This is a genomic window from Streptodolium elevatio (assembly GCF_053592165.1).
This window is the reverse complement of sequence record NZ_JBSFVE010000003.1, coordinates 1-42,406: the sequence shown is the minus strand read 5'-3', so window position 1 is coordinate 42,406 and position 42,406 is coordinate 1. Positions and strand designations below refer to the sequence as shown.

At 71.1% G+C, this 42,406-nt stretch carries 35 protein-coding genes, 3 tRNA genes and 2 pseudogenes; 18 read left to right on the top strand and 22 right to left on the bottom strand.

Going from position 1 to position 42,406, the window contains the following annotated elements; all coding sequences use genetic code 11:
• Nucleotides 1–155 precede the first annotated feature (155 nt).
• Both ACWD12_RS07745 and ACWD12_RS07740 read right to left on the bottom strand, forming a co-directional pair.
• On the bottom strand, nucleotides 156–1,310 hold the full coding sequence (locus tag ACWD12_RS07745; protein ID WP_450098797.1) for a CaiB/BaiF CoA transferase family protein: 1,155 nt from the start codon (nucleotides 1,308–1,310) through the stop codon (nucleotides 156–158).
• A gap of 72 nt (nucleotides 1,311–1,382) precedes the next feature.
• Nucleotides 1,383–1,916 carry a DUF4383 domain-containing protein gene (locus ACWD12_RS07740; RefSeq protein WP_450098796.1) on the bottom strand — a complete coding sequence of 178 codons (534 nt, stop codon included), beginning with the start codon at nucleotides 1,914–1,916 and terminating at the stop codon, nucleotides 1,383–1,385.
• Between the two features lie 180 nt (nucleotides 1,917–2,096).
• On the opposite strand from ACWD12_RS07740, the gene ACWD12_RS07735 reads away from it, so the two are divergent.
• Nucleotides 2,097–2,576, top strand: coding sequence for a VOC family protein (locus ACWD12_RS07735; protein WP_358364253.1), 480 nt, complete (start codon nucleotides 2,097–2,099; stop codon nucleotides 2,574–2,576).
• Nucleotides 2,577–2,769: 193 nt separating this feature from the next.
• Here ACWD12_RS07735 and ACWD12_RS07730 read toward each other — a convergent pair whose 3' ends face one another.
• Nucleotides 2,770–3,972, bottom strand: coding sequence for a cytochrome P450 (locus ACWD12_RS07730; RefSeq protein WP_358364251.1), 1,203 nt, complete (start codon nucleotides 3,970–3,972; stop codon nucleotides 2,770–2,772).
• A gap of 371 nt (nucleotides 3,973–4,343) precedes the next feature.
• Nucleotides 4,344–4,415 (bottom strand) — tRNA-Val (locus ACWD12_RS07725).
• A 153-nt stretch (nucleotides 4,416–4,568) separates the two neighbouring features.
• Between ACWD12_RS07725 and ACWD12_RS07720 the strand changes: the two genes are divergently transcribed.
• Entirely contained in the window at nucleotides 4,569–5,333 is a 765-nt protein-coding gene (locus tag ACWD12_RS07720) for a restriction endonuclease (protein ID WP_450098795.1), read from the top strand.
• A 41-nt stretch (nucleotides 5,334–5,374) separates the two neighbouring features.
• Here the strand turns inward: ACWD12_RS07720 and ACWD12_RS07715 are convergent, their stop codons facing one another.
• Nucleotides 5,375–5,878, bottom strand: coding sequence for a Rieske (2Fe-2S) protein (locus ACWD12_RS07715; protein ID WP_450098794.1), 504 nt, complete (start codon nucleotides 5,876–5,878; stop codon nucleotides 5,375–5,377).
• A 291-nt stretch (nucleotides 5,879–6,169) separates the two neighbouring features.
• Here ACWD12_RS07715 and ACWD12_RS07710 point away from each other — a divergent pair, with 291 nt between their 5' ends.
• Nucleotides 6,170–7,009 carry an NmrA family NAD(P)-binding protein gene (locus ACWD12_RS07710; RefSeq protein WP_450098793.1) on the top strand — a complete coding sequence of 280 codons (840 nt, stop codon included), beginning with the start codon at nucleotides 6,170–6,172 and terminating at the stop codon, nucleotides 7,007–7,009.
• 35 nt (nucleotides 7,010–7,044) lie between these two features.
• Here ACWD12_RS07710 and ACWD12_RS07705 read toward each other — a convergent pair whose 3' ends face one another.
• From ACWD12_RS07705 to ACWD12_RS07690, 4 genes are all read right to left on the bottom strand, one after another.
• Nucleotides 7,045–10,323 carry a poly(A) polymerase gene (locus ACWD12_RS07705; protein WP_450098792.1) on the bottom strand — a complete coding sequence of 1,093 codons (3,279 nt, stop codon included), beginning with the start codon at nucleotides 10,321–10,323 and terminating at the stop codon, nucleotides 7,045–7,047.
• Nucleotides 10,323–12,158, bottom strand: coding sequence for an RNA ligase family protein (locus ACWD12_RS07700; protein ID WP_450098791.1), 1,836 nt, complete (start codon nucleotides 12,156–12,158; stop codon nucleotides 10,323–10,325). Before ACWD12_RS07700 ends, ACWD12_RS07705 begins: the two co-directional genes overlap by 1 nt.
• A gap of 237 nt (nucleotides 12,159–12,395) precedes the next feature.
• Entirely contained in the window at nucleotides 12,396–13,676 is a 1,281-nt protein-coding gene (locus ACWD12_RS07695) for a phosphatase PAP2 family protein (protein ID WP_450099057.1), read from the bottom strand.
• A gap of 336 nt (nucleotides 13,677–14,012) precedes the next feature.
• A complete protein-coding gene (locus ACWD12_RS07690) occupies nucleotides 14,013–14,222 on the bottom strand; it encodes a hypothetical protein (protein WP_450098790.1) in 210 nt (69 codons plus the stop codon).
• A gap of 268 nt (nucleotides 14,223–14,490) precedes the next feature.
• Between ACWD12_RS07690 and ACWD12_RS07685 the strand changes: the two genes are divergently transcribed.
• Together ACWD12_RS07685 and ACWD12_RS07680 are read left to right on the top strand one after the other, a co-directional pair.
• Nucleotides 14,491–16,194, top strand: a complete 1,704-nt coding sequence (locus ACWD12_RS07685) for a proline--tRNA ligase (protein WP_450098789.1) — start codon at nucleotides 14,491–14,493, stop codon at nucleotides 16,192–16,194.
• A gap of 112 nt (nucleotides 16,195–16,306) precedes the next feature.
• A complete protein-coding gene (locus ACWD12_RS07680) occupies nucleotides 16,307–16,582 on the top strand; it encodes a hypothetical protein (protein WP_450098788.1) in 276 nt (91 codons plus the stop codon).
• Between the two features lie 56 nt (nucleotides 16,583–16,638).
• Here ACWD12_RS07680 and ACWD12_RS07675 read toward each other — a convergent pair whose 3' ends face one another.
• Nucleotides 16,639–17,079, bottom strand: coding sequence for a hypothetical protein (locus ACWD12_RS07675; protein ID WP_450098787.1), 441 nt, complete (start codon nucleotides 17,077–17,079; stop codon nucleotides 16,639–16,641).
• A 575-nt stretch (nucleotides 17,080–17,654) separates the two neighbouring features.
• On the opposite strand from ACWD12_RS07675, the gene ACWD12_RS07670 reads away from it, so the two are divergent.
• Nucleotides 17,655–18,911, top strand: a complete 1,257-nt coding sequence (locus ACWD12_RS07670) for a helix-turn-helix domain-containing protein (protein WP_450098786.1) — start codon at nucleotides 17,655–17,657, stop codon at nucleotides 18,909–18,911.
• Between the two features lie 148 nt (nucleotides 18,912–19,059).
• Here ACWD12_RS07670 and ACWD12_RS07665 read toward each other — a convergent pair whose 3' ends face one another.
• Together ACWD12_RS07665 and ACWD12_RS07660 are read right to left on the bottom strand one after the other, a co-directional pair.
• Nucleotides 19,060–19,455: a helix-turn-helix transcriptional regulator gene (locus ACWD12_RS07665; protein ID WP_450098785.1), complete on the bottom strand. Its 396-nt coding sequence runs from the start codon at nucleotides 19,453–19,455 to the stop codon at nucleotides 19,060–19,062.
• 232 nt (nucleotides 19,456–19,687) lie between these two features.
• Nucleotides 19,688–19,760: transfer RNA gene (locus ACWD12_RS07660), tRNA-Arg, on the bottom strand.
• Nucleotides 19,761–20,355: 595 nt separating this feature from the next.
• On the opposite strand from ACWD12_RS07660, the gene ACWD12_RS07655 reads away from it, so the two are divergent.
• On the top strand, nucleotides 20,356–21,330 hold the full coding sequence (locus tag ACWD12_RS07655) for a sigma-70 family RNA polymerase sigma factor (RefSeq protein WP_358362013.1): 975 nt from the start codon (nucleotides 20,356–20,358) through the stop codon (nucleotides 21,328–21,330).
• Nucleotides 21,331–21,531: 201 nt separating this feature from the next.
• On the top strand, nucleotides 21,532–21,792 hold the full coding sequence (locus tag ACWD12_RS07650) for a hypothetical protein (RefSeq protein WP_450098784.1): 261 nt from the start codon (nucleotides 21,532–21,534) through the stop codon (nucleotides 21,790–21,792).
• 89 nt (nucleotides 21,793–21,881) lie between these two features.
• On the opposite strand, the gene mscL is transcribed toward ACWD12_RS07650, so the two are convergent.
• From mscL to ACWD12_RS07620, 6 genes are all read right to left on the bottom strand, one after another.
• A complete protein-coding gene (mscL, locus tag ACWD12_RS07645; protein ID WP_450098783.1) occupies nucleotides 21,882–22,367 on the bottom strand; it encodes a large conductance mechanosensitive channel protein MscL in 486 nt (161 codons plus the stop codon).
• Between the two features lie 144 nt (nucleotides 22,368–22,511).
• The gene (cpaB, locus tag ACWD12_RS07640; RefSeq protein ID WP_450098782.1) at nucleotides 22,512–23,162 is read right to left on the bottom strand and encodes a Flp pilus assembly protein CpaB; all 651 of its coding nucleotides are present in this window, start codon (nucleotides 23,160–23,162) and stop codon (nucleotides 22,512–22,514) included.
• A 649-nt stretch (nucleotides 23,163–23,811) separates the two neighbouring features.
• Nucleotides 23,812–24,651 carry an S-methyl-5'-thioadenosine phosphorylase gene (locus tag ACWD12_RS07635; protein ID WP_358362003.1) on the bottom strand — a complete coding sequence of 280 codons (840 nt, stop codon included), beginning with the start codon at nucleotides 24,649–24,651 and terminating at the stop codon, nucleotides 23,812–23,814.
• 16 nt (nucleotides 24,652–24,667) lie between these two features.
• On the bottom strand, nucleotides 24,668–25,033 hold the full coding sequence (locus ACWD12_RS07630) for an FmdB family zinc ribbon protein (protein WP_358362000.1): 366 nt from the start codon (nucleotides 25,031–25,033) through the stop codon (nucleotides 24,668–24,670).
• A gap of 37 nt (nucleotides 25,034–25,070) precedes the next feature.
• Complete coding sequence (locus ACWD12_RS07625) at nucleotides 25,071–26,309, bottom strand: MFS transporter (protein ID WP_450098781.1); 1,239 nt, start codon at nucleotides 26,307–26,309, stop codon at nucleotides 25,071–25,073.
• Between the two features lie 321 nt (nucleotides 26,310–26,630).
• Nucleotides 26,631–28,070 (bottom strand): potassium/proton antiporter, encoded by a 1,440-nt coding sequence (locus tag ACWD12_RS07620; RefSeq protein WP_450099056.1) that lies wholly within the window; start codon nucleotides 28,068–28,070, stop codon nucleotides 26,631–26,633.
• Nucleotides 28,071–28,782: 712 nt separating this feature from the next.
• On the opposite strand from ACWD12_RS07620, the gene ACWD12_RS07615 reads away from it, so the two are divergent.
• Complete coding sequence (locus ACWD12_RS07615) at nucleotides 28,783–31,761, top strand: penicillin acylase family protein (protein ID WP_450098780.1); 2,979 nt, start codon at nucleotides 28,783–28,785, stop codon at nucleotides 31,759–31,761.
• A 12-nt stretch (nucleotides 31,762–31,773) separates the two neighbouring features.
• Here the strand turns inward: ACWD12_RS07615 and ACWD12_RS07610 are convergent, their stop codons facing one another.
• The gene (locus ACWD12_RS07610; protein ID WP_450098779.1) at nucleotides 31,774–32,466 is read right to left on the bottom strand and encodes a 5-formyltetrahydrofolate cyclo-ligase; all 693 of its coding nucleotides are present in this window, start codon (nucleotides 32,464–32,466) and stop codon (nucleotides 31,774–31,776) included.
• Between the two features lie 231 nt (nucleotides 32,467–32,697).
• Here ACWD12_RS07610 and ACWD12_RS07605 point away from each other — a divergent pair, with 231 nt between their 5' ends.
• The 8 genes and pseudogenes from ACWD12_RS07605 (at nucleotide 32,698) to ACWD12_RS07570 (ending at nucleotide 39,558) form a co-directional block, all read left to right on the top strand.
• Nucleotides 32,698–33,624 carry a UTP--glucose-1-phosphate uridylyltransferase gene (locus ACWD12_RS07605; RefSeq protein ID WP_358361986.1) on the top strand — a complete coding sequence of 309 codons (927 nt, stop codon included), beginning with the start codon at nucleotides 32,698–32,700 and terminating at the stop codon, nucleotides 33,622–33,624.
• Nucleotides 33,621–34,838 (top strand): molybdotransferase-like divisome protein Glp, encoded by a 1,218-nt coding sequence (gene glp / locus ACWD12_RS07600; protein WP_450098778.1) that lies wholly within the window; start codon nucleotides 33,621–33,623, stop codon nucleotides 34,836–34,838. The genes ACWD12_RS07605 and glp overlap by 4 nt, the downstream gene beginning before the upstream one ends.
• A 285-nt stretch (nucleotides 34,839–35,123) precedes the next feature.
• Nucleotides 35,124–35,549 (top strand): annotated as a pseudogene (moaC, locus tag ACWD12_RS07595) (cyclic pyranopterin monophosphate synthase MoaC); the annotation flags it as partial.
• Nucleotides 35,550–35,680: 131 nt separating this feature from the next.
• Nucleotides 35,681–36,355, top strand: a complete 675-nt coding sequence (locus ACWD12_RS07590; RefSeq protein ID WP_358361980.1) for a MogA/MoaB family molybdenum cofactor biosynthesis protein — start codon at nucleotides 35,681–35,683, stop codon at nucleotides 36,353–36,355.
• Nucleotides 36,340–36,972 (top strand): GNAT family N-acetyltransferase, encoded by a 633-nt coding sequence (locus ACWD12_RS07585; protein ID WP_358361977.1) that lies wholly within the window; start codon nucleotides 36,340–36,342, stop codon nucleotides 36,970–36,972. Before ACWD12_RS07590 ends, ACWD12_RS07585 begins: the two co-directional genes overlap by 16 nt.
• 144 nt (nucleotides 36,973–37,116) lie before the next feature.
• Nucleotides 37,117–38,634 carry a hypothetical protein gene (locus ACWD12_RS07580; protein ID WP_450098777.1) on the top strand — a complete coding sequence of 506 codons (1,518 nt, stop codon included), beginning with the start codon at nucleotides 37,117–37,119 and terminating at the stop codon, nucleotides 38,632–38,634.
• A gap of 164 nt (nucleotides 38,635–38,798) precedes the next feature.
• A tRNA-Ala gene (locus tag ACWD12_RS07575) sits at nucleotides 38,799–38,872 on the top strand.
• 497 nt (nucleotides 38,873–39,369) lie between these two features.
• Nucleotides 39,370–39,558, top strand: coding sequence for a DUF4253 domain-containing protein (locus ACWD12_RS07570; protein WP_450098776.1), 189 nt, complete (start codon nucleotides 39,370–39,372; stop codon nucleotides 39,556–39,558).
• A gap of 229 nt (nucleotides 39,559–39,787) precedes the next feature.
• Here the strand turns inward: ACWD12_RS07570 and ACWD12_RS07565 are convergent, their stop codons facing one another.
• A complete protein-coding gene (locus ACWD12_RS07565; protein WP_450098775.1) occupies nucleotides 39,788–40,033 on the bottom strand; it encodes a hypothetical protein in 246 nt (81 codons plus the stop codon).
• Between the two features lie 259 nt (nucleotides 40,034–40,292).
• On the opposite strand from ACWD12_RS07565, the gene ACWD12_RS07560 reads away from it, so the two are divergent.
• Nucleotides 40,293–41,126, top strand: coding sequence for an SGNH/GDSL hydrolase family protein (locus tag ACWD12_RS07560; RefSeq protein ID WP_450098774.1), 834 nt, complete (start codon nucleotides 40,293–40,295; stop codon nucleotides 41,124–41,126).
• A gap of 57 nt (nucleotides 41,127–41,183) precedes the next feature.
• On the opposite strand, the gene ACWD12_RS07555 is transcribed toward ACWD12_RS07560, so the two are convergent.
• Entirely contained in the window at nucleotides 41,184–41,789 is a 606-nt protein-coding gene (locus ACWD12_RS07555; RefSeq protein WP_450098773.1) for a TetR/AcrR family transcriptional regulator, read from the bottom strand.
• Nucleotides 41,780–42,406 (bottom strand): annotated as a pseudogene (locus tag ACWD12_RS07550) (phospholipid carrier-dependent glycosyltransferase); the annotation flags it as partial. The gene ACWD12_RS07555 and the pseudogene ACWD12_RS07550, both read right to left, overlap by 10 nt.

The window sequence follows — 42,406 nt, the reverse complement described above, 5'->3', positions numbered from 1 at the left end:
GGGCCCCCTACTGGTCGGGGGGCCCAACCCCGCCGCCTGCGGGGCCGCGCGCGCCCCCCTCTTCACGTGGGGGGGGGGCCGGCCCCCTATGGGTCCCCGCCCCCCGCCCGTCGCGGGTACCCGGCGCCAGCGTCCGCCGTGCGACGGCGGGTGCCTCAGAGGCCCAACTCGGCCCGGATCGCCGCGCCGTGCTCGTCGACCGCGGGAATCGCGCCCATCGCCGCCTCGCGGCCCGGCACCGTCACCGGCGGCAGCAGCGCCCGCAGCGGGCCGCCGGGGGAGTCGACCTCGCGCCAGCGGTCCCGGGCCGCGAGCTGGGGGTGCCCGGCGAACCCCGCCATGTCGCGCAGCAGCGCGTTGGCGATGCCCGCGGCATCCAGCCGGGCGACCACCTGATCGGTCGTCATGCCACCGAAAGCGGCGGTGATTTCGTCCTCCAGCGCGGCGCGGTGCGCCAGGCGGTCGGGGTTGGTGGCGTAGCGCGCGTCCTTCTCCAGGTCGGGGCGGTCGAGCACGTCGCGGCACAGCACGCCCCACTCGCGCTGGTTCTGCACGGCGAGGAAGACGTTGCCGCCGTCCCCGGCGGCGAACGGGCCGTACGGCGCGATCGTCGCGTGCCGGGCGCCGCTGCGTACCGGCGGCACGCCCCCGTACTGCGTCCAGTAGTACGGGAAACCCATCCACTCGCCGAGCGCCTCCAGCATCGAGACCTCGAACCGTCCCCCGCGCCCGGTGTGCTCGCGCTCGTAGAGCGCGGTCAGGACGCCCGTGAACGCGTACATCCCGGCGGCGATGTCCGCTACCGCGATGCCGGCCTTCGCGGGGCCGTCGGGGCCGCCGGTGATCGAAGGAAGGCCCGCCTCGCACTGCACGAGGAGGTCGTACGCCTTCTTGTCGCGGTACGGCCCGCTCGTCCCGTAATCCGAGATCCCGCACACGATCAGCCGCCCGTGCCGCGCCGTCAGCTCCTCGGCCCCCAGACCGAGCCGCTCCGCCGCCCCCGGCGCGAGGTTCTGCACGAAGACGTCGGCGCGCTCCAGAAGCCGGTCCAGCACCGCACGGTCGCCGCCGGCCCGGTCGTCCTTGAGGTCGAGGGCGATCGACTCCTTGCCCCGGTTGAGCCAGACGAAATGGCTCGACTGGCCGAGCACCACGCCGTCGTACGCCCGTGCGAAGTCGCCCTCGCCGGGGCGCTCCACCTTGATCACGCGGGCGCCGAGGTCGGCGAGTTGCCGCGTGGCGAACGGCGCCGCAACCGCCTGCTCCAAGGCGACGACGGTCACCCCGGCCAGGGGCAGGGGCAGCGGCATGGGGCCTCCTCGGACGGTCGCGCGCGCGGCGCGGACGGGGTGTCGGAGGCCCATCCTCCACCGGACCGGCCGTCAGTGGGCGGGCGCCCTCCCGCCGGGCAGGCCGCGGGCCTCTGCGCGCCGGGCGGCCTCCTCCAGGGCGGCCTGGTGCGTGTTGCGGGCCCGCCAGTAGGGGTTGTCGTGCGGGAGCGCGCTGCCGACGCGGCCGTACATGCCGAAGGTCATGAGAACCAGGCCGACCACGAAACTGAAGATCACATTCGACATGCCGAACCCCAGGACGTTGGCGTCCTTGCCGATCAGCGCGAGGTTGACGAAGCCGCTCAACAGGAAGCCGATGCCGATCACGATGTTGAGCGTGGACACGAAGTTGCCGCCCCGGAACGCACCCGCGAGCAGGACGAGGCCGATGGCGATCGACAGCACGCTCAGCGCGCCGTTCGTGGACAGCCCGGCGACGTCCTCACCCGTCGCGCCGAAGAAGTCGATCCGGTCGACCAGACCCAGGATGCCGAAGACCAGCAGGAACGACCCCACCGCGCCGGCTCCGAACCGGTACACCCGGGCGAGCCGGTGGTCCACCGGCAATTCGTCGTGCAGCCGCATGGCGGGCTCCTCCCCGCGAAGTCCGTTTCTTGGCTTTTCAACCGATAAATACGATGGTCCTCCTGATTCCGGACGAGCACCAACCCCGCGCGGGGGGGCTCGAAGGTTTGCGCCGGCGTTGTTAGCGTGCGCGCAGAGCTGACGGACCGTCAGCCCGAACGTCCGGCCCAGGGAGTACGCATGTCCGATGCCACCGCCACGCCGTCCGCTCCGGAGAGCGGCGACGGGTACGCCGTCTCGCACATCGGCCTGTGCGTCGCCGATCTCGACCGCACGCTGCGCTTCTACTGCGAGGGGCTGGGCTTCGCGCCGGTCATCGCGTACGAGATCGGCAACGAGGCGGCCGCGGCCCTGGAGGTGCCCGGGGACGTGCGGCTGAAGTCGCAGATGATCGCCAAGGGCACGCTGGTGGTCGAACTCCTGCACTACGCGTCGCCCGGCGCGGTCGGCGTACCCTCCGCGCAGCGCAACCAGCTCGGCCTCACCCACCTCAGCTTCATCGTCGACGACGTCGACGCGGCGGCCGAGCGCCTGGTCGCGTTCGGCGGGACGGTGCTGCCCGAGACGCGCACCAGCATGAAGACCGACGAGAGCAGCGCCGAGCTGGTCTTCCTCGCGGACCCGGACGGCACGCGCGTCGAGCTCATGAAACTGGGCTGACGCCTTCCGCTTGGTGTAACAGGTCGTTCACGCTGAGATAACGGCCAGGACACGCGCCCTGGTGATCCTGGCCGTAGGGGACTCCTCCAGGGGCCACCCGACAGGGATCCGCGGCGTGCTTCAGGTGCCGTCGCGGATCACCCCTGTCAGCCTTGTCACCCCTGTTGCCCGTGCCGTTGCCCCGGCCGGCCGCTCAGCGCGGCACGAGGTCGATGTACGCCTCCCGGATGCCGTGCACGAAGGCGTTCGGCATGTCCACGACCTCCGTTCCCGCGGTGAGCCGGATCGCGCGTACGCGGCGCAGCAGTTCCTCGAAGAAGATCCGGATCTCCAGCCGGGCCAGCGGCGCCCCGAGGCAGAAGTGCGTGCCGAAGCCGAACGTGATGTGGTCGTTCGGCGTCCGCGCGACGTCGAACCTCTCCGGATCGGTGAACACGCGCGGGTCGCGGTTGGCGGAGCCGTACATCAACACGACCTGCTGGCCGTCCGGGATCACCGTGTTGCCCACCCGCTGGTCGCCGACCGCCACCCGGCACATGTTGTGGATGGGTGTGACGTACCGGATGAACTCCTCGGTGGCCACCGCCAGATCGGCACCGTTGTCGAGCGCGTCCCACTGGTCGGGGTGCTCGATCAGGTTGAGGAACGTGCGGGCGATGACCGTACGGGTCGTCTCCGCGCCTCCGTCGAGCAGCAGCAGGCAGTCGCTGACCACGTCGGCCGCGCTCACCGGCTCGCCGTTCACCGACGCCTGCGTCCAGGTGGTCATCACGTCGTCGGCCGGGCAGCGCTTCTTCTCCTCGTAGAGCGCCAGGCCCGCGGTGGCGAACTCCACGGCGGCCGCTTTGCCGTCGTCGGTGAAGTAGCGCGGCCCGCCGCCCAGCGCGATGGTCCGCTCCGACCAGTCGCGCAACAGCGGCCACTGGTCCTCGGGGAAGCCGAGCAGGCGCCCGATCATCTTGGCCGGCAGCACCGACGCGAGGTCCGACACGACCTCGACGGTGCCCTTCTCCATGGCGGCGTCGAGGAGTTCGACGCACACCGCGCGCACGTGCGCCTCCCACTCGCGTACGCCGCGCGGTGTGAACCATTTGCTCACGAGCTTGCGGCGCTGGTTGTGCAGGGGGTTGTCGAGGCCGATGATCGCCGAGTCGGCGGGCAGGTTCGGCCGGTAACCGCCTTTGTTGCGATCCGAGTTGATGAAGTGCTCGTTGCGCGCCTCGATGTCCTTGAGGTCCGCGTACCGGAAAATGCCCCACAGTTCGTTGCCCGCGTCCCAGGCGACCGGCTCGTGGTCGCGGAACCACGCGAAGACGGGGTACGGGTCGCGCGCGTAGAACTCGCCGTCCAGAAGGTCGAGCGAGGGGCGCGTGCTGCTGGTTGCGGTGGCGTCCATGCGGCGTACCGAAGCACGGATCGCCCGCAGATGCCAGACATCGCCAAGCAACCCCCCGTCGCACCCCGGACAACGCCCCCGACAAGCAGCAAACACGCCAGGTCAGAAGCCGCGGCTTCGTCTCGTCGTCCACAAGGGCTTCAGTGGCACCCCAGCCAAGGCGCAGCGGCGCAGTCACATCTCGCCGCCACCCGGACCTATGTGGCACTCAACCAGCTTTGTCTCGTCGCCTACAAAGGCGTCAGCTGCACCCGACCAAGGCGCAAGGGGGTGTGGGTGGCGAAGCCCCCACCCGGCGGCGAAGCCGCAAAAAACAACCGAAGACGACCCGGTCCGCGCTCCCCGCGGAGGTGGGTCGCTTTCGGGTTCGGTGGGCGATACTGGGATCGAACCAGTGACCCCTTCGGTGTGAACGAAGTGCTCTCCCGCTGAGCTAATCGCCCTGAACCGGACCAAGGATACGACGAAGTCGGCCATGGTTTGCAACCAGGTATCCGGCGGCGGGCACCTCCCGCCGGGCGCGGAGCGCTGGGGTAGCGTCGGCGGTCCGGCCGGTGGCCGGCGCGCGGATCGGGGCGAACACGGGGGTGCGGCGGGTGAGTACGGCACGGCGGCCGGCACGCGGCAGGGGCGGGAGCGGCCGCAGGCCGTCCCGCTCGGCGCGGAGTCCGCGCGTACCGAGGCAGCGCCGCAGGCCGAACCGTACGCCGCGGCCCACCCGCGGGCGGCGTGTCGCGGCGCGCTTCTACGCGTACCTCACGATCGGGTTCTGCGCCGCCGGGGCGTTGGCGGGCTACCTGCGTGATTGGAAGGCGCTGGCCGGCATCGTGGCCGCCGCCGTTTTCCTGGTCGCCCTCGTGCTCGGAACCCGCTGGATCCGCAAGGGTCTCCGGGACGGCTTCGGGTCCCGCGGCGACGCGGCGCGTCGGCGCCGCATCACCCGGTCCCTCGCCGCCGTCGACGCCATGGACGGCCCCGCCTTCGAGCGCCACGTCGCCGCTCTGTGCGAGCGCGACGGGTGCAGGCAGGTGCAGGTCAACGGCGGCGCGGGGGACTTGGGAGCGGATGTGACCGGCCGCCTCCCCGACGGCCGGTTCATGGTCATCCAGTGCAAGCGGTACGCGCCGGACCGCAGCGTCGGCAGCCCGGACATGCAGCGCTTCGTGGGTACCGCGCGTCCCGTGCACAACGCGCAAGTGGCGATTCTCGTGGCGAGTTGCCGGTTCACCGGACCCGCGCGCGATCTCGCCCACACGCAGCGGATCGCACCTGTGGACAGGGACCTGTTGGGGTTGTGGATGAACGGCACGCCGCTGCGCTCCATCATCGCCATGACGGCGACGAGCACGACGCGGGCCTGACTCGGGTCTGCCGCGGGTCTGCGGCGGTCTGACGCGGGCGTCTACTGCAGGGTGATCTGGTCCCCGGACGTGGCGATTTGCTTCGCCGGGAGCGGCTTGGTCGCGGGGCCCGACTCCACGGAGCCGTCGGTCGCGGAGAACTTGCTGCCATGGCACGCGCAGTTGATGGTGCCGTTGGAGATCGAGCTGACCGTGCAGCCCTGGTGCGTACAGGTCGAGCTGAACGCCTTGAACGTGCCCGCCGAAGGCTGCGTGACCACGACCTTCTGCTGGTCGAAGATCTTGCCGCCGCCTACCGGGATGTCCGAGGTCTTGGCCAGGGCGGTGCCGCCCGCGCCACCGCCGGTCGCGCTTTGCGAGCCGGAGCCGGACGGCTGCGAGCCGTCGCCGGTCTGACCGCCTTGGCCGGTCTGGGCGTCGGTCCCGCCGGGAGTGTCCGTCGCGTCGCTCTTGTCGTCGTCGCCGCCGCAGGCGACCAGCGCCGCGCCGCCGACCGCCGCGGCCGAGACCGCGAGAATCTTTCGCCGCGCGACTGCCGAGTTCAATGCGTCCACAGTTCCCCCAGGGGGCTCGTAGGGCGCGCACCACGCCGGCCGGTGGTTGCGCATGCCTTCCACACGTACGAGAACGACCGGGGGGTTCAACGCGGGTGACGGCTGGATGAGTGAGTTGCCCGCGTGGCCACTGGGAGCCACCGCGGGCGACCGAACCGTCTCCGTATTGAGGAACGAACCTTTCCTATAAGGCGCGTAGCGTCGTTTCCGGGGCCGCGGGGGTGGGGCCCGGCGACCGCCGGGCAGCCGACTGCGAGCACACCGGAGATGGGTGGAGGCACGATGATCCTGGTCGTAGGTGCTACAGGGCATTTCGGGCGCGAGACCGTCGAAGCGCTGGCGGCGGCCGGCGAGCCGGTGCGGGCGCTGAGCCGTACGCCGGAGAAGGCCGCGCTCCCGGCCGGGGTGGAGGTGGTACGCGGCGACCTGGCGGACGCGGAGACGTTGGCCCCGGCGCTGGCGGGGGTGACGGCTGTGCTGATGGTGCTGCCGTACGGCGCCGACCCGGCAGCGCTGCTGCGCGCCGCGAGCGCGGCAGGCGTGCGGCGAATCGTCTTCGTGTCCTCGGGAGCGGTCGTGGACGGAGCCGCGCCCCAGCCGGACGTGATCGCGGCCTACCACGCCGGCGTCGAACGGGCGGTGGTGGCGACCGGCATCCCGCACACCTTTCTGCGGCTGATGTTCCCGGCCGTCAACTCGCTCTCGTTTGCCGGGCAGTTGGCGGACGGCGACGTCGTGCGGGCACCGTACGCGGCGGCGGTGAGCGCGCCGGTGCACGAGCGCGACGTCGCGGACGTGGCGGTGCGCGTACTGCTGGAGGAGGGGCACGGCGGGCGGACGTACTTGCTGACCGGGCCGCAGCGGCTCACGCAGGCGGAGCAGGTGCGGGTGCTCGGCCAGGTGCTCGGACGGCCTTTGGTGTTCGAGGAGTTGGAGGCGGAACCGGTTCGTGAGCAAATGGCGCGGTTCATGGACCCGGAGTTCGTCGGGGCGCTGTTCGACCTCATGGAGGCCACCATCGGCAAGGAGGTCGAAGTGAGCCCGGCGGTGGAACGCATCACGGGGCGTGCGCCGCGCGGCTATGTCGAATGGGCCGCCAATCACGTGGCCGACTTCGCGTAACGTGGCCGCGGTGCCTGTGCCCGGCTGTCGGCCCGTCAGGGAAGCGTCGGGACGCCCCCGTTGGGGGCGAACACGACCTCGACGCCGGGCAGGCCGCGCGTCCAGCCCTTTGCGGCGGCGGCCAAGTCGTGGACGGGCGGGGGCGCGGCGCCGAGGCCGATGGCGAGGTGGGCGTGTGCGGGGCCGGTGTCGAAGGGGCGCGGCCAGGCGTGTGCTTCGGTCGCCCCCGCGTCGGTCAAGGCGGTGAGGAGGGCGCGCAGACGTCCGCGTACCCGGCCCATGAGTTGGTCGATCGCGTCGATCGCGTCGGGCCTGTCGGGCTTGTCGGCGCGTACGGCCACCACCGCCCACGCGGCGTGGCGCCGGTGCAGCGGGGGAGGGGCGAACAGGTCGGCCCAGGGGGCGGTTCCGGTTCGGGGCCCTGTTTCCGTTCGGGGTCCGACCTCGGGGTCGGCGGCCGTCTCCAGGAGTTCCCAGGCCAGGTAGAGCTCTTGGCTCAGAAGGTCACGGCCCGCGGCGGTCACCTGCTCGGCGCAGTTGCGTACCGGGTCGGTGGGGGTGAGAACCGTAAGCGGGGAGCCGGGTGTTGCGGGTGCTCGCTGGTCGGCGGAGGGAGCCGACGGCGCGTCGAGGGTGATCGGCTCGCGCCAGTCCCACGCTGCCCAGGAGGCGAAGAAGTGCCGCAGCAGCGCGCTCGCGTCGGTCGACGGCGCCAAGTCCCCGGGGGCAATTCGCGCGACGTCGAGCACGGTACGCGCGGCAAGGACGGACCAGGCGAGGCCCGGCAGTCCGCCGCAGGGAGCCGCGTCGAGACCGCGCGCCTTTGCCCATGCCTTCACCGGGCGGACCAGACGGACGAAGGCGGCGTGATGCGGACCGACCGCGCTCAGAACGGCGTCGGCATCGCTCACGGCGCTCAGCGCGAGCGCCGCCGGCTCACCCAACTCCGCACGCCTGACCAGGGCTTCGGACGGCGGGATGATTCCGGTGGGGACGATCACCAGATCGACGTCGAGGCGGGTCACACGGCCGGTGCCGGTGGGGACGTCACGATCTGCCGCACGGCTGACGCCTGATGCGCGTGATGCGCGTGACGCGCGTGACGCGCCTGATGCGATCGACGTGACTGCCGCGACGTCCACCGTGAACCGCAGGCCCGGAACCCGTGCTCCCGTTACCCGTCGTAGCCGCGACACGCCTGGGAGCGCGGCCACTTCCTTGCGTACGCGCGCCACCGACTCGTCGTCGTCGACCGCCGACTCCGCCGCGCCGTCGGCGAGCCCGCCCGGGACGGCGGCGATCAGGTCGAGGTCGGCACCGCCGAGACATCCGCCCATGCGCCGGGACCCGGCGACGTGGACCACCGACCCCGGAGCGGTCGCGGCGAGCCGCGACGCCATGAGCTCCGCGACGGCGCGGGCATGGGCGTCACGGGTCGGATTCGCAAGGTTCCGCAGGTCCGTGAGGTGGTTCAGTGCGTCCGGGGCCTTCGAGTCCGGCAGATCCTCAGGGCGGGGCAGACCCTCAGAGCCCGGCAGATCCTCAGGGCCGGGCAGAGCCTTCCGGCCGTCAAGCCACTCCTTCGCAAGCGAAGGCGCCTCCTCCGGCAACCAGTGCAGCTCGCCACTGCCCAGCGCCAACGTCGCGCGTGGCCGCATCGGTTCGTCGCCGCGCCGGGACAGCAGGACGAGTTCGCCGACATGGGTCGGCATCGCGTCCAGCCGGGCGGCGCATTCCGCGGCGACGCGCTGCGGGTCGGTCGCGCGTCCGAGCGTCAGATGCGGGGTGTAGCCCTCGGCGCGGCCCCGGCAGCGCGGGAACCGGCTTACCAGCGCGGCGCGCAGCGCGGTCCACGGCGCCGGGTCCTCGGGGGCCGGATCGAGCCACACGGTCGCGTCGTCGCGATGGCCGAAGGTGTGCACCCCGTCCAGGCGCACCGCGAACGGCGCGCACTCGCGTACCGCTTCGGCCAGCAGCGGGGCCGCACGCACGAAGTCGGACTCGGGTACGAAGCCGAACAGCACGTTCACGTGCGGCGGCCAGCGGTCGATCTGCGGGTCGTGGGCCCGGCGGACCTCCTGGATCCGCGGCCACAGTTCGGCCGGAGGGATCCACGCGAGGGCGGTGCGTGCCGTCGGCGCCACGTCCAGGACCTCGCCCACGTCGTCGTGTCCGCCGAAGCCGAGCACCACCTCGACACCGAAGTGGTCGGAAATATAAAGACCTTCGGCTGTCGGTACGTCGCCGCGCAGCACGGCCTCGACCGCCTTAGTGCCCTCGCCCCGGGTCAGCACGCGGTCGAGACGTGAGACGCGGCCGCTGAGCGACGACACCGCGGCGAGTGGATTCGTCTTCGGGTTGAAGGTGGGCCTGTTGTCGTCCGGCCCGTTGACTTCCACCCACGCGTCGCGCATCCCGAGTGCGACCGCGGGCGTGTCACCGCCGTCGTTGAAGTCGCCGACCAGTACGAGATCGGCGTCGACGCCGGCGAATCCACCGGCGATGCGGGCCAGTTCGTCGAGGCGTCGGGCCGCCCCGTTCTCGGTGTGGTCGCTCGTGAGGTGGGTCGACGCGACGACGAGCGGACCGGCCGCCGTCTCGACGACCACGGCCGCCACGGCCTTGTGCGGCCCGAGCATGTGCTGCGCGGACTCGCGTACGGCAAGGCGTGAGAGCACCAACAGGCCGCTGTCGTCGACGTCGTCACCCGCCGGGTCGAGGTGCAGCGTGTAGTTCGCGCGCACCCAGTCCGTGGCGGCCAGCATGCGCAGCAGCGCCGGTTCGACCTCCTGGAGGGCGATGACGTCGGCGCCGCAGCCTTCCAAGTCGTCGATGAGCAGGGGGCGTCGCAGGGCGGTGGCGATGTGGTCGCTGTCGTACCGGTCCCACAGGGTGTTCCAGGTGAGGACGCGGATGGTAGAGACGGCGCCGTCGGCGAGATCGGGCGCGCCTGCACCCGCGGTCGGTTGGCCGCTCGGGGTCCGCCCTTGCGCCGGGACCCACCCCTGCGCCGGATCCCACACGTGCGGGGTCAGCGCCGCGAAGAACGGCGCGCGCAGCAGGCGCCGTTCACGCACTCGTCCGGCCTCCGACTTGTCGAGCCGGTCCACGCCCGCGGCGCGGTCCCACACCACTTCGCCGTCGGCCTCGATGAACATGACGCGGTGCCAGGGGATTTCACCGCCCGGTACGAAGTCGGGCAGCGGAATGCGCTTGGGTGGCGCGCCCCTGCGATTGACGCCCAGGACGAAGCGGGCCGGGTCGAACCGCTGGTCCCAGCGGACCCGGTGGTAGACCTGCTCGCTCGTCTGCATCACGCCTCCCGCGCCGCGCCGCCGAGAATGCCGTCCGCGGGACCGGGGACGGCGGAGCCTTGGACGTCACCGAGCACACCGTCCGCGTCGATGTACCACGTGCGGTGCGCCTGGCCGGGATAGGGCGGTACGAACCGGTGCAGTTGCCCGTACAGCACCTCCGGCGGGACGGGGTGCTCGCGGCGGGCGTTGCGGCGTACGAGTTCCGCCTCCTCGACCAACACGACCGCATGTGTGATCAGTGCGTCCCGGCGCTCGGCGATTCCCCGGACGAGCGAACGCTGTTGCCCATTGAGGGAGGTCGCGTCCCACACCACCGTGCCGCCGCCCGCAAGTGCCTCGTCGAGACGATCGAGGCCGATGCGGAGGATGTCGCTGTTGTCGCGCTGGTTGGAACGCCCACCCCGCGACTCGCGCAAGTCGTCGAGCGAGATCAGGGAGACATCCTGCCCCGCGGCCTTCAGGCTCGCGGCGTGGGCGTCGGCGAAGGTGCTCTTGCCGCTGCCCGACGGGCCGACCATGTGGACCAGGCGGGGGAACGCGCCGGTACGCCACCGCCAGGTCGCCGCGACGGCCTCCTCCGGGGTGGTGATGCGGCCCTTCGCGTACAGCTCGCGGGCCTCCGCCCAGCAGCGGTCGGCGACCGCGTCCTGCGGCAGCCCGTCTCCTGCGGCCAGCGCGGCACGCAAGCCGGTGCGCAGCCAGTCCAACGGCGCCTCTCCCGTCAGCCCGGCGTCGTCGGCGTACAGCGCGGACCAATCGGCCTGTTCGCCGGCTTCCGCCGCCTCCGGGTCGTGGCGGCCGGCCAGCACGGCGTGCGAGACCGCGTGCAGGATGCCGAGGTCGGCGGCCTGCGACAGGCGTACGAGCCCGGCCCGGCGTTCGTCGTCCGGATAGGGCCGGTGCGGCGCCAGATGCAGGCCGACGAGATCGGCGACCCGGCGGGCGAGCGGCATGCCCAGCGGACCCGACAGGCGGGCCGCCAGTCGGCTCCGCCCGGCGTCGTGCAGCAGCGCGGCGAGCACACCCGCCAGGCGCGCGTTGCCGGTTCGGCCCAGGACGTCGAGCCGGGCGGCGGCGTCCGCGACGACGTCCGCTATGTCGGCGGGCGGCGGCCCCGCCTTCGCGGGGTAGGGGGTGTCGGCAGGCATCCCGATTGCGGCGAGCAGCGCGGGGATGTCGGCGGGCGCGCCGGAACGTACGTTCCACAGCGCGGCCGTGGGGCCGAGGCCGTTCTCCACGACGGCGGCGTGCATCCAGTGCGTGTCCGTCTGCACGTGCCGCGGCCGCACCCACTTCGCCACCCGTACGCCGAACTCCGCGCGGGGGAAGCCGGCCACGGTCCGGACGACGTACCCCTCATGCCGGGTCAGGTCCAACCGCAGGGCACGCAAGGCCCGTTCGTCGTAGATGCCGCGCCAGAGCACACGTGGTGCCGGAACACCCAGGCGGGCGAGGAAGCGTACGGTGCGGTCCCAGCCCAGGCATTCGTCGCCGGCCCAGACCGAGAACCCGTAGAACCAGCTGTCGAGGTCGTCGTAGGCGATGGAGTGGCGCGCGTACAGATTCTCCCCGCAGACCCGCCAGCCGTCCGGGATGCCGGGGCCGACGCGGCCTTGCAGTCCCTTGATCCACGCGCGCGACGGGTGGTGTCCGGAGTCCAGCGAGCGTGCGTGCATCCCGTCGGCGTAGAGCGTCGTGTTCTCGCCGTCGAGTTTCTCGGTGACGACCACTTCGCGACCGACGAGCCCGCCGGCGTCCCCGGTCCGGACGTCGTCCGCCGACGCACCGGGCGACCACGGAAGATGCGCCGTGCGTGGATAGTGCACCCGCATGACCGGCTCCCTGCCCCGCACTCCGTGCCCGCGTGCCATCGCACCGCTTTGCGCGGCGTCGCTTTGCGCGGTGCTGCGCTACGCGGCACCGCATTACGCCGCGCGTGGTTGTGCTGCGCCGCGCGTCGCCACGCTGCTGCTTTGCCACGTGCCTTCGTGACGACGTCCGCGCCGCGACATCCCGGCCACTGTAGGAGGCGGGGTGTCGCCGGGGCCATCGAAAATCGGGCGGCCCGGTCACACCGCGACGAGTTGCCGGTCCCGTTCCGGTCGCTCCGCCGCCGGGGCGGCCTTCGGCTCCCACAGCCTGGTGGTCCGGACAAAGGCGGCGATGACCGACGACATCGCCAGGAGAAGCAACGGCCCGAAGACCCACGGATGCTCGGCCATCTCCACGGCCAGAAATCGGTAGGAAATCAAAAGCAGCACGAAAACCGTCGCGCCGTAGGCGACCAGACAGACGCCCCGCCGGTCCCACCCGCGGTCGAATGCGCGCATGGCCGTCTCGATGGTGAGCACGAACACCACACCGGCCACGAGGTCCACGCCGTAGTGGTAACCGAATCCGAGGGTGGCGGTGAGCGTGGCAATCAGCCAGAAAGTCCCGGCGAACCGCATGAACCGCGAACCCTTGCGGGAATGGATGAAAAGCGCGGTGGCCCACGCGGTGTGCAGGCTCGGCATGCAGTTGCGAGGAGTGATCTCGTCGAACCGGATCGAGCCGGGCGCGGTGATCGCCGGCGATGTGTCCGGCCACATATTGGCCACCGCCCATTGCCCGCCGTCGGCGCCGTACGCGAACACCGGCCCGACCACCGGGAAGATCATGTAGATGGCCGGGCCGAGCAGGCCGACGGCCAGGAACGTGCGTACCAGGTGATGGCCCGGGAATCGGCGCTCGACCGCCACGTTCCGCAGTTGGTACAACCCGACGATGGCCGCCGCGAGGGGGAGTTGGCCGTACACCGCACCGAGCACGTGGCTGCTGACCGGGTCGGTGGCCTCGACCATCCGGCCCACCACCCACGACGGATCACCCAGCGCGTGGTCGGCCGTCGCCACGTACGGGTCGAGCACCTCCGGCCGGGTCATCGACGTGATCAGCAGCCAGGTGTCGCCCGTCTTGTGCCCCGCCACCAGCAGCAGCCCGAGCCCCGCGCCCTTCAGCAGCAGCGTGCGGTCCGGGCCGGTGCGGCGCGTCACCGCAAAGGCCGCACATCCCAGAACCACCCACAGCGCCCCGTTGCCGAACTCCACCCGCGCGCCGGCCGCCAACCGCACCACCGAGAAGACCACGTCGATACCGACCGCGACACCCACCGCGACAAAACGCCGCCGCCAGCTGAGCACCACCAGCGTGAGGGCCAGGCCGGCGTACAGCAGCGGCCCCGAAGAGGGCGCGAATATCAGCTCGCGCGACGTCTTGGTGATCGGCCCCGGTGAGCCGTAGTGGCGTGCGGCGAACTCCAGGGCAACGACAAACCCGAGGACCGCCACGCCTACGGCGGCCCACAGAATCGTCCGCGAGCGATGCCGCGAGGCAACCACGGCCTCGTCGTCTATTCGGGGGAACGCGCGCTTCTTCTCGAGTATCAATTACTTGGCCGTTTGTCGGAGTCCAGTATGAAAAGCACCCTCCGCACCGGATTGAGAGGCTTTCGGCGCAGGACGGCGCTCAGGGGCGGTCGTCGTGAGTTGGATCATGTTATAGGAGCACCGGCCCGCCCGTGCGACTTCGCCGGAGCCGCCGAAACTCCGCGGCCGACGCCTCCCGGCCTACACTCCGCGTCCCGGCGTCGTCCCCTCGACATGCACAGCCCGACTCGCACTCGACGACAGGCCGCCGGATCCCGGTCAGGGGTCGGACCACAGGCCCGGGGCGCTGTGCCGGATGGCCCCGGCAGACACGTGCGACCCGGATGCCCGCCGGACCAGCTCCGTCAGCCGCTCGCCCGGTTCCGGCGCCGGCTCGCCCAGGACGATCGTGCCGAGTACCGGCTCGAGCATCACGCGGTCGTACTCGTCGTCGGTGTTCCCGTAGCGCCCGGGATCCCGCTCGACCACGGCACCACCACCCGCCACCCGCCACCGTCGACCGGCGCGAACGTCGCCTCGTAGATGCCGCCCCTCGTCCAGCTCCGATGCACGAACACGACTGGGCATGGCAATTGGCTTGAGACCACGGGGAATCGACCCATTCAGGGGTGGTCGGCGGGTCCCGAACACGGCGGATCGACCAGGGGGTCCCCACTAGAATCTGCCTGCGACGGCGACGAGTCGGTGATCTCGGCCGCGAACCCACACGCTTCCCCGAGGCAAAGGTCTTTGGCTCATGCGCTGGTCGGAACTGTACGTACCCACACTTCGCGACGACCCCGCGGACGCCGACGCGGCCAGCCACCGCCTCCTCGTCCGCGGCGGCTTCATCCGCCAGCTGATGGCCGGGCACTACTCGCTGCTGCCGCTGGCGGTCCGCGTTCGGGCGAAGGTCGTCGAGGTCATCCGCGAGGAGATGGGCCGGATCGGCGCGCAGGAATGGCTGCTGCCCGCGATGCACCCGGCGGAGATCTGGCAGAAGTCCGGTCGGTGGGAGGTCATGGGCGAGGAGATGTTCCGCCTCAAGGACCGCAAGGGCGCGGACTTCGCGCTCGGCATGACCCACGAGGAGGTCATCGCCACCGCCGCCCTGGAGCTGTCGTCGTACAAGCAACTCCCGCAGATCTGGTACCAGTTCCAGACCAAGTTCCGCGACGAGCCGCGGCCGAAGAGCGGGTTGATGCGGGTCCGCGAGTTCACCATGAAGGACGCGTACAGCTTCGACCTGGACCAGGCGGGGCTGGACCGCTCGTTCGACCTGAACCACGAGGCGTACACGCGGATCTTCCGGCGGCTGGGCATCCCGGCGATTCCGGTGCAGGCGTCCAGCGGCAGCATGGGCGGCAGCGCGTCCGTGGAGTTCATGTCGCCGACGGAGGCCGGCGAGGACCTGGTCGTGCACTGCACATCCTGCGGTTACGCCGCCAACGTGGAGAAGGCCACCTCCGCGCTCGCGACGGTGGCCGACGACGCGTCGGCGCCGACGCCGGAACCGTTCGACACCCCGGACACGAAGACCATCGACGACCTCGCCACCCAGCACTCCGTACCGGCCGACCGCCAGGTCAAGACGCTCGTGTACGTCCTCGACGGGCAGATCACCCTGGTGCTCATGCGCGGCGACCACAACCTGGTCGAACAGAAGCTCCTGGACCTCACCGCGGCTCGCACGGCGCGCCCGGCCCAGCCGGACGAGATCCGCGAGGCCCTCGGCGCATCCCCCGGCAGCCTCGGGGCCGTTGGCGTCACCGCCCACCCCGTCATCGCGGACGACGCACTGCGCGGCCGGACGGGCATGGCCACCGGCGCCAACAAGGACGGCGTCCACCTGCGGGGCGTCGACGTCGAACGCGACATCACCGTGGCCCGCTGGGCGGACCTGCGCGAGGTGCAGGCAGGCGAGTCGTGCCCGGTGTGCGGGACCGCCTTGGAGGTCGTCCGCACGGTCGAGGTCGGGCACATCTTCAAACTGGGACGCAAGTACACCGAGGCACTCGGCGTGACGGTGCTCGGCCCGGACGGCACCCGCGTCACCCCGATCATGGGCTGCTACGGCATCGGCGTCGAGCGGGCGATCGCCGCGATCGTCGAGGCGCACCACGACGACGCGGGCATCGTATGGCCGACCGCCGTCGCCCCCTTCGAGGTCGCCCTCGTAGCCGTCGGCAAGAGCGACGAGGCCACCGACCAGGCCGTCGCCGACCTGTACGCCGGCCTGCGCGCGGAACGGGTGGACGTCGTCCTCGACGACCGCGCGGAACGCCCCGGCGTGAAGTTCCGCGACATCGAGCTGATCGGCATCCCGTACCGCATCACCATCGGCGCACGCGGCCTCGCCGAGGGGAGCGTGGAACTAACCACCCGCGCCACCGGCGAAACCACCACCATCCCCCTAGCCGAAGCAATCCCCCACGTACGCACCCTGATCACCACCCCCTAACCCCCACCCAAGCCGCCACTTCCGCACCCTGCAGCCCATCCCACCTCCGCACAATCCGAGCCAGCCACCCGCGCCGACACCCCGCCCCTTGCTCTACGGCGAGGGATGCGGAGTGTTCTGGGACGACTGGCACGGCACCCCAGGACGGCCCGGCCGCCCCGAACAGCCCGGCGTCCTAGTGTTCTGGGACGACTGGCACGGCACCCCAGGACGGCCCGGCCGCCCCGAACAGCCCGGCGTCCTCGAGCGCCTGGCCGCGATCGAACAGCGCCAGGCCACCACCGAGGCCAACATCGAAGAGATCAAGCACGAGCCGCGGCCGAACAGCGGCTCGTCTCTGCGCGACGTCGTCGACCGCGTCGAACAGGCCGTCACCCCCGGACCATGAAGCCGCCCCCACTCGCTAATGCGAGCGGGGGCGGCTTCGTCATGCCCGGGATCGGGCTAGGAGGCTTGCGGCCGGGAGTCGGCGAGGGATCGCGCCGCTTCCGCTATGGCGGCCCGTACGTGGCGCAGCTCGGTGAGCCGCCCTTCGGGGCTGGGCGGGACGAGCCACACGAGGGGGCCGTCGTCGGCGTCGGCGGGCGGCACGGTGATCCACGAGCCGCGGCCGTGGTGCCGCGGTCCGACGGCACGCATACGGGAGACGTGCGGCGCGGGTACGGGCGGCACGAGGAACCCGATGCGCCGGTAGCGCCGGTCGGAGATGACGGGGCCGACGGGGACCCGGTGCGCGTACAGAGCGCCGAGGGCCTCGAATCCGAGGCGGTCCTCGACCTCGATGACGTCGAAATGTTCGCCGGCCGGGACGAGTCGGGGAGCGTACGGGTTGCGGAATTGGTCCTGCGGCGTCACGGCCGTCGTGCTCTGGCTGCTGGCGTTCAACGGAGGCGTCCTCTCTGGCGGTGCGTCGGCCGTGGGGTGCGTCAGGACGTCCGCCGGACGTCGGGGGTATTCGCCGGCGTCCTCGTCGGGTCCTGTTCCGTCGTGCTGTACCGATGCAACCACTCACGCACGGTGCGTGACGAGGCCGTGCCCGGGGACTCCTGTAGGACGCCGGGAGGACACGGTGGCGTTTCGGGGCGGACGCGGCGCGGCCCGTGCGCCGGTGGCGCCCGCCTGACACGCTGGTCACATGAGCGAAATGGCCCTGAGCGGCGCCCCGTTGACGTCGATTCCGTCCCCAGACGGGCGGCGCATCATTCCTATCATCCCGCTCGCGGCGGACGGCACCGTGCCGACGGCGGGACCTTGCGGGTCCTGCCCGACCGACGGGTGCAACGGGCTGACCGCGTCGTGCATCGACCCGGACAAGGGGGCCGGCTGCTGCTGCCTTGGCTGCGGGGTCTTCTGGTAGGAGGGACAGTCAGCGTCGGTCCCGGGCAGGTGATTCCTGATATGTGACTGGCCCCGCGCTCTACCCTGGTCAGTGCGAAGTGACGAGGGGAGGCGGGGCCGAGATGTCTGATGCTAACGGACCGGACACCACCGCACAGGACGAAGTGCAACGGTTGACGTTCGGTCAACGTCTCAAAATCGAACGGGAGCGCCGGCACCTGAGCAGAGCCGCACTCGGCGGTCTGCTCGGCAAGTCCGAGGGGTGGGTCAAAGGCCTGGAAGTCGGACGCCTGGCTCAACCGAAATTGCCTGCGCTGCTGCGCATCGCCGAGGTGTTGCGCATCCGCGACTTGGCGACACTCACCGGGGATCAGTCCATCAACGTCGAACTGTTCTGCGGCCCCGGCCACGGTCGCCTTCCTGCCGTACGCCGAGCCCTCAACCTCTTTCCGATGCTGCCCGACCTCGCCGCGCCATCGCACGCGAACCTGAGGACCCGCCTCAACTATGCCTGGGCCGCTCGGCATTCGGCGCCGGACCACCGCGAAGTCATCGGTCGGTTGCTGCCGGACCTCATCCGCGACGCGCAGCTCGCCGTGCGCCAGGCCGAGGACGCAGCGGGTCGGCGCGCAGCGCACGCGCTGCTCTCGGAGGCCTATTCGCTGACGCAGTTCTTCGTCGCCTACCAACCAGATTCCGGCCTGCTCTGGCGAGTTGCTGAGCGCGGCATGGCGGCCGCGCAGGAGTCGGAAGACGCGCATGCGATCGGCATCGCCGGGTGGCTCACGGTCCAGGCCCACCGGGATGCGGGCGATTGGGACGCTGCTGACGAGGTCAACCTCGCCGTCCTGTCCTACCTCGAGCCGCAGCTACCTGACGCACCTGATGACGTCCTGGCGATCTGGGGCGCCCTGACCTACGAGGTCGGCTACACCGCAGCGCGTCGCGCTGACACCCCCACGGCGTGGCGATACTGGGACCAGGCCAAGCGCGTGGCCCATAGGTTGCCCGAGGCCTACTACCACCCGGTCACCTCGTTTTCGCACGCGATTATGGGCGCCCACGCCGTGACCGTCGCCGTCGAACTCCACGCCGGCGGCGAGTCCGTGCGCCAAGCCGCACGCGCCGAGGCCTCGGTCATCCCGTCCCGCCCGCGTCGCGCCCGGCACCGCGTTGAGCAGGCCCGCGCCTACTACCTGGACGGGCAGCCTGAGGTCGCGATCGCGACGCTGGACGCGGCCTACGAAGCCGCGCCGGACACCGTCGCGTGGAACGGCTACGCCAGGCGAATCCTCCTAGAGGAGCTGAACGCGACGATGCCCGCGCGTCGTGAGCGCGCCGCGGTGATGGCCGAGCGAATCGGTCTGCTGGCCACCTGACGTAGGGGGCACAAGCTGTGCCCAGTGCCTGGCGACTGCGCTCGTACGGTCGATGCATGGCCGATGACACTGCATCGACCCCCGCAACTCAGGGAGCCCGCGAGCGTTCCCGCACTCCGGCACGCAAGGAGCGCATGACACTCAAGGTCTATGAGGTCGGGCCTGACGGTACGACGCTTATCCGTACGGTCACGTGCAACCACCAGGCGCCGCCGACGTGGGGGATGCGCCGATGAGACTCGTACTCGGCGAAGTGACCGAGGTCGAACGGCACGCCGACGGCGTCATGCTGACCGTGACCGGCCCCGGCGTCAGCCTCGACGCCCCGCTTGACGAGGACACCGAGCGATGGACCGGACCGGCCGAATTCGATCTGGATCATGGTCCGCCGCTCGACGCCGGCCTGCTCCGCCAGGCGTTCCTGCGTGATCTTCGCTGCTTGACGCGCGTCTCTGATGCGAAGCCCGACCTCCCGTCGGTGGGCGAGCACCCACTCGGGATGGTTCGGATCTTGACGCACCCGCACACGGTCGTGCGACGGCACGGCAACGTCTGTACGTACAAACTGACACTTCAATCACGAGCCGTAACCGGCGGGCAACATTCCGCAGGGTGCGCCTGGGGGCAATCCGTGGGCAGACGCGTCGCGGTTGACAGCGATTGACAGCGATTGACAGCGGTTGACGGCGGTTGACAGCGGTTGAATGACGAATGCGAAGGGCCGCTGATCTGGGTGAAATCCCAGGCCAGCGGCCCTTTTTGCTGGTCAGGTGTTGTGCCCCAGGCAGGATTCGAACCTGCGACACCCGCTTTAGGAGAGCGGTGCTCTATCCCCTGAGCTACTGAGGCGGGACGTGCGGAGATCCTTGCAGAAAAGCCCGAGGGGTTGCCTGGGGTTGCCTGCGGTGGATGTGGCGCGTCGGGTGGGCCTGCCGTTCTTGCTCGGTTCACGGGTGCTCCTGGGCGGGAGTACGTCGTGGCCGCGCTCGCTCGGTGGGCCTCGCGGGAAAGGGTAGCGGACCGGCGCGGTACGCCGCTCCGGTGTTTCGCCGCGTCGGAGGCGGGCGGGTGGCCGGGCACGGCGGTTGCCGGTGGCGCGGTGGGTGGCTCTGCTTACGGGGCCGGTGGAAGACGAATCCGGGGGCGCGGGCGGGGTAGCGGATGAGTGAGCGGGCGTTGTGCCGGGCGTGGGCGGCGCGGCGATCCGGGGCCGGACGGCGGCGCGGAACACTGCGGGGCTCTCGGCCGTTACTCGGGCAGTGACCGCCGCAGATGGCGGGCGGTCGCCGGGGTGCCTCGGGGCCGTGCCGGCCGGGCTGCTTCGGCGGCGTGGATCCCGTGGCCCGGGGGCCAACCTTTCGAGAGTACACCTGTGGACGGAATATCACAGGACCCCCGCTTGTTGGGCAATTACGACGAACGCGAATGAAAGCGAGGGTCAGGAATGCCGACGACACGGGGCGTTGCCCGTCAGGGAGCCGATCGGGTCGCCGCCTCGCGTACGCGGAAGGCCGCGGATGCGGAGCGCGACACCGTCGGTGTGTACCTCGACGAAATCAGCCGTACGAAGCTGCTCGACGCGGCACGCGAGGTGGAGCTGTCGCAGGCCATAGAGGCCGGGCTGTTCGCCCAACAGCTCTTGCAGGACGGCGAGTTCCCCAAGGGTGTGACCGAGGACGAGCTGCGGGCGCTCGTCGAGGACGGGCACAAGGCGAAGGACGAGTTCATCCGGGCGAACCTCCGGCTCGTGGTGTCCGTGGCACGGCGCTACCCGCGCAGCGGGATGCCGTTCCTGGATCTGGTGCAGGAGGGGAACGTCGGCCTCGTCCGGGCGGTCGAGAAGTTCGACTACCTGAAGGGGTTCAAGTTCTCGACGTACGCGACGTGGTGGATTCGCCAGGCGATCACGCGCGCGATGGCGGACCAGGCGCGCACGGTGCGGCTGCCCGTGCATCTGGTCGAGGAACTCGGCAAGATCCGCCGTGTGCAGCGCGAGTTCGCGCGTGACAACGGGCACGAGCCGGACTTCGCGGAGATCGCGGCGACGCTGGGGTCGACGCCCGAGCGGGTCGCCGATGTGCTGGGCTGGGCCCGCGACCCGATCAGCCTCGACAGCCCGGTGGGCGACGACGGCGAGACGGAGTTGGGCGAGCTGGTCCAGGAGACGGATCCGGTGACCCCGGAGGATGTCGCCCTGGAGGCGATGGAGCGGCGTCAGATCGCCGATCTCGTCGGGCGGTTGGACGGACGTACGGCGACGATCATGAAGGCGCGGTACGGCATGCTCGACGGCAAGCAGCACACGCTGACCGAGGTCGGCAAGCAGCTCGGCCTGACCCGTGAGCGCATCCGCCAGATCGAGAAGCAGGCGCTGGTCGAACTCCGGCACCTGGCAACAGAACAGGGCCTTGCGGCCTGACGGCGATGAGGTCGTTGTGATCGAGTCGGCGTCCCTTCCCGCGACCCCGGGACCGGCGGCCAAGCCTCCTGGGGTCGCGGCATGCGCCGGGTGGGGCGGGCTGGGGCGAGGTCGAGGTACGTAGGGTGCTGCTGAGTGCGCGGGTCGCCGGGTGTGGGTGGCAGGAGCGCATGGAGCCAGGTGAAAGGCGGCGGACCGACGGTGGTGGAGCAGGTGGCGGGTGCCGGTGGAGCTGATCGCGCGCGCGCGGGCGCGGGTGGCGACGCGGGTGCGGAGACCTCGACGGCGCGACCGGTGCGTCGTGGGGCGGCTCTCTTTGGACTTGAAGACGGAGATCTGCTGCCGGACGCGACCGCGGACGAGCGGGACGGCGGCTGGGGGGACGAGCGCGGCGCGGGCGGTGCGTCGGATGCCGCGGACTTGAGGCGCTTTCTGGATGAAAAGCCGCCGCATCACCTGTGAATGAGGCGTGTGTAATGCGGGCCGCAGATCGCGCGATCTGCGGCCCTTTTTGCATGTCCGGCCAGGATGGTCAGTGTTGACAGGGTTGGTCAGGAAGTACGAGGGCGACTGCTGCCGGGGCTGTTGCCCTCGGGGCCGCCGTCGCTGTCGCCGCCCGCGGTGCGCTGTGCGGCGAGGAGGTCGCGAATCTCGGTGAGGAGCTCATTGTCGGTGAGCTTCTCCTTCTTGGCCTGGCCGAGTGCCCGGGCCCGGCGGTCCATCCAGTGGTTGAGCGGCAGGACGAAGCAGAAGTAGACGACGGCCGCCGTGATCACGAAGGTCAGCAGTGCGCCGAGGACTTGGCCCCAGAGGATGTAGACACCCTCGGTGACGTCGCCGGCGTCGTCGACGGTGCAGGGGCCCTTGAGGCAGGTCTTGTAGTCGTCGAGCGCCTGGGTGCCGATGGCGCCCACCAAGGGGTTGATGATGCCCCGGACGAACGCGTTGACGACGGTCGTGAACGCGGCACCGATGACCACTGCAACGGCCAGGTCGACGACGTTGCCGCGCATCAGGAACTTCTTGAAGCCACTCATCGGTGGGTCCCCTCCATCGGGTCGTGATGTGGACCGCTTTTCCTGCGGCCCGTCACCTGGCCGTGAGATGGCCCGACATTCAATCGGACTATTAGAACAAACAGCTCTAACTTCTCATCTGGAACAACCCGAAGAATTCTGGCGTTAGTTGCTTCCTGTCGCAACCGCGCCACCCTGTGCCGTACGCATCGTGTACGTCAAGGGGCCCGATGCGGCCGCACCCGCAATCGCGGCGGCGGCCTCGGGACTGACGGACAGGATCAGGAGGCCGCCGGTGCGGTCCTCCCCGGTGTCCGGACGGGCGAGCACAGCCGCGTCCCCCGCGACGACCCTGGCCCGTGGCGCGTTGGGATCGCCGGTGCCCGGCAAGGGAACTGACGGCCCGTCGGAGGTACGCGCGGCCAGCACGTCGATGCGGTCCCCGGGGCGGAGCAGACGTGCGGCGTCCGGATCGGCGAAGCGTACGGGTACCGCGACGGTGCCCGGCGAACCGCGTAACTGCGGCCCCACGAGCCGGACATCGGTCAGCGGCTCGCCGCGCCTGACCGCGGCGGCGAGGGGGCGGCCCCGTGCGTCGGCGAGCCGGCGCAGTGCGTGGTCGGGAACGGCGTCGGGAGGCAGGCGGGCGGTTCGCACGTCGCGGGGGCCGAGCACGACGCCGGTGTCGAGGTCACGCGTCGCGACGAGCACCGGAACGGACGGCGGGGTCGGGGGACGGGCCACCGCGACACCGGCGGCGACGGCGAGTGCGGCGGCCAGCGCGGCGAGCGGCCGTCGACGGCGTGCGACGAACACGCGGAGTGCGCGCAGGCGCCGCCGAGGCGGCGAAGTGTGGGGCGACGTGGCGCGCCCGAATCGCGACGTGGCGGCCGTCGGACCCTGAGAGCTGTAAGGCCCGTGCGGGCCGTGCCGGCCGTGGTTGTTGCGACTGCCGTGGGTGCCGTGGGGATGGGACGGGCTCCGCGGGTCGGTGGCGGGTGACGCGGACGAGAGCGTGGACAGGGGCGGCTTGGCGGAGCGGAACACGGCGAACTCCCGGGGGTGGAAGGTGAGGAGCGCTTGGTGCGCCGCCTCGTGCTTCTACGGTGCGGGAGGTCGGGGAGGGCGCATGACCGTCGGGCAGGATCTGTGGAAAACCTGGGGGTTGTGGATAAGGAATTCCCTCGGGCGGGGGATGGCGACGGCGGCGAAGGTGTGAATTCGAGCGAAGACCCTGTCGGCCATTCGCCGCCGTGGAAACGCGAATGCCCCGGACGGTTGCGAGTACCGTCCGGGGCATTTCAGATGTGAAGGCGGCTGCGGCTGTGAAGGTGGGTGCGGCGTGGCCGCCGTGAGCGTGAAGCCGCCACCGACCGGCCCGAGCGTCGGGCTCGCCGAAAACCGGACACCGGAAGCCACAAGCGAGGCGCCGGAAGCCGTAAGCCGTAAGGCCGAAGCCTCGAACCTACTCCGGCCGAGGGACGTCGTCCGCGCCGCACGCGCAGGTGCGCGTCGTCGGCATTGCGGTGACGACGTCGAACAGCAGCGTACGCAGGCGTCCGACGTTCTTCGCGAAGACCTCCAGGACCTCCGCGTGCGTCACGCCCTCGCCCGCCTCGACGCCCGCGTCCAGATCGGTGACCAGCGCGATGGCCGTGAAGCACAGCCCCAGCTCGCGAGCCAGGACGGCTTCCGGGTGGCCCGTCATGCCGACGATCGACCAGCCCTGCGCGCCGTACCAGCGCGATTCGGCGCGGGTCGAGAAGCGCGGGCCCTCGATGACGACGAGCGTGCCGCCGTCCACCGGCTCCCAGTCGGCCGCCCGCGCGGTCGACACCGCGACCTCGCGTCCGGCCGGGCAGTACGGGTCGGCGAACGACGTGTGCACCACCGGCGCGGGGAGGCCGTCGAAGTACGTCTGCACGCGCGCCGACGTACGGTCCACCAACTGGTCCGGCACCACCAGCGTGCCGGGACCCAGCTCGGCCTGGAGCCCGCCGGTCGCACACGGAGCCAACACCTGGGTCACCCCGGCGGCGCGGAGCGCCCACAGATTGGCCCGGTAGTTGATGCGGTGCGGCGGGATCGCGTGGTCGCGTCCGTGGCGCGGCAGGAACGCCACGCGGCGGCCGCCGATCTCGCCGAAGAACAGTGAGTCGCTCGGCGCGCCGTACGGCGTGTCGATGCGAACCTCGGTGACGTCCTCGAGGAACGCGTAGAACCCGGAGCCGCCGATCACGCCGATCTCGGCGGGGGCGACGCCCTCGGGCAGCACGCTCTGGGACGGGGGAGTGGCAGTCGTCACGTCGTCACCGCGCCGGTCAGGAAGAGGCGCCGGCGGTGGACGGCGTCGAGGACGACCCCGACGACCCCGACCCCGAAGAAGACGAAGATCCCGACCCCGACGTGGACGTCGAAGACGAGGACGACGAAGACGACGAGCCCTCGGACGAGGACGACGTCGAGGCGGTGGACGCGTTCGCCGCGGGAACCGTCGACGAGCTGGATCCGCTGCGGCTGTCGGTCCGGTAGAAGCCGGAGCCCTTGAACACCACGCCCACGGCCGAGAACACCTTGCGCAACCGCCCCTGGCAGGCGGGGCACTCGGTGAGCGCGTCGTCCGTGAACTTCTGGACGGCCTCAAGGCCCTCGCCACAAGCGGTGCACTGGTATTGGTACGTGGGCACGGTCAGGTCCTCCTTCGCAAGACAGGTGCTGGCACTCTCACCTGCCGAGTGCCAATGGTGCAGCATCCACCGGAGTTACGTCCACCACGGTCCGCTTCGCGGGCACCAAAGTGCGCCTTCCGAGCGTCACGACGACCAGTCCGATGGCCGCGGAAGCGAAGGTTAGAGCAAAGGCCGGGCTCGCTCCGTACTCGTCCGTCACAATTCCCGCGAAAGTCGAGCCGAAGGCCAGTCCGAGGCCGATGGCCCCCGTCAGCCACGTGAATGCCTCGGTCTTCGCGTCCGCTGCGACCAGCCCTTCCACCAACGTGTATCCGGTGATGATCGTCGGTGCCAGGGCCAGCCCGCAGATGAGCGCGACGGGCACCATGACCGCGATGTTCGGTACGGCCCACAACGGCGCCGTACCGACGGCCAGCGCCGCGAACGTGGCCGTCAGGCGCCGCTGGGCCGTTCCGCGCCACGCCATGGCCCCGTACACCGCACCGGCGATCAGGCTGCCGCCCGCGAATACCGCGTACAGGGCTCCGGCGAGCCCGGCACGTCCCGACTCCTCCGCGAAGGCGGTGATCGAGACCTGGATGCTCCCGAACACCGCCCCGATGCAGACGAACGCCCCGACCAGCACCTTTACTCCCGCGACGCGGATGGCGGAGGAGTGCGGGGTGCCGGTGACGGGCCGCCGCGCGGGCGCGGTCGAACGTTGCGCGGCGAAGGCCAGCGAGCCGACGACGGTCAGCACGGCCTCGACGGCCAGTCCGAACCCCGGGTCCATGCCCGTGGCCAGGAAGGTCGCGACAACCGGGCCGACGACGAAGGTGAACTCGTCGGTGACCGACTCGAAGGCGAATGCGGTGGGCAGCAGAGGCCGGCCCTCCAATTTGGCGACCCAGCGGGCCCGGACCATCGAGCCGATCTGCGGCACCGACGCGCCCGCCGCGATGGCGGTGACGAACAGAGTCCATGTGGGGGAGTCCGTCTTGGCGCAGATGATGAGCGCGGCGACGGATATGCCGTGCAGCAGCGCGCCGGGTACGAGGACGACGGCTTGGCCGTACCGGTCCGCGAGCCGCCCGGTCTGCGGGCCGACCACCGACAGCGCGACCGCCATGGCGGCGGACACCGCTCCCGCGATGCCGTAGGAGCCGGTCGTGTCCTTGACCAGCAGCACAATGCCCAGGCCGAGCATCGCGTACGGCAGGCGCGCGATGAGGCCAGGGGTCAGGAACCGCCACGCGGACGGGGTCCGCAGCAGCGTCGTGTATGTCGAGATCACGCGCGCCGCCCCCCGAAGGGCCGGTCGTCGCGCGGTACGGGCCGACTGATCGGCACGGTTTTCCGCTTCCTGCCGCCTGGTAGCGCACAGGGGCCCGGCCCGGTGCGCCGAGAGCTGTCCTCAACGCGTCGACCGGGGTAGATACCGGCCCCGACCTGCGAGAACCAGGTCATGGGGGCAAACGGCCGCCGAGCGGTCACGCCAGCCCTGCATCAGGCAGAGTTGGTCTGTCTCACTGCTATTTACTGCTAAATAGTACAACGCTCGGATGGACCGATCGAACCGATCGAACCGATCGGCCGACCCCCGCTCTGCCCCGCCTCAGGTTCCGTGCTCGCCGAACCACCCCGCGAGCTTGCCGCCACGGCTGACCGCCCGCAGCCGCCGTTCCGCCGCGTCCCGGACTTCCTCCGTCGTCACGACGAGCAGTTCGTCCTCGCGCTGAAGGACCGTGGTCGGCCCCGGCACGAAGCTCTCCTCGCCGCGTACGACCAACGTCACCGCGGCCCCTCGCGGCAACCGCAGCTCGTTGATCTCGACACCGTGTATGCGCGACCCCTGCGGCACGTGCACGGACAACAGGTGCCCGCGCAGTTTGTCGAGCGGCGCCGACTCGACACCCAGGTCCTCCGCCTGCGGCTTGCCGCCGAAGCCGACCTGTCGGGCGATCCACGGCAGCGTCGGGCCCTGCACGATCGTGAACACCACCACGAGCACGAAGGTGATGTTGAACAGCCGCCTCGCGTCCGTCACTCCTTCGACCATCGGGATCGTCGCGAGCACAATCGGCACGGCACCGCGCAGGCCGGCCCACGACAAGATGATCTGCTCGCGCCAGGGCACCCGGAACGGCAGCGTGGACACGATCACCGACGCCGGCCGCGCCACCAGCAGCAGCACCGTCCCGATGACCAGCGCCGGTACGATCGCGCCCCCGAGTTCGTGCGGGGTCACCAGCAGGCCCAGCAGGACGAACAGCCCGATCTGCGCGATCCAGCCGACGCCTTCGGCGAAGCCGCGCGTGGCCGCCTTGTGCGGGAGCGGGGCGTTGCCGAGCACGAGAGCCGCGAGGTAGCACGCCAGGAAGCCGCTGCCGTGCGCCAATGCGCCCGCGGCGTACGCCAGTACGCACAACGCGATCACCGCGATCGGGTACAGGCCGGACGCCGGCAGCGCGATGTGCCGCAGCGCCCACGCGCCGATCTTCCCGATCGCGACGCCGATCGCGAATCCGATGGCCAGTTCGAGGACGATCTCGCCGACCACCTGGTACCAGGGGTGCGATCCGGCGTGCGCGAAGGTGACCACGAGGATGACCACGGGCGCGTCGTTGAACCCGGATTCGGCCTCCAGCAGCCCGGTGAGCCGCTTGGGTAGCGGGAGGGTACGCAGCACCGAGAACACCGCCGCCGCGTCCGTCGACGACACGATCGCGCCCATCAGGATGGCCGTGGACCAGTCGACGTCCAAGACGAACTTCGCCGCGAACGCCACGATGCCGACGCTCACCCCGACGCCGACCGTCGAGAGTACGGCCGCCGCCGGCACCGCCGGTTTGATCTGCTGCCAATTGGTGCTGATCCCACCCTCGGTGAGGATCAGCACCAGGGCGGCATAGCTCAGGGTCTGGGTGAGTTCGGCGTTGTTGAAAGACAGGCCGAGGACGTCGCCGCCGATCAACACCCCTATGCCGAGGTAGATCAGAAGGCTCGGCATGCCGGTGCGGGTCGCGAGCCGAACCGCGACCACGGCGACCAGCATGACCAGTGCACCGAGGGCGAGAACGGTGTTCAGCTCGTCCACGGACACGAACGGCACCTCCGGCGGTCGTCGGTCCGGCCACCATCGACGATCGGACGCGTCGTCATCTATTCGGGATCTTTTCGGGTCTGTTGCTCGGTTCGGTCTGTTGCTCGGTTCGGGGCTTGCCTTGTCGGGCCTTCTCAAGCCTTCTCGGGCCTTTGTCGGGCCGTGTCTTGCCTGGTCGGCCCTGTTGGGCCTCTTCTTGCCTTCTCGGGTCCGGTCCGGCCCCGTCGACCCCGGGCCCGGGGTCCTGCTCGGGTCGTCAGGTCAGGAGTCTTGCGCACGTCGGCGATTCGCCCGGGTCGCATCGCCCCGGCGTGCACCTCCGTGTGTGCCCCAACTTGTACCCGGTGCGCGCCCGGGCCGACGTCCCGGACATGCCCGCCGGCCGCACAACTCCGCATCCGCGCGCGCCGCAAGCTGCGTACACGGCAACGGCTTTGGCGCGCATTCTCGCGGTACGTCCGGGCCCACCCGGATGCCTACCGGACAATCCGCGAAAGGCTCCTGACGGGGCATTACCTTCGCCTGGCGAATATTTTACCAAAGTGAAGGATCGGATCCGAGCCGGCCCTATACCCCGCGGAACGCCCTCGCGAACCACTGCGTCGGTGGCGTGCGCCCCTCCGCTCTAAGGTGTCCCTTGCCGCACCGATCGTGAAGGATCTTGATGCCCGCCTCGAACACGCCCGGCCCGGAGTCGCCCGAGTCGTCCGTATCGGATCTTCCGGACGTTTCAGGCTCCGTCCCCGCGACCGACCGGATCCCCGCGACCGCCCAGGCCCCGGCCCAGGCGACCGCGACCGGGGCGCCGGACCCCGGACCCACGCCTCCGCCGGGCGTACAACACGTCGCCGAGCGCCCCGCCCGGGGGCGTTCGCCGCGCCCCAAGCGCCGCCGCATCCGCCGGCTGCGCAACGCGTCCATCGCGCTCGTGGTCCTGCTCGCCGTCGTGGCCGGCGCGCTCGGCTGGTACGGCTGGGACCTCAGCCGCCGCTCGTTCCCCGACCTCGACGGCGCCGTCAAGGTCCCCGGCATGTCCGCGAACGTCGAGGTGCTGCGCGACAAGAACGGCATTCCGCAGATCTACGCCGACACCCCCGAAGACCTGTTCCGCGCGCAGGGATACGTGCAGGCCCAGGACCGCTTCTGGGAGATGGACGTACGCCGCCACATGACCGCCGGACGCCTGTCCGAGATGTTCGGCTCCTCGCAGGTCGACAACGACATCTTCCTGCGCACACTCGGCTGGCACCGGGTCGCCGAGCAGGAGCTCGCGAAGCTGACCCCCGAGGCCCGCGCGTACGTCGAGGCATACGCCGCCGGGGTGAACAGCTACATCGACAACCGCGACCCCGACGAACTGTCCTTCGAGTACGCCCTGCTCGGCTTCGTCCGCGACGACTACGAGCCCGAGCCGTGGACCGCCGTCGACTCCGTCGCGTGGCTCAAGGCGATGGCGTGGGACCTGCGCGCCAACCTCCAGGACGAGATCGACCGCGCGCTGCTGTCCGAGAAACTGACGGTCAACCAGATCGACGAGCTGTACCCGCCGTACCCCTACGAGCGCAACCAGCCGATCGTGCCGTCGGGCGCCGTCGTGAAGAACCCCAACGACCCCGCGGCCGAGGAGTTCAAGCCGGACGCGACGCCGCCCGTACCGTCGCGGAGCGCGTCCCGGGCGCTGACCGAGCTGTCCGAGACGCTGGAGTCGCTGCCGCCGATCTTCACCGACCGCTCGGCCGGTGTCGGGTCGAACTCGTGGGTCATCGCGGGTAGCCGCACCACCACCGGCAAGCCCCTGATGGCCAACGACCCGCACTTGTCGGCCTCGCTGCCGTCGGCGTGGTATCAGATGGGCCTGCACTGCCGCACGGTCAGCCCGACGTGTGCGTACGACGTATCCGGCTTCACCTTCGCGGGCATGCCCGGTGTCGTCATCGGCCACAACCAGAAGATCTCGTGGGGCCTGACCAACCTCGGGGCCGACGTGACCGACCTGTACCTGGAGAAGGTCAACGACACGGGCTACCTCTACAACAACGAGTTCCTGCCGTTCGAGGACGTGCGCACCGAGGTCATCAAGGTCTCCGGCGGCGCGGACCGCACCATCACCGTGCGGTCCACACGGCACGGCCCGATCCTGTCCGAGGCCTCCGACGAGCTCGAAGAGGTCGGCAAGGACGCGCCCATCCCCGACCCCGGACCGCAGCGCGAGGACGGCTTCGCCGTCGCCCTGCGCTGGACCGCGCTGGAACCGGGCACGACCATGGAGTCCGTCTTCCAACTCGACCGGGCGACCGACTGGAACTCGTTCCGCGAGGCGCTGCGCGGCTTCGACGTGCCGTCGCAGAACGTCGTGTACGCGGACGTCGACGGCAACATCGGCTACCAGGCCCCGGGCCGCATCCCGGTGCGCCGCGGCGGCGACGGCCGCTGGCCGGCGTACGGCTGGGAGACCGACTACGAGTGGGACAACATGATCCCGTTCGACTCGCTGCCCTTCCGCTACAACCCGCCCGAGGGCTACATCGTCACCGCCAACAACGCCGTGACGCCGCCGACGTACCCGTACACCCTCACCACAGACTGGGGGTACGGCTCCCGCAGCCAGCGCATCATCGACATGATCAACGCGCAGCCGAAGGTCGACCCGCAGGCGATGTCGCGCATGCAGTTGGACGACCGCAATCCGATCGCCGAGACACTGGTGCCCTACCTCCTCGACGTCGAGGTCAAGGACCCGTGGATCCGCGAGGCGCAGAACCTGCTCAAGGGCTGGGACTTCCGCCAGCAGCCCGACTCGAAGGCCGCCGCGTTCTTCAACGGCGTGTGGCGCCAGATGCTGCTGCTCGCCTTCGGCGACAAGATGCCGTTCTCGGTACGCGCGACCGGCGACTGCCAGTTGGACAACACCACGGGGAAGACGCACTGCGGCGAACGCGACGACGCGACCGCGCAACCCGACGGCGGCGACCGGTGGTTCGAGGTGGTCCGCAGTCTGCTGCCGGACGCCGAGAGCCCCTGGTGGAACATCTCCGACGACCCCGGGAAGATCACCACGCGCGACGCCCTGCTGCTCAAGGCCATGACGGCGGCCCGCAAGGAACTGACGGCCAAGATGGGCAAGGACATCGACAGCTGGAACTGGGGACGCCTGCACACGCTGGAGCTGCGCAACCAGACACTCGGCACCGACGGCCCCGGCGCGGTCAAGTGGATGCTCAACCGCGGCGAGTACCAGTTGGGCGGCGGCGAAGGCCTCGTGGACGCGACCGGCTGGAACGCGGCGCGCGGGTACGAGGTGACCACCGTGCCGTCGATGCGCATGGTCGTCGACCTCTCCGACCTCGACGGGTCGCGCTGGATCAACCTCACCGGTGCGTCCGGCCACGTGTGGCACGACAACTACACGGACCAGACCGAGCTGTGGAAGCAGGGCAGATCGCTGCCTTGGGCCTTCACCCGGCCCGCGGTCGAGGCGTCGGCCGAACACACGCTGGTGCTCGAACCGGACGGCGCGCCACCCGCCCCGGGCGGCCAGGCCCCGCCGGGCGGGGCGCCGGGGCAACAACCGGGGCAACCTGGGCAGCAACCGGGCCTGCCTCCCGAGGGTGCTCCTTCGGGGGCGCCGCCCGCGAATCCGTAGCGGTCGCGCGCCTCAGTCCGACGCGGGCCGCACGTACTCAGGGCCGAATCGCACGGTCCGTTCCGGCAGAAGGGCCGCACGCACCGGTCGGTCGTGCGGCTCGGCCGGGACGGCCTCCAACAGTTCGCCGTCGTAGAGCAGGACGGCCGTGAACGCGCCGGGTGCCAGCCGGGCAAGCGCCCGGTCGTACGAACCGCCGCCCCGCCCAAGGCGCATGCCGTGCCGATCGACCGCCAGCCCCGGCACCACCACCAGGTCGGCGTCCGCCACCGCGTTGGGCCCGAGCCGCCGCCCGCCCGGCTCGCGCAGACCCCGGGCGGCGGCGAGCAACGACGCGGGGCCGTCGTACACCGCCCAGTCGAGATCGTTGTCCGCCAGCAGCACCGGCAGCAGCACACGCCGCCCCGAGCCCGCGAGCACCGCCGCGAGGTCGGCGGGACCAGGCTCCGAACCGACCGGGACATACGCCGCGACCGTGCGCGCCTCCGCCAACTCCGGCAGCGCGCCGAGTGCGGCACCCAGCGCCCGTGCCGCGTACGCGCGTTCGGCGGCGTCCCGGCGCGTCCGTGCGGCGAGCAGCCGCGCCCGCAGCGCGGCCTTGGCGGCGCGCGCTGCAACGGCGGCACCCGACACCGCGGCATCCGACACGGCGGCGTCCGACACGCCGGCGTCCGCATCTGGTCCGGGCAGGAGTTCGTCGGCCATGATCCGACTCTAGATCGCCGCCCGGCCCCGACGGCCGACCGAGGTCCGTCCGCGCCGCTCCGCACCCGCACGTCCGCCCCGGAGGGCCGTCCCGGCGCTCCCCGCAGCCCGTCCCGGCGCTCCCCGCAGCCTTTCCCGAGCCCGGCCGGACGCTGAGCCGGTCCCATGGCTTTCGGACAATCAGGCTCCTTCTCACGCGATGCTCAGAAGGCGCGATTAGAGTCTTCGACCATGAACTCGGCGACCCCACCCCGACCCAAGCGGGGCATCACCAAAGCCGTCGTCCCCGCGGCCGGGCTGGGCACCCGGTTCCTGCCCGCGACGAAGGCGACCCCGAAGGAAATGCTGCCGGTCGTCGACAAACCGGCCATCCAGTACGTGGTCGAGGAGGCGGTGGCGGCCGGGCTCCACGACATCCTCATGGTGACCGGGCGCAACAAGCGGCCGCTCGAGGACCACTTCGACCGCGCGTACGAACTGGAGGAGGCGCTCGCCGCCAAGGGCGACGCCGAGCGCCTGCGCCGCGTACGCGAGTCGAGCGCGCTCGCCGCGATCCACTACGTGCGGCAGGGCGACCCGCGCGGGCTCGGCCACGCCGTGCTGTGCGCGCAGCCGCACGTCGGCGAGGAGCCGTTCGCCGTGCTGCTCGGCGACGACCTGATCGACCCGCGCGACCCGCTGCTCACCCGCATGCTGGAGGTCCGCGAGCAACTCGGCGGCAGCGTCGTGGCGCTCATCGAGGTCGACCCGTCGCAGATCCACCTCTACGGGTGCGCCGCCGTCAAGCCCACCGATCACGCCGACGTGGTCCGGGTGACCGACCTCGTCGAGAAGCCGGACGCGAATTCCGCGCCGAGTTCCTTCGCGGTCATCGGCCGCTACCTGCTCGACCCCGCGGTGTTCCCGGTCCTGGAGGCCACCGCACCGGGCCGCGGTGGCGAGATCCAGTTGACGGACGCGCTGCGCGAGCTGGCAATGCGCGATGCGGGCGCGGGCGGCCCCGTGCACGGCGTACTGTTCACCGGGCGCCGGTACGACACAGGCGATCGCGGGGACTATCTGCGGGCTATCGTCAGACTTGCGTGCGAGCGTGAAGACCTGGGTCCGGAATTCCGGTCCTGGCTGAAAACGTATGTCGACGAGGAGCTGCGGGGATGAAGAGCGTCGAGGAGCACCTGACCGGGATCCTCGAACGGGTGGCACCGCTGTCACCGCTCGAACTCCAGCTCCTGGACGCACACGGCAGCCTGCTCGTCGACGACGTCGCCGCGACCGGCGACCTCCCGCCCTTCGACAACTCGTCGATGGACGGGTACGCGGTGCGGCTCGCGGACGTCGCCGACGCCGGTGAGCGCTACCCGGTGGTCCTCGACGTGATCGCCGACATCGCGGCCGGCAATTCCTCGGACCTGCCCATCGAATCCGGCACTTGCGCGCGCATCATGACCGGCGCGCCGATCCCCCAGGGCACCGAGGCGATCGTGCCGGTCGAATGGACCGACGCGGGCATGCCGACCGTACGCATCACGCGGTCGCCCGAGGAGGGCCAGTACATCCGGCGCCGCGGCGACGACGTGGCGGCGGGCCAGACGGTGCTGCCCGGCGGCACCGAACTGGGCTCGGCGCAGGTCGGCCTCCTCGCGGCGATCGGCCGCGACCGCATCCGGGTGCGTCCGAAGCCGCGCGTGGTGATCCTGTCCACCGGCAGTGAACTGGTGCCGCCCGGGCGGCCGTTGACCGCCGGACAGATCCGCGACTCGAACAGCTACATGCTCACCGCGGCGGCGCGCGAGGCGGGCGCGATCGCCTACCGCGTCGGCAACGTCGCCGACGACCCCAAGGCACTCATCGACACGATCGAGGACCAGCTCATCCGGGCGGACGTCGTCGTGACGACCGGCGGGGTGAGCGCGGGGGCGTACGACGTCGTCAAGGAAGTGCTTTCGGACCTGGGCACAGTCGCGTTCGAGAAGGTCGCGATGCAGCCGGGCATGCCGCAGGGCTTCGGCACGATCGGGCCGGACGACACGCCGATCTTCACGCTGCCGGGCAACCCGGTGAGCGCTTTTGTGTCGTTCGAGGTCTTCGTACGCCCGGCGCTGCTGCGCATGCAGGGCACCGAGGACCTGGACCGCACGATCGTGCGGGCCCGCTGCGAGAGCGGCTTCCGGTCCCCGGAGGGCAAGCGGCAGTTCGTGCGGGCCCGCTACACCCCGGCGAAGGACGCCGCGGAGCCGGGCGCGGTGGCGCCGGTGGGCGGACACGGCTCGCACCTGATCGGAAGCCTGGCGCTGGCCAACGCGCTGATCGTCGTGCCCGAGGACGCCACCGAGGTGGAACGCGGGTCCGACGTCGACGTCATGCTGCTCTGACGCTCTGGCGCTCTGGCGCTCTGGCGCTCTCAGTTCTGACGCTCTCAGTTCTGACTGCCCGGACCCGACGGCCGTGCCGACCCGACGTCCGGTCTGACGCGACGACTCTCCGGCGCGCCCGGCCCGTCCGCGACCTTCCGCGCCCTCCGCGCCGACCGGTTCACCCGGTTCCCGCGGCACGGCCTCCCGCACAAGTAACGTTGCCTCGTCGGAACCACCGGCACGAGAGGGAGAACGGTGCGCGGCGAGACATTGACGCACGTCGACGAGTCGGGCGCGGCCCGCATGGTCGACGTCTCGGGCAAACAGGTCTCGGTGCGGACCGGGCGCGCGAGCGGGCGCGTACGCGTGTCGCCGCGCGTGGTCGAACTGCTGCGCGGCGAGGGCGTGCCGAAGGGCGACGCCATTGCCACCGCGCGCATCGCGGGCATCATGGCCGCGAAGCGCACCCCCGATCTCGTGCCGCTGTGCCACCCCATCGCGATCCACGGCGTCGCGGTCGACCTGGTGGTGGAGGACGACGCGGTGGCCATCACCGCGACGGTGCGTACCGCCGACCGCACGGGCGTCGAGATGGAGGCGCTGACCGCGGTGTCGGTCGCCGCGCTGACCGTCGTCGACATGGTCAAGGCCGTCGACCCGGGCGCGGTCATCACCGACGTGCGCGTCGAGGAGAAGACCGGCGGTGTGTCCGGGGACTGGTCGCGCACGGGCGCGGGTACCGGCACCGGCGGGGACACGGCCACCGAGCACGGCAATACGCCCGGCAACGGGGACACGACCGGTGTGGCGGCCGGGGAGAGCCCGCCCGCGCCGGTCCCAGGGGACGGAAGGCAGGACTCATGAAAGCCATGGTCATCACCGCGTCGACGCGGGCCGCGGCGGGCACGTACGGGGACGAGAGCGGCCCGATCATCCAGCAGGAGCTGACCCGGCTCGGGTTCCAGGTGCGCGGCCCGGTCGTCGTGCCGGACGGCGAACCGGTCGCGCAGGCGCTGCGCGACGCGGTGGCGCAGCACTTCGAGGTGATCGTCACGACCGGCGGCACGGGGCTGACGCCGATGGACCAGACGCCCGAGATGACGCGCCGGGTGATCTCGTTCGAGGTGCCGGGCATCGCCGAGGCGATCCGCGCGTACAACTTCGACAAGGTGCCTACCGCGGCTCTGTCGCGCGGCGTCGCAGGTGTGGCGGTCGTGCAGGACGCGCAGTGGGTCTACCGCAGTCTCATCGTCAACCTGCCCGGCTCGGCCGGCGGTGCCCGCGACGGAATGACCGTGCTGGGCAAGGTTCTTGTGCACGCCGTCCAGCAGCTGCAGGGCGGCGACCACGGCCAGGGCGGCTTCGGCGGCGGCCCGGCCGCGGGCTACGGAGGCCAGCAGCAGGGCGGGTTCTCCGGCCAGGGCGGGTACGGCAACCAGGGCGGGTACGGCCAGCCGCAGCAGGGCGGCGGCTTCGGCGGGGGAGGTTTCGGGGGCGGCGGCTACTCCTCCTCGCCCCCGTGGGGCAACTCCTGATCCGCGGTTGGCCGGTGGAGTTGGCCGAAGGGCGCGTCGCCCTTCGGCCGATCCGCGGCCGGGACGCCGACGTGTGGCAGGAGGTCCATACGCGCAACCGCGACTGGCTGCGGCGCTGGGAGGCGACCGTGCCACCCGGTTCACCCGCCGCGCGGCGTCCCACCTTCCGGCAGATGGCGCGCTACCTGCGCGCGGAGGCCGCGGCGGGGCGCATGTTGCCGTTCGTGGTGCTGTACGACGGGCACTTGGTCGGCCAGGTGACCGTCGCGGGGATCACCTGGGGATCGATGAGTTCCGCGCACATCGGCTACTGGGTGGACGAGAGTGTCGCGGGGCGCGGCGTCATGCCGACGGCTGTGGCCCTGGCGGCGGACCACTGCTTCTTCCGCATCGGGCTGCACCGGATCGAGGTGTGCATCCGGCCGGAGAACATGCCGAGCCGCCGGGTCGTGGCCAAGCTCGGGTTCCGCGAGGAGGGTATGCGTCCGCGCTATCTGCACATCGACGGCGACTGGCGCGACCATCTCGTGTACGCGCTGAACGCCGAAGAGGTGCCGGAAGGTCTGTTGGCCCGCTGGCGGGGGTACCGCGAGTCGCACGGACTGTTGGGCGGCTGACCTCGGAAATTACGCCGCCCGGGGGTAATCGTATGACCACAGGGGACACTTCTGTCCCAGTAGTCACACACGCATCAAAGAAGATCGTGCGACACACCGGGCATCCTCCAACATTGCGGCGGCCATCCGGCTTAGCGTGTCGATGTGAGCAGCAGCGGCCTGATCTACGCAGCGATCGTGGGGGCCTGGGCTGCCTATCTGGTGCCCATGTGGCTCCGCCGGCAGGACGAGCTGAACGAGGCCCGTCACACCGAGCGGTTCACCACCGCGATCAGGATCCTGTCCCGTCGCGGCGCCCTCGAGCGCCGCTATGCCCGCATGATCGCCAACGGCGACGACGGCCTCGCGACCGCGTCCGTCGCCGTCGACGCCCCGGCGCGCGATCGGCACCGGTCGGCTGAGTCCGGCCGACCCCGCGACGGCCACGCCGGAGGCGGCCCGTCCCGCGATGGGCGCGACAGCCGCGAAGGTCGTGACAGCCGCGGGCGCGAGTACCTGGGCCGCGACGGCCAGGCCCGCGACAGCCACGCCCGCGATGACCAGCCGCGCGAGAGCCACCCGCGCGACGGCCACGCCCGCGACGCCCACGCCCGCGAGAACCCGGGACGTGAGAAGCCGCCACCTGCGGCGCCTCCCGAGCAGGCCGACAGCGCGCCGCGACGCCGCGATGTCCCAGCCGCCCAGGCCCCGCGAGCCCGCCAGGTGCACGCGCCCGTCGACGAGACGGGCCGCCCCGGCCCGTCCGCCGGGGCCTTCGAGCGTTCCCGGGGCGGAGCATCGAACACCCGTACGCCGCAGGCGCCTCCGACCGCCCAGTCGGAGGAGACGGCCGCCGACGAGCGTCGGCGCTTCGGCCTCGGGCGCCGCAGCCCGGCCCGGTCCTCGACCCCGGCCCCGATCCCCGTCGCGGTCAAGCCTCCCGCGCCCCTCAAGGGCCCGGACGGCCGCGCCAAGCTGCTCGCGCGCCGCCGCCGCGTCGTGGTCTGCCTGTTCCTCCTCTTCACCGGCGGCGCGGTCGTCACCGGCATGCTCGGCCTCGCCTGGATCTGGCTGCCGGTCCTGCCCGGCATCGCCCTGACCGGCTACATCGCCTACCTCCGCGTACAGGAGCGGCGGCGATACGAGACCAACCTCCGCAACCAGCTGCGTCCGACACCGCCCGCGCGGCCCGCTCCGCCGAGGCCCGCGCGCAAGGCCGAGGGTGAGCAACGCCGGGCGACGCCCCAGCCGGACCCGCCCGCGCGCCGTCGTGCCCCCGACGGGACCCCCGCGCCGCCGCCGCGTACCGGCCAGGCCCGCGGCGGCACGCCGCCCGCGTCCCAGGAGCCGCGCCTGCGATCCGGCCGCCGGGGCGCGGCCGACGAGCGCGACCACGCGGAGTGGATCGCCGCGTTGCAGTCCGACAGCGGCCAGGACGCGACCGACCGCGACGCCTGGGACCCCGTGCCGGTGCCACTGCCCACGTACGTCACCGCGCCGGTCGTCCCCCGCGGCGAGCCGGTTCTCCCGGAGCGCCCCGAGTCGGCCGCCCCCGAGCCGACCGCCCCCGAACCGGTGGCCGCCGACCCGACGCCGCTCTTCGACCAGTACGCCGAGGACCCGCGCCGCGCGCACCCGTACCCGCCGTACGAACAAGAGTGGCCCCGCGCCGGCAACGAGTAGGCCCGTCGCCACGTCGTGTCTTCGCAACCGGCCGGAAACGCCCACGGACGCGCCGCGCTTGGCGTCGGGTCGGCTGCCGGGCCCCGGCGGCCCCCACCCGACGGCGACCCCCGAATAACCCGTGCGCGAGGCACCTCCAGAAGGTGGTAATCTTCTTTCTCGTTGGGGCTGTGGCGCAGTCCGGTAGCGCACCTCGTTCGCATCGAGGGGGCCAGGGGTTCAAATCCCCTCAGCTCCACAACAGATCAGGGGCCTGATCCGAGAAATCGGATCAGGCCCCTGATCGTTGTGCGGCCGACCAAGGCCGAATCACCTGCCGCACTTTGCGGCGCGCGGCGAGGGGCGATGGGCGAGGGGCGAGGGGCGAGGAAGTCTGCCTGTTGCCGTCCCCAGGCTGGGAGTTGGCGTCAGCGCGACTTCCCCGGCAGGCGGATGTGGTTGCGATGCGACGGTGGTTCCCGCGTCGGCCGTTCGTGCCCGTGCCCGTGGCAGTGGCCGCGCCTGGCATCCGTCCATGCCCATTGAGCTCCCGTTGAACGTCGAGACCCCCGCCCGGCCGGCAGGTCACCTCCGACGAAGGTGCCGGAGACGTCCAGCCGCTGTGGCTCAGTGACGGACCGGCCACGGCCGAGCTGTGGGAACTGCTGCGCGCCGAACACCCACGCTCCGGCCTGTGGCCGCTGCTGCTCGACACGTTGGACCCGACCGACGGCGACTTCCGCCCGTGGGGATCGGGTGAGCTCTCCCCGAGGCGATGTCCTCACCGGCAAGCCACGACCCGACACCGTGAAGTTCTCCGCGGTCGTCACAGCCTGGGAACGCCGATTCGGCGCCCGCGTGGTCGCGGCCGGCTTCGCCACCAAGCACCTCAGCGTCGCCCTGCCGCCCCGGACCGAGGAGGAGGCGCTCCAGGTCGCGGCCTAACACGTCGCGTTCTGTCCGGACAATGTCTGGCAAGGCAGCCGACCGTGCACACTTGCCGCCTACGCCGAGTAGATCACCGGAGTGAGCAACTGGGACTTCTGGTGGGACTGACCCCTCCCCGTCCGGGAGAAGACCATCGCGCCTGAGGGCGGCCGTCGGCGAGTTGCGTGGCCGGCTTGCGGTTCGCATCCGAGGCCGCTGACCGGTCGGCCGCGTTTGCGCGGCTGGTTCACTTTTCGAGGACTCTTTGGAGTACGGCAGCTTGCTCCTGTCCGGAGAGCTGTTCGTACATGTGGCTCGCGTAGGCCATGGCTTGTTGGGCGGCGTTTTGGAGGCCTGGGTCCCCGCTGTCGCCGCCGGCAATGCCCATATCGAGCACGGCGTTGAAGACGTCGGCCACGTCGCCGGCGCCGGCGGCGATGAAGTCGGGCAATGAATCCACCTCGGGCGTGTTGGGCGATTCTTCCTGCGCCATATGAACTCCATTCGGGCCGCCGGGTGTTCGACAGAAACGTACCGAGGTGTAACAGAGTGTCGAGGGCGGATGTCCCGAATGCGCGCAGCCGGTTTCGGGAGAGGTGTGCACGCGGTGATGCGTGCGCGTGAGGAGCCCTTCAGGCTGCTGTAGGCGGTGCAGCTCGGCCGCCGCGTGCACGCGTTGCTTGTACACCGCACGTAACTGGCCGCTCACTACGGTCGCGTAGCCCGGTCACCGCGTGCCAACATCGCGTGACATGGCCGACGACGCACGCAAACTCGACGCGCCCCTGTCCCCTCTGCGCCTTGTCCCTCCCGGCCCGCGCGGCCTCGACGCCATCGGCTCGTACGTCGCCATCGGCGACAGCTTCACCGAAGGCGTCGGCGACCCCGGGCCCGACGGAACCCTGCTCGGCTGGGCCGACCGGTTCGCGGTCCGCCTTGCCGAAGCCAGCCCCGGCTTGCGGTACGCGAACCTCGCGGTCCGCGGCAAGCTCCTGCACCAGATAATCGACAGCCAGGTGCCGGTGGCCCTCGCGGCCCGCCCCGACCTGGTCAGCTTCTGCGCGGGCGGCAACGACGTCCTGCGCCCCGGCGGCGACCCGGACAAGCTCGCCGCGGAGTACGAGCGGGCCGTGGCCGACCTGCGCGCCGCCGGTTCCCACGTGCTGGTCTTCACCGGCTTCGACACGCGGGAGCTGGGCCTGCTGAAGCTGCTGCGCGGCAAGGTCGCGACGTACAACGAGCACCTGCGGGTGATCGCGGCGCGCCACAACTGCACGGTCGTCGACCTGTGGGCGATGCAGGCCGTGCAGGACCGCCGCGCGTGGAGCGAGGACCGGCTGCACCTCTCGCCGTGCGGCCACGAGCGCGTCGCGCTCAACGCGGCACGCACGGTCGGGCTGCCCGTCGAGGAGGACCCGGAGGCCGCGTGGCCGCCGGAGGCCGAGCAGCTCGACGCCGCGCACGCGCGGCGCGAGCACGTGCAGTGGGCACGCGAGCACCTCGTGCCGTGGATCGGCCGCCGTCTCCGCGGGCAGTCGTCGGGCGACGGCCTCGAACCCAAGCGCCCGGACCTGATGCCGCTGTAGTGCGGGGCCGCGGCAGGTCGTTCGGTGCTGCGGCGGGAGGCCCTTCCGGCCGCGGCACTAACCTTCCGAGGGATGTTCCGCCGCCGCGCCCGCGATCAGCAGGCGCGCGCCGCGCGTCACCAAGTGCTCGACGTCGTCCATCGTCATCCGGCCGAACGCCCAGCTGAAGAGCGCGCCTTCCCACGCGATCCCGAGCAGGCGGATGAACTCGTCGACGTTCTCCACCTCGTCCTGGACCGCCGCCCGGAACATGTCGTGCATGATCCGGTTGGTCTCGCGGTGGCAGTCGCGTACGCCCGGGTCCGACGACCCGAGGGCGTGGATCAGCGCGCCCGCGAGGCGCGGATTGCGGCCCATCGCCCGGCAGGTGTTGGACAGGATCGCCCCCACCCGGGCCGCCGCGTCGCCGCCGCGCGGGCGGGCGGCGCGGCTGCGCTCCAGCGACTCGATCCAGTCCAGGTGCGTCGCGGCGAGCAGGTGGTCCTTGGAGGAGAAGTGCCGGTAGATCGTCGCCGACGAGAGCCCGGACAGGCGTACGACGTCGCGCATCTGCACGCTGTCGTACCCGCCCTCGGCCGCCAGCGCGCGCGTCGCCTCGATGGCGCGCCGCCGGATGTCGCCCTCCCGGGTGCCCGCCCCGGCGCGGGCCCGGGTCAGATCCATGTCGTCCACCACATCCGGTCCTGCCAGTCGGACAACGGGATCGTGGTGCCGGTGTAGATCGGGTAGAAGTAGAGGAAGTTCCAGGCGATGAGGGCGATGACGGCGACGGCGCCGGCGGTGCCCCAGGCTTTGCGGCGGTCGCTGGAGCCGGGTGGTCCGAGGATGGCGCCGATCATCATGGTGACGGCGAGGGCGATGTAGGGGACGAAGACGATGGCGTAGAACAGGAAGATCGTGCGGTCCTGTTTGAACATCCAGGGGCCGAGTCCGGCGGCGAGTCCGCAGAGGATGGCGCCGGCGCGCCAGTCGCGTCGGGCGGCCCAGCGGAAGAGCAGGTAGATGGCGGCGAAGCAGCCCGCCCACCACAGGAACGGCGTACCGATGCCCAGGACTTCCTGGGCGCACTTGTCGACCTCGCACCCGGCTTGGCCCTGCGTCTTGTTCTCGAAGTAGTACGACACCGGCCGCCCGAGGACCATCCAGCTCCACGGGTTCGACTGGTAGACGTGTGGGTCGTCCAGTCCGTTGTGGAATTTCCACATTTCGCCGTGGTAGTGCCAGAGGCTGCGGAAGGCTTCGGGGACCCAGGTCATGTCGAACTGGGGGATGCCGGAGAT

What these genes read in the sequence shown, in the direction of transcription:
- ACWD12_RS07745 (WP_450098797.1), bottom strand. Translation starts at nt 1,310, where the DNA reads ATGCCGCTGCCCCTGCCCCTGGCCGGGGTGACCGTCGTCGCCTTGGAG.
- ACWD12_RS07740 (WP_450098796.1), bottom strand. Translation starts at nt 1,916, where the DNA reads ATGCGGCTGCACGACGAATTGCCGGTGGACCACCGGCTCGCCCGGGTG.
- ACWD12_RS07735 (WP_358364253.1), top strand. Translation starts at nt 2,097, where the DNA reads ATGTCCGATGCCACCGCCACGCCGTCCGCTCCGGAGAGCGGCGACGGG.
- ACWD12_RS07730 (WP_358364251.1), bottom strand. Translation starts at nt 3,972, where the DNA reads ATGGACGCCACCGCAACCAGCAGCACGCGCCCCTCGCTCGACCTTCTG.
- ACWD12_RS07710 (WP_450098793.1), top strand. Translation starts at nt 6,170, where the DNA reads ATGATCCTGGTCGTAGGTGCTACAGGGCATTTCGGGCGCGAGACCGTC.
- ACWD12_RS07705 (WP_450098792.1), bottom strand. Translation starts at nt 10,323, where the DNA reads ATGCAGACGAGCGAGCAGGTCTACCACCGGGTCCGCTGGGACCAGCGG.
- ACWD12_RS07700 (WP_450098791.1), bottom strand. Translation starts at nt 12,158, where the DNA reads ATGCGGGTGCACTATCCACGCACGGCGCATCTTCCGTGGTCGCCCGGT.
- ACWD12_RS07685 (WP_450098789.1), top strand. Translation starts at nt 14,491, where the DNA reads ATGCGCTGGTCGGAACTGTACGTACCCACACTTCGCGACGACCCCGCG.
- ACWD12_RS07670 (WP_450098786.1), top strand. Translation starts at nt 17,655, where the DNA reads ATGTCTGATGCTAACGGACCGGACACCACCGCACAGGACGAAGTGCAA.
- ACWD12_RS07655 (WP_358362013.1), top strand. Translation starts at nt 20,356, where the DNA reads ATGCCGACGACACGGGGCGTTGCCCGTCAGGGAGCCGATCGGGTCGCC.
- mscL (WP_450098783.1), bottom strand. Translation starts at nt 22,367, where the DNA reads ATGAGTGGCTTCAAGAAGTTCCTGATGCGCGGCAACGTCGTCGACCTG.
- ACWD12_RS07620 (WP_450099056.1), bottom strand. Translation starts at nt 28,070, where the DNA reads ATGCTGGTCGCCGTGGTCGCGGTTCGGCTCGCGACCCGCACCGGCATG.
- ACWD12_RS07615 (WP_450098780.1), top strand. Translation starts at nt 28,783, where the DNA reads ATGCCCGCCTCGAACACGCCCGGCCCGGAGTCGCCCGAGTCGTCCGTA.
- ACWD12_RS07610 (WP_450098779.1), bottom strand. Translation starts at nt 32,466, where the DNA reads ATGGCCGACGAACTCCTGCCCGGACCAGATGCGGACGCCGGCGTGTCG.
- ACWD12_RS07605 (WP_358361986.1), top strand. Translation starts at nt 32,698, where the DNA reads ATGAACTCGGCGACCCCACCCCGACCCAAGCGGGGCATCACCAAAGCC.
- glp (WP_450098778.1), top strand. Translation starts at nt 33,621, where the DNA reads ATGAAGAGCGTCGAGGAGCACCTGACCGGGATCCTCGAACGGGTGGCA.
- ACWD12_RS07590 (WP_358361980.1), top strand. Translation starts at nt 35,681, where the DNA reads ATGAAAGCCATGGTCATCACCGCGTCGACGCGGGCCGCGGCGGGCACG.
- ACWD12_RS07565 (WP_450098775.1), bottom strand. Translation starts at nt 40,033, where the DNA reads ATGGCGCAGGAAGAATCGCCCAACACGCCCGAGGTGGATTCATTGCCC.
- ACWD12_RS07560 (WP_450098774.1), top strand. Translation starts at nt 40,293, where the DNA reads ATGGCCGACGACGCACGCAAACTCGACGCGCCCCTGTCCCCTCTGCGC.
- ACWD12_RS07555 (WP_450098773.1), bottom strand. Translation starts at nt 41,789, where the DNA reads ATGGATCTGACCCGGGCCCGCGCCGGGGCGGGCACCCGGGAGGGCGAC.